47 protein-coding genes and 1 tRNA gene (1 of these 48 running past the window's edge) are annotated in these 57,671 nt (G+C 57.4%); 19 read left to right on the top strand and 29 right to left on the bottom strand.

Annotated features, from left to right (window positions below; translation table 11 throughout):
- The 4 genes in view from VEG30_17975 to VEG30_17960 are tightly spaced (at most 18 nt apart) and all read right to left on the bottom strand, a layout consistent with a single transcriptional unit that may run on beyond the window.
- Positions 1-223, bottom strand: partial view of an ABC transporter permease gene (locus VEG30_17975; GenBank protein ID HXZ81821.1) — the 5' end (the start) only. Its footprint begins 695 nt before the window's first position; 223 of the gene's 918 nt are visible here — the first part of the coding sequence; its start codon is at positions 221-223; its stop codon lies off the left edge, out of view.
- Complete coding sequence (locus tag VEG30_17970) at positions 220-1,092, bottom strand: ABC transporter ATP-binding protein (GenBank protein HXZ81820.1); 873 nt, start codon at positions 1,090-1,092, stop codon at positions 220-222. Before VEG30_17970 ends, VEG30_17975 begins: the two co-directional genes overlap by 4 nt.
- A 4-nt stretch (positions 1,093-1,096) precedes the next feature.
- Complete coding sequence (locus VEG30_17965) at positions 1,097-1,489, bottom strand: GntR family transcriptional regulator (protein HXZ81819.1); 393 nt, start codon at positions 1,487-1,489, stop codon at positions 1,097-1,099.
- 18 nt (positions 1,490-1,507) lie between these two features.
- Positions 1,508-2,119: a hypothetical protein gene (locus VEG30_17960; protein ID HXZ81818.1), complete on the bottom strand. Its 612-nt coding sequence runs from the start codon at positions 2,117-2,119 to the stop codon at positions 1,508-1,510.
- Positions 2,120-2,863: 744 nt separating this feature from the next.
- Between VEG30_17960 and VEG30_17955 the strand changes: the two genes are divergently transcribed.
- Positions 2,864-3,910 carry a hypothetical protein gene (locus VEG30_17955; GenBank protein HXZ81817.1) on the top strand — a complete coding sequence of 349 codons (1,047 nt, stop codon included), beginning with the start codon at positions 2,864-2,866 and terminating at the stop codon, positions 3,908-3,910.
- 144 nt (positions 3,911-4,054) lie between these two features.
- Positions 4,055-4,618: a hypothetical protein gene (locus VEG30_17950; protein ID HXZ81816.1), complete on the top strand. Its 564-nt coding sequence runs from the start codon at positions 4,055-4,057 to the stop codon at positions 4,616-4,618.
- Between the two features lie 53 nt (positions 4,619-4,671).
- Here VEG30_17950 and VEG30_17945 read toward each other — a convergent pair whose 3' ends face one another.
- From VEG30_17945 to VEG30_17930, 4 genes are all read right to left on the bottom strand, one after another.
- Positions 4,672-5,607, bottom strand: coding sequence for an MBL fold metallo-hydrolase (locus VEG30_17945; protein ID HXZ81815.1), 936 nt, complete (start codon positions 5,605-5,607; stop codon positions 4,672-4,674).
- A 182-nt stretch (positions 5,608-5,789) separates the two neighbouring features.
- On the bottom strand, positions 5,790-7,544 hold the full coding sequence (locus VEG30_17940) for a hypothetical protein (protein HXZ81814.1): 1,755 nt from the start codon (positions 7,542-7,544) through the stop codon (positions 5,790-5,792).
- 284 nt (positions 7,545-7,828) lie between these two features.
- Positions 7,829-8,464: a hypothetical protein gene (locus VEG30_17935; protein HXZ81813.1), complete on the bottom strand. Its 636-nt coding sequence runs from the start codon at positions 8,462-8,464 to the stop codon at positions 7,829-7,831.
- Positions 8,465-8,803: 339 nt separating this feature from the next.
- On the bottom strand, positions 8,804-10,936 hold the full coding sequence (locus VEG30_17930; GenBank protein ID HXZ81812.1) for an alpha-amylase family glycosyl hydrolase: 2,133 nt from the start codon (positions 10,934-10,936) through the stop codon (positions 8,804-8,806).
- Positions 10,937-11,173: 237 nt separating this feature from the next.
- Between VEG30_17930 and glgP the strand changes: the two genes are divergently transcribed.
- A complete protein-coding gene (gene glgP / locus VEG30_17925) occupies positions 11,174-13,783 on the top strand; it encodes an alpha-glucan family phosphorylase (GenBank protein ID HXZ81811.1) in 2,610 nt (869 codons plus the stop codon).
- Positions 13,784-13,799: 16 nt separating this feature from the next.
- Here glgP and VEG30_17920 read toward each other — a convergent pair whose 3' ends face one another.
- The 8 genes from VEG30_17920 to VEG30_17885 all read right to left on the bottom strand — a co-directional run bounded on the left by VEG30_17920 (position 13,800) and on the right by VEG30_17885 (position 22,209).
- The gene (locus tag VEG30_17920; protein ID HXZ81810.1) at positions 13,800-15,650 is read right to left on the bottom strand and encodes a M3 family metallopeptidase; all 1,851 of its coding nucleotides are present in this window, start codon (positions 15,648-15,650) and stop codon (positions 13,800-13,802) included.
- Between the two features lie 97 nt (positions 15,651-15,747).
- Positions 15,748-16,320 carry a putative Fe-S cluster assembly protein SufT gene (gene sufT / locus VEG30_17915; protein ID HXZ81809.1) on the bottom strand — a complete coding sequence of 191 codons (573 nt, stop codon included), beginning with the start codon at positions 16,318-16,320 and terminating at the stop codon, positions 15,748-15,750.
- Positions 16,321-16,332: 12 nt separating this feature from the next.
- Entirely contained in the window at positions 16,333-16,779 is a 447-nt protein-coding gene (locus VEG30_17910) for an SUF system NifU family Fe-S cluster assembly protein (protein ID HXZ81808.1), read from the bottom strand.
- Positions 16,779-18,047, bottom strand: a complete 1,269-nt coding sequence (locus VEG30_17905) for a cysteine desulfurase (GenBank protein HXZ81807.1) — start codon at positions 18,045-18,047, stop codon at positions 16,779-16,781. The genes VEG30_17910 and VEG30_17905 overlap by 1 nt, the downstream gene beginning before the upstream one ends.
- Complete coding sequence (sufD, locus tag VEG30_17900) at positions 18,044-19,435, bottom strand: Fe-S cluster assembly protein SufD (protein ID HXZ81806.1); 1,392 nt, start codon at positions 19,433-19,435, stop codon at positions 18,044-18,046. The genes VEG30_17905 and sufD overlap by 4 nt, the downstream gene beginning before the upstream one ends.
- A gap of 61 nt (positions 19,436-19,496) precedes the next feature.
- Entirely contained in the window at positions 19,497-20,261 is a 765-nt protein-coding gene (sufC, locus tag VEG30_17895; protein HXZ81805.1) for a Fe-S cluster assembly ATPase SufC, read from the bottom strand.
- Positions 20,262-20,272: 11 nt separating this feature from the next.
- Positions 20,273-21,730: a Fe-S cluster assembly protein SufB gene (gene sufB, locus VEG30_17890; protein ID HXZ81804.1), complete on the bottom strand. Its 1,458-nt coding sequence runs from the start codon at positions 21,728-21,730 to the stop codon at positions 20,273-20,275.
- The gene (locus VEG30_17885) at positions 21,727-22,209 is read right to left on the bottom strand and encodes an SUF system Fe-S cluster assembly regulator (protein ID HXZ81803.1); all 483 of its coding nucleotides are present in this window, start codon (positions 22,207-22,209) and stop codon (positions 21,727-21,729) included. The genes sufB and VEG30_17885 overlap by 4 nt, the downstream gene beginning before the upstream one ends.
- A 692-nt stretch (positions 22,210-22,901) precedes the next feature.
- Between VEG30_17885 and VEG30_17880 the strand changes: the two genes are divergently transcribed.
- Together VEG30_17880 and VEG30_17875 are read left to right on the top strand one after the other, a co-directional pair.
- The gene (locus tag VEG30_17880) at positions 22,902-23,510 is read left to right on the top strand and encodes a hypothetical protein (protein ID HXZ81802.1); all 609 of its coding nucleotides are present in this window, start codon (positions 22,902-22,904) and stop codon (positions 23,508-23,510) included.
- A 271-nt stretch (positions 23,511-23,781) separates the two neighbouring features.
- Positions 23,782-24,948, top strand: coding sequence for an AI-2E family transporter (locus VEG30_17875; protein HXZ81801.1), 1,167 nt, complete (start codon positions 23,782-23,784; stop codon positions 24,946-24,948).
- Positions 24,949-24,979: 31 nt separating this feature from the next.
- Here VEG30_17875 and VEG30_17870 read toward each other — a convergent pair whose 3' ends face one another.
- Positions 24,980-27,412 (bottom strand): non-lysosomal glucosylceramidase, encoded by a 2,433-nt coding sequence (locus VEG30_17870; GenBank protein HXZ81800.1) that lies wholly within the window; start codon positions 27,410-27,412, stop codon positions 24,980-24,982.
- A 144-nt stretch (positions 27,413-27,556) separates the two neighbouring features.
- Positions 27,557-28,783 (bottom strand): multiheme c-type cytochrome, encoded by a 1,227-nt coding sequence (locus VEG30_17865; protein ID HXZ81799.1) that lies wholly within the window; start codon positions 28,781-28,783, stop codon positions 27,557-27,559.
- A 184-nt stretch (positions 28,784-28,967) separates the two neighbouring features.
- On the opposite strand from VEG30_17865, the gene VEG30_17860 reads away from it, so the two are divergent.
- Positions 28,968-30,107, top strand: coding sequence for a c-type cytochrome (locus VEG30_17860; GenBank protein HXZ81798.1), 1,140 nt, complete (start codon positions 28,968-28,970; stop codon positions 30,105-30,107).
- An 89-nt stretch (positions 30,108-30,196) separates the two neighbouring features.
- Positions 30,197-30,550 carry a hypothetical protein gene (locus tag VEG30_17855; GenBank protein ID HXZ81797.1) on the top strand — a complete coding sequence of 118 codons (354 nt, stop codon included), beginning with the start codon at positions 30,197-30,199 and terminating at the stop codon, positions 30,548-30,550.
- A gap of 27 nt (positions 30,551-30,577) precedes the next feature.
- Here the strand turns inward: VEG30_17855 and VEG30_17850 are convergent, their stop codons facing one another.
- Both VEG30_17850 and VEG30_17845 read right to left on the bottom strand, forming a co-directional pair.
- Complete coding sequence (locus VEG30_17850; GenBank protein HXZ81796.1) at positions 30,578-32,347, bottom strand: VWA domain-containing protein; 1,770 nt, start codon at positions 32,345-32,347, stop codon at positions 30,578-30,580.
- A gap of 138 nt (positions 32,348-32,485) precedes the next feature.
- The gene (locus VEG30_17845; protein HXZ81795.1) at positions 32,486-34,300 is read right to left on the bottom strand and encodes a CRTAC1 family protein; all 1,815 of its coding nucleotides are present in this window, start codon (positions 34,298-34,300) and stop codon (positions 32,486-32,488) included.
- Between the two features lie 103 nt (positions 34,301-34,403).
- Between VEG30_17845 and VEG30_17840 the strand changes: the two genes are divergently transcribed.
- Positions 34,404-36,200, top strand: a complete 1,797-nt coding sequence (locus tag VEG30_17840) for a CRTAC1 family protein (GenBank protein ID HXZ81794.1) — start codon at positions 34,404-34,406, stop codon at positions 36,198-36,200.
- An 86-nt stretch (positions 36,201-36,286) separates the two neighbouring features.
- Here VEG30_17840 and VEG30_17835 read toward each other — a convergent pair whose 3' ends face one another.
- Together VEG30_17835 and VEG30_17830 are read right to left on the bottom strand one after the other, a co-directional pair.
- Positions 36,287-37,075: a hypothetical protein gene (locus VEG30_17835; protein ID HXZ81793.1), complete on the bottom strand. Its 789-nt coding sequence runs from the start codon at positions 37,073-37,075 to the stop codon at positions 36,287-36,289.
- A 129-nt stretch (positions 37,076-37,204) separates the two neighbouring features.
- A tRNA-Leu gene (locus VEG30_17830) sits at positions 37,205-37,291 on the bottom strand.
- Positions 37,292-37,455: 164 nt separating this feature from the next.
- Between VEG30_17830 and VEG30_17825 the strand changes: the two genes are divergently transcribed.
- Positions 37,456-37,680, top strand: a complete 225-nt coding sequence (locus VEG30_17825; protein ID HXZ81792.1) for a hypothetical protein — start codon at positions 37,456-37,458, stop codon at positions 37,678-37,680.
- 150 nt (positions 37,681-37,830) lie between these two features.
- On the opposite strand, the gene VEG30_17820 is transcribed toward VEG30_17825, so the two are convergent.
- Together VEG30_17820 and VEG30_17815 are read right to left on the bottom strand one after the other, a co-directional pair.
- Entirely contained in the window at positions 37,831-38,274 is a 444-nt protein-coding gene (locus VEG30_17820) for an OsmC family protein (protein ID HXZ81791.1), read from the bottom strand.
- Between the two features lie 242 nt (positions 38,275-38,516).
- On the bottom strand, positions 38,517-38,924 hold the full coding sequence (locus VEG30_17815; GenBank protein ID HXZ81790.1) for an SgcJ/EcaC family oxidoreductase: 408 nt from the start codon (positions 38,922-38,924) through the stop codon (positions 38,517-38,519).
- Between the two features lie 161 nt (positions 38,925-39,085).
- On the opposite strand from VEG30_17815, the gene VEG30_17810 reads away from it, so the two are divergent.
- The 3 genes from VEG30_17810 (at position 39,086) to VEG30_17800 (ending at position 44,247) form a co-directional block, all read left to right on the top strand.
- A complete protein-coding gene (locus tag VEG30_17810; GenBank protein HXZ81789.1) occupies positions 39,086-39,991 on the top strand; it encodes a DUF1684 domain-containing protein in 906 nt (301 codons plus the stop codon).
- 1,305 nt (positions 39,992-41,296) lie between these two features.
- Positions 41,297-43,285: a PAS domain S-box protein gene (locus VEG30_17805; GenBank protein HXZ81788.1), complete on the top strand. Its 1,989-nt coding sequence runs from the start codon at positions 41,297-41,299 to the stop codon at positions 43,283-43,285.
- Positions 43,286-43,548: 263 nt separating this feature from the next.
- A complete protein-coding gene (locus VEG30_17800; protein ID HXZ81787.1) occupies positions 43,549-44,247 on the top strand; it encodes a Crp/Fnr family transcriptional regulator in 699 nt (232 codons plus the stop codon).
- Positions 44,248-44,410: 163 nt separating this feature from the next.
- On the opposite strand, the gene VEG30_17795 is transcribed toward VEG30_17800, so the two are convergent.
- Complete coding sequence (locus VEG30_17795) at positions 44,411-45,490, bottom strand: hypothetical protein (protein ID HXZ81786.1); 1,080 nt, start codon at positions 45,488-45,490, stop codon at positions 44,411-44,413.
- 289 nt (positions 45,491-45,779) lie between these two features.
- Positions 45,780-46,685, bottom strand: a complete 906-nt coding sequence (locus VEG30_17790; GenBank protein ID HXZ81785.1) for a hypothetical protein — start codon at positions 46,683-46,685, stop codon at positions 45,780-45,782.
- A gap of 325 nt (positions 46,686-47,010) precedes the next feature.
- On the opposite strand from VEG30_17790, the gene VEG30_17785 reads away from it, so the two are divergent.
- The 3 genes from VEG30_17785 (at position 47,011) to VEG30_17775 (ending at position 51,297) form a co-directional block, all read left to right on the top strand.
- A complete protein-coding gene (locus tag VEG30_17785) occupies positions 47,011-48,258 on the top strand; it encodes a hypothetical protein (GenBank protein HXZ81784.1) in 1,248 nt (415 codons plus the stop codon).
- A gap of 413 nt (positions 48,259-48,671) precedes the next feature.
- The gene (locus VEG30_17780; GenBank protein HXZ81783.1) at positions 48,672-49,832 is read left to right on the top strand and encodes a TIGR03118 family protein; all 1,161 of its coding nucleotides are present in this window, start codon (positions 48,672-48,674) and stop codon (positions 49,830-49,832) included.
- A 271-nt stretch (positions 49,833-50,103) separates the two neighbouring features.
- Positions 50,104-51,297: a TIGR03118 family protein gene (locus VEG30_17775; protein HXZ81782.1), complete on the top strand. Its 1,194-nt coding sequence runs from the start codon at positions 50,104-50,106 to the stop codon at positions 51,295-51,297.
- A gap of 248 nt (positions 51,298-51,545) precedes the next feature.
- On the opposite strand, the gene VEG30_17770 is transcribed toward VEG30_17775, so the two are convergent.
- Positions 51,546-51,947, bottom strand: a complete 402-nt coding sequence (locus VEG30_17770) for a cytochrome c (GenBank protein HXZ81781.1) — start codon at positions 51,945-51,947, stop codon at positions 51,546-51,548.
- Positions 51,947-52,855: a hypothetical protein gene (locus VEG30_17765; GenBank protein HXZ81780.1), complete on the bottom strand. Its 909-nt coding sequence runs from the start codon at positions 52,853-52,855 to the stop codon at positions 51,947-51,949. Before VEG30_17765 ends, VEG30_17770 begins: the two co-directional genes overlap by 1 nt.
- Before the next feature lie 222 nt (positions 52,856-53,077).
- Between VEG30_17765 and VEG30_17760 the strand changes: the two genes are divergently transcribed.
- Positions 53,078-53,524 (top strand): transcriptional repressor, encoded by a 447-nt coding sequence (locus VEG30_17760; protein HXZ81779.1) that lies wholly within the window; start codon positions 53,078-53,080, stop codon positions 53,522-53,524.
- 74 nt (positions 53,525-53,598) lie between these two features.
- Here VEG30_17760 and VEG30_17755 read toward each other — a convergent pair whose 3' ends face one another.
- Complete coding sequence (locus VEG30_17755; protein ID HXZ81778.1) at positions 53,599-54,063, bottom strand: Rid family hydrolase; 465 nt, start codon at positions 54,061-54,063, stop codon at positions 53,599-53,601.
- A 452-nt stretch (positions 54,064-54,515) separates the two neighbouring features.
- On the opposite strand from VEG30_17755, the gene VEG30_17750 reads away from it, so the two are divergent.
- The 3 genes from VEG30_17750 (at position 54,516) to VEG30_17740 (ending at position 57,288) form a co-directional block, all read left to right on the top strand.
- On the top strand, positions 54,516-56,105 hold the full coding sequence (locus VEG30_17750; protein ID HXZ81777.1) for a GGDEF domain-containing protein: 1,590 nt from the start codon (positions 54,516-54,518) through the stop codon (positions 56,103-56,105).
- A gap of 162 nt (positions 56,106-56,267) precedes the next feature.
- Positions 56,268-56,414 (top strand): hypothetical protein, encoded by a 147-nt coding sequence (locus VEG30_17745; protein ID HXZ81776.1) that lies wholly within the window; start codon positions 56,268-56,270, stop codon positions 56,412-56,414.
- 433 nt (positions 56,415-56,847) lie between these two features.
- Complete coding sequence (locus tag VEG30_17740) at positions 56,848-57,288, top strand: hypothetical protein (GenBank protein ID HXZ81775.1); 441 nt, start codon at positions 56,848-56,850, stop codon at positions 57,286-57,288.
- The last annotated feature ends 383 nt before the right edge of the window (positions 57,289-57,671 follow it).

Here is a 57,671-nt window from a genome sequence, read left to right as displayed (position 1 = left end):
GCTTTGAGGGATCCAGCCCTATCACTGAACGACGGACCGTGCTGATGAAGAAGCCAAACAGCACGATGCCGGAGGCGGCCAGCGGAGCGGCGTAGATAAAACGGTTCTCCCAGAACTCGCGCTGGATCGACCAGAACATCGGCCGGGTGTCAGCCACAACCGCGGGCGCGATTACCTGCGAGTCTACTCGAGCGTCGGGCACGGCATTCGATTGCGTGCTCATCGCGCCGCTCCTTGCCCGACACCCTGCGTGGCCATCACCGCAACGAACAGGTCAGCGAGAGTTGGCGCCCGCACCTCTCCCAGCTCCGACAATCGCTGGCGATCCACCCCAGCGAACAGCAGGATGCTGCGGCCGAACAGTTGCCGTTCGTGCATCGGCTTGAGCGCTCGTGCCCCGGCCACCTGCTCGGGATTCACCGTCACTTCTGCATAGCGTGACTCCAACTCCTCCATGCTGGAATTGAACACGATGCGGCCGCGGTCGATGAACATGACATCCGTGAGGACGTGCTGAATCTCCTCCACCTGATGCGTCGTCACCAGGATGGTACGGTTGCGATCGTAGTAGTCGTTGAGCAGCGAATCGTAGAACTGCTTGCGGTACAGGATGTCCAGACCCAATGTCGGCTCATCGAGTATCAGCAGGCGCGCATCAATGGCCATCACGATGGCGAGGTGGAGTTGGGTCACCATGCCTTTCGACAGTTCCCTCACCTTGCCGGTGCGCTTGATCGCAGTTCGAGCCAGAAAGCCTTCCGCCTTAGCGCGGTCGAATCGCGGATGTACGCCGGCAACATAATCGAGCAGCTGCGAAACCCTGATCCACCGCGGCAGTACGGCCACATCAGTCATGAAGCAGACGTCCCGCATCAGCAGGTTCCGCCTGATCCAAGGGTCGCGTCCCAGCACCGTCAGTTCTCCCTGATACGGCGTGAGTCCAAGGATGGCGTTCAGCGCCGTTGTCTTGCCTGCGCCATTGGGGCCGATCAGGCCGAGGATGCGGCCCTCTTCTACACGCAAATCGATGCCATCGAGCGCAACGGTTTGGCCGTAGGTCTTGCGGAGACCGTGCGCTTCTATGCACACCATCGCTTCAGCGCTCCTTCTCGTTGGTTTTCGACCTTGATCTCCGGTTCGCGCCGTCCTCCAGCAGTTCTTCCGCTTTCAAGCCTAACCGCTGAATGGTTGCCTGGATTCTCGGCCACTCTTCGGCAAGGAACTTCTTCCGTTCACCCTGCAGCAACAGACTGCGCGCGCCGGTCTTGACGAACATGCCGAGACCGCGCCTCTTCTCGACAAGCTCCTCGTCCACCAGTTCCTGATAGCCCTTCAATACTGTGAGCGGATTGACGCGATAATCCGCCGCCACCGTGCGCACCGATGGCAGCGGATCGCCTTCCTTGAGCACTCCCTCCAGTATCATGGCGACAACCCGGTCGCGCAGCTGACGGTAGATCGGCTGAGCGTCGTTCCACTCGCTGTCCATCAGGATTCCCAGCCCACCTCACTGACCAAGGATACTTGCCCGCGCACTCTCTCTCTTCAGATCCATGCGCGCATGCATCGGCTTGTCCCCGGGCATCATATAGGTCCAGTCCTCGATATGGTGGTTCGAATCGATGATGGTGAACACCGCATGGTACATGTGGCCGAACTGATTGCCGCCTGAAAGGTCGACAAAATCGAATTCCACTTTCTTCCCGTCCGGCGAGGTGCGGGCAACCATGCGCGGCCGGTTGCCGGCATCGCAATAGTGCGTAAGGAACAGGCGGTCACCGTCGAGATAAAACATGGTGACCGGATGGTCATAACGCGTCGGATCGTCCGGCTTTCCCGCCTCAAACATTTCATGCACCAGCGCGTTTCCCCGGGAAGTCAGGCGCATCGAGACCTCTGTATGAGCTCCGTTCCCCATGGCTTCGATGGGTGGATCGGTGGTCACCGCGCCTTGCCAGACGCCTGTCAGGGTTTTGATGGCGTCGAAAGACTTTTGGGCCTCGGTTGGCGCGGGCTTCTCGGGAGACTTGTGCATTTCTGCTTGAGCGAAAGCCGCGGTTGAGAACGAGACCAGAACAACAGACAGCACGAAACTAAGCACAACAGCAGGCGATTTCATGTTTCCTCTCCTCATTTTTGATCGGTTCTTGGGCGTGAAGCGCTCGCGTACTATACTGTTATACTTAACTATAACACCATTGCAGATGTCAAGGGGTTTCGACTGTTGATGGTGAGTCCTGCCGTTTCAGGGTAGAGTTGCTGCTACACATCCATCTTTAAACGGCTTGGAGGTTCGCTAGCCCAATATGCGAATAGTCGTGCTCCTCTGTCTCAGTGTTATTGCTCTTCTTCCGATTGATGCATCGGGATCCTGCATCGTTATTCACGGTCGCGCGCATCTGTACGGCGGCGACGGTCAACTTCGCATTTGGCGTATCGGGAACGCACCACGAGTACGCGCCCGATGACTCGTCCCGGCCACGGGTCGAGGAGTGGCTTGGTAATGGAGTGAAAGACACCGACAAACCAAAGTACGCCAGCCCTGCTTCAATGGTCTGTCTTTTCGCCGATTTTCTCATCTGCCCAATTGAACCATTCAAAGAAGGTTCAGTGCAGCAAGCAGAGGTCAAGAGTGCGTCTCACAGGCACTACATCGAGGTCGGAACGCCCAAGTGTTTCGCGCGGGGGAGTAATCACTGAATAGGCGAGCTATCACCCCGCAGATGGGAGGGTACAATTTAGCCTGATTCCCGCGAGTTTCAGAAAAATGCACGTCCGGCTCGCTTGCGCCATCATCCTGTTGCTGCAGCTTTCGCCTGCGTGCTTTGCTTTCCCACAACAATCATCCCAAATAGGTGCTCCCGTGTCGGATCGCGATAAAGCCGGGCTCCGAGGGCCACTTAAGAAAGTGCTGGTTGAGAACACTTTCTCGGGTGCTGGTGGTCAGCAGTTCGTCACAACCACTACGACGGAGTACGCCCCCGACGGCAGGACTCTCGAAGTGCGTTACGGCAACCCGGATGGCTCGGAATGGGTAACAAGCCGTACCTACGACTCAGATGGATGTCTCCTCAAAACTGTTTCCGGCAAGGCGGGCGCCGCCCCCAGTTCTGATATGACGTACTCGTACGACAAAGAACGAAGGCTGGTTGGAGTGAAATCGGGTGACAACACCCAGATTCGCTACCAGTACGACGACAAGGGCCGCAAGTCTGCCGTTGAAAGCTATGATTCGAGGCCTCTAGCTCCGGGCACTGCTTACGCGCCACAGTGGGAAGGCACCGACATGGGCTTCGCTCCGTCTCCTGGTGGCACTCTCACCACGTCGTACAACGAGGAGGGGGTAGCCACCGGTGCGCAGTCGCGCGATGCAAACGGAAACCTCGTGGGCCACATTGTGCGGAAGTTCGATGCAAAAGGTCAAATCCTCTCGGAGGAACAGGTCGCGGATGCCCCTGAGTCGATGATTCCTGAAGAGATGCGGTCAAAACTCAATCCAGAACAGGCCAAGTCGGTCGGCGCGTTTATAGCTGGCGGCATGCTAAACAGTGCTATCTCTTATTCTTACGATTCCAATGGCCGCGTGACGGAACGGCGCAGAACTGGCGGGGCGTTCGGCGAGGAAGTAACCGTCACAACCTATAACGATCACGGTGACAAGGCCTCGGAGCGTACCACCACGGTCAGGAACCCAGAATTTGGGATCGAATACAATCTCACTGAAGCCGGAGCCATGATTCCGGCCGGGCACCCTCAACCCGCCGAGCCACCTGACACCCACGAAACACAGTACACCTATCAGTACGACGACCATGGCAATTGGACCGAGCAGACCATTGTCTCCCGCTCTCGTCCAGACGCAGCCTGGGGACCCGGCACGATGCATCGTCGCAAACTCACCTATTACTAAAGTCGATTACTAACATCGACTGAGTTCAGCGAAAATTTTCGGGTAGTTTTTCATAAATCTTCACCTCAGCGATTGGACGGCAAGCGACCTGCTGCTAAAGTAGGGCTATGCAGCCACAATTGGTCTGCACGAAATTGGTGGATTATGCTGCGTCTCCTGGGTTTTGTCCTGGTTGTGGTGATTTGTGTTGGCATGGCCCCTTGGGGCTTGCTAGTCGGCGCGATTCTGTTGTTTGGATGGCTGCTGGTAAAACCAGCGCCCAATACTCCTAGATTGCGCTCGCTTGACGAACAGCTTCGGGCTAGCAGGCTTCTGAGCGCAATTCCTCTGGTCAACGCTGTCTATTGCGTGAACTGCGATTTGATCACCAACAGTCCGCATGATGCCTGCGGTGTTTGCGCCAGCCGCTCGGTGATCGCGGTCTCACGAATGTGGCAGCTCACCCTCACCGAGGCGCCCACCAAAGCAGCCAAGTTCAAAGTAAGCTTTACCGCCGATGTGCGTGGAATTCCGGCAAGCGGATTGAATGACTGCACCAAATTGATCAGCCGCCTGACCGAGTTGGGTGGAGAGGTCAAATCCTTTCACATCACAGTGGATTCTGTATCGAGCAGTGACGCGGTCACTGCCGATCAAAAGTTCGAGGTGCTAAAGCCGGTGGGGCGAGCGCCGATCGGCGCGTGGCAAGATATTCGCCAAGCGTCTTAGTCGATTTTCTGACAGGAACTTAATTCACTCTTCTAAATCTGCGTCCTGACCTACTAACGAGCACTCCCGCTGCTTGCCGGAGACAGATTTAACAGTTCCGCGAATCCACGCATGTCGTGTGCCGGTACGATGATCAGGTCGGGCAGGCGTTCTTTGAGCGCGATCATGCGCAGCAGGTTTTCGCGGTTGCCTTCGGCATCCGAATCGGCTTGTCTGCGGACGAGCCAGGGCCGCTCCTCGCGCAACGTGATTCCCTCGAGCTGGTATACCAGATCGCCAACAAATGCGTACCGCCTTCCGTTCTGCAGTGTCACGAAAATGATTACACTGCCCGGAGTGTGACCTGGCGCGGGCACAACCACGATCGAGCCATCGCCATAGACGTCGTGGCTCGCAGGAAATCCCAGGTACGGCCCGCCTTCGAATCCGTACTCCTCATAGCGTATGCCGGTGAAAAGACGGCAAAAATCCATGTCCCCACTTTTCCTGATGAACTCGTGTTCCTGCGGCGTGACCCACACAGGCACCCCCGGAAAATCTGGCAGGCCGCTGACGTGGTCCCAATGGGAATGGGTCAGAAGAATGGCGCGAAGTGATTTCAGGTCGTAACCGGCAGCCCTTAGCTGGTCGGCGGCGGGCTGCCACAGACTATAAAACGTAATCGCACGGAAGATCGGGGGCAGGGATCGGAACTGCTGGTCGATGTTGCGGCCGAACCCGGTATCGATGAGCAAGTCGCCCTGCGAGTGCTTTACCAAGACTCCGGCCATGGAAAAGTCGCGGCGCTCGAACAACGAGCCAGCGCGATAGCCAAAGGCGGCAACGCGATGGTTCACGCCAGTTACCAAGGCGAAGACGGCAACCTCCTTCGGCGGTGTAGCTGAAGGCAGAGGGCCAGCATAGGGAGCTGGCTTCGGCAGAGGTGAGGCCGAAAATGTGCGCAGCAACAGCGCCAGTGGCAGGACAACCACCACGGCGGCAACCGCCACGTAGAGGGTCTTTCTTTTCCTGGTCTGTCTAGGTCTGTCTAGAGCTCCTGAGCAATCCTGAACCAACATGAGATCGTGCAAAGCTTACCCTGAAAGCTTTTGGCGCGCCTTGATATCCTCCCCCCGACCAACAAGAAAAGCCCGGCCGAGGCCGGCCGGGCAGGGTTAAGATTAACGGGCCGCTAGCGTTTTCGTTGTGTCTTGCGGCCACGCCAGATTACAGAGACACCGAAAACGAAAACGACCGCTATCGTTGTGGCCCATCCAAGCGCCGAGTGCCGCTCGCTGGCCAGTAATGTGAATCCACCTCCGGGATTGGGCGCGGTCGGCGATCCCTCTTCCTGAGGCTGCGGATTGTTGTCCATGATGGGCATCTGCAGCGTCTTGAGGAAGCTGACCACCGCCAGCTGATCACCATCAGAGAGACTCTCGAACGCCGTCTCCGCCTGGGTGGCCTCGCCACCGTGCCGGCTGATCGCCTCATAGATCGTGTCCAGATCGTTGCGGTGGCCCCAGGGACCGGAGTTGCCGGTGTCCCACAACTTGGCTGTCATGAATTGGTAATACGGTGGACGATCGGTTACGCCGGTAGGCCCGGCATTGGTCTTGTCGGTCGCCGGCGTCTGCGAGATCGGCACGTCGTCACAGTAATGGTTCGTGACAGGATCGAAATCGTGGGTGGGATCGCAGATAGTGTGGCGTTTCAGATCGGTAAAGGCGGGTACCCACTTGCCGACAAGGCCGCTGGTCTTTCGCAGGTCAAAACAGAAGGACTGGCTGGTGTCGCGAAAATCGCCCTCCTGATTGCGCGCATTGGGTTCGCAGTAGATGGTGCTGCGCAGTGGAAGCGCAGGAACATGACAGGAGGCGCAACCGATCTGCGAAAACAACTGCTCGCCGCGAAGGACCTCGCGTAGCTCCTGCGCGCTGTGCGGGACGGTGCGCCGCGGAACCGGCAGCGCCGCCTCAAAGACGGTAACCGCGGTCACGTCGCCGACAGTGAGTTCATTGCTGATTTCGTCCTGGTCTGGATCCGGGACGGGTGGATTCAACTGCTCCAGGGCCTCAACGGGCTGGATCCCCAGATGCCGATTGAATCCCTGGATCGTGAAATGCCGGATGGACTTGTTCTGGCCCTTGCGGCCGAACGGCCGGATCACCAGGTCGGGGCTGACTCCCTGAACCTGACTGGTATCGACGGTGCCGTTGGAGTGAGCGGTCAAGGAACCAAATTGCACGCCCTTGGTCACCAGATTGACAGTAACGTCGTGATGCAAAGCCGCAGCCTGTGCCAGCGCCTGCGCCTTGAGATTCTGCAGGTCGTCGGTCATTTCTCGGCCAAGCAATTCGATGGCGCCAGAGCCGAACATGCCGAGTGAGCCGCGTTCGTTGAAGGTATGCGCAAAGCCGCCACCGGTGGATGTGGGCGTAGTCGGCCTGCACGGACGGGCGGCGTTCAAATTTCCGAACACGCTGGTGGTCAACATCACGCCTGAGACCGGATCGCAATCAATCGCCTGATCGAAGAGATTGGCATGAAAGCTGCCAGCGCCACCGACTTCCGGCTCGTTATGGCAGGAAGCGCAGGAGTTGGCATCCGGTCCCGAAAGGATGGTCAGCCGTGGGGCTTTGAGCGGATCCGGAGTGCGCGGGCCGCCGATGCCATGATTCGCAACCGCCGCAGTATTTGCCGGCCGCCCGGCGCCATCGCAGCGGTTGAAATCGGTAATGAAGATCTGCCGCCCAAGATTGAAGACTTGTTGGAAGCTGTATCTTCCGTTGACGATATCGTTCTGGTCGATGTGAGTCTGAAGCGCGGGCCGATCATTAAACCCGGCTGGACACGCATTCTGCGCATGGGCTGGCAGCGACGCGATCATCACCGTCGCAACCAGAGTTGTTAGCAACGCCGCTGTAGTTGTACTGATTCGCCTCATACAGCGGCAACTGCAGGTTTTCCATACAAATACACTTCTCGGGACCATTCTTTCTCCTCCTCCCGCTATCAGTGCGCGTACGGAAGGCCCTACTCCGCAACCGGAGGCATCTCGGGTCAGAGGAAGAAGGAGAAGCTGGAGCTAGTAAGAGATGGCAGATTCTGCCGGAGCAACCCAGCCCTGTCAATTGCGAACCGGACTAAGCAATCGGGTTACGCACCTACAGTCTGCCTCAAAAACTCAAGCCACCCTCGAAGGGTGGCTTGAGAACGTTTCGGATTGGACTATCCCCCTACACTGCAGCTGCACGTACCCTTGCCGCTGCCCAGGAACTGCACGAACGAGCATGCCTGCCCGAGGAAAGCCAGTTCGTCCGCCTGGAGCGGCACCTGGGCAAACAGATCGCGACTTCTGCCAACGAAAGTACCGGGCGGTTCCACTTGCACAGGCGCTGAAGACACGAACAGACTGCTCGTCCACGCCCGCAGATCCGGGGTCGGAACCGGGCTGGTAGGATCACAGTTCGCCTGGTTGTCGGAGACGATCTTAACTACACCGTGTTGCGGAGCCGGAAATCCGGTAAGCGGGTTATGGTTGAGTTCGCGACCAATCTGCAGCCTGAGCAACGCGTTAGCTGTGAGTGGGCACGCACAGCACTCCAGCATCTCCTGGTTCGTGTCAAACCAGTAGATGTCGGCGCAAACTGTGCCGTGGTGGGCGCTAATTGGCGTGCCTTGCTCGCCAGGGTTAACTATCTCGACGAAAGCAAAGTCGGCTTCTGCGGCGCTCAAACCGCCAGCCTCAACACTAAATCTCTCCCACGGACTTACCTGGTACACATCATTCGTGCCCTGTGCCCAAACCTGCGACGCCAGTGCAACCATGATGAGCAGTACGCTGATGGCCAGAATCTTACGCATGGAAATCGCTCCTTTTGTGCAGCCGCGCGGCGACAGCTTTTCGTGCAATTGTGCCGTTGGCGGCCGGAAGAGAGAACGGCATCGCCTCGACTTGGGAGCTTATCGGAAATTCCAAGGTTCACAATTCCCCAATCAGACTAGCCAATTGCCAATCGCCTGCGTGGCTAGTTCGGGAGGCTAGGCGGCGGTCCTTCGACCATAATGTTTCGGGCCGCTGCCTTACTCGCGCGATGACCTGATATCCATCTGACAAAACTTGAAAGCATTCTCCTCGCCGGGATGATAGGCTGCCGAAACTTATTGCCCGCCTAATCGAGGCCACTTCTGAGGCGGGCTACCTCAGTTCTGCCAGCTCACATTCACGAACCCGGTGCCGCTGGTAGGAACCGTGTAGGAGTGGTTGGGACCGGCTTCCCAAGTGACCGTGCCGTTTGCCGCGATCTTGATGAACTTGAATTGAATGGTTCGACCGGCCGGCACACCTACGTTCAAAAACCAATCCGGATAGTGCGGCGCGAGCATCGGACCGACCGCGCCATCCCAGGTGGTGTTCCAGTTTCCCAGCTCCACCGTGTCACCACTAAGAAAGATGTAGTCGCCGATGACCGTCGGTGCGGCGTTGGTCACCGTGAAAGTCACCGGGATGAGCTTTGCCGCGAGCACGGTGAACGGCAGACCGTTGGAGACGTGCCCTGACGAATCGGTCACTGTAACCGTGTAGTTGCCGTTCCCAATCGTGGGCACCGTCGCCACGATCTGATTCTTGCTGGAGCTGACCACTGTTGCGACCGTGGTGCCGAACTTTACGGTGTTTGATCCGGCGAAGCTGCCGGCGAGCGTGACCTGAACTCCCGGCTGGATCACATCCGGTCCGATCGATGCCAGCACTGGAGTGGCCGCCGTGCCGGGGTTGAAAACCCAGACTGCGACGCAGTGCGCCGGCAGAGTGAAATTGTTGACAGGATTGTTCCCTCCACCATTGGTCACGGTGATCGAGGGCCCTCCCAGCATTCCCCCCAGGTAGTCGGTGTAATTGCCGGCAGCAAGCGCCGTGAAAAGGCCGGAGATTGGCGTCCCCGAGGCGTCATTTTTATTGATGGCAACCAGCACCACGCTTGCGGCGAATTTCCGCTCGTAGATATACACATCGTTATTGATCCAGCGCTGGCCAACTGTTCCGTATGGTATCGCTGGATTACTTCTGCGCAACGCGCTCAGCTTGCTGATGAGCTTGTAGGCAGTGGTCGTCGTATCGAAGCTGCTCATCATCGGCCGGTTATAAGGATCCACCCCCTTGTTAGTGTCGTTGTGAAGATATTGCTCGGTGCCGTAGTAGATCACCGGCACGCCGCGGCAGGTCAGCAGGAACGCGAGCGCCTCGTGCAGCCGGTCCTGGTTCTTGTTGATGGAGAGGAAGCGCTGGCGGTCGTGGTTGTCGATGAACGTCACCAGGTCGTTTACCTGCTGGAAATTCAATGCCTCCTGCGACAGCACCGTATCGATCTCGCTGAAGCTGTTATCGCGCGCGAACGCGTCATCGATGGCGTTGTAGAGTGGAAAATCCAGGGCCGAGAAGCCGGAGCGATTCGCGAACTTATAGAGATCGTGATAAAGGGGATCATTAGTCGTGTCGGCGATCCATTCGCCGAAAGTGAACGTGTCCGCGTTGCTGTAGATGCTGTTCGCGAGAGTGTACAGCCAGCCCCAGGTGGTGTGCTTGATGGCGTCCACCCGAAACCCATCGACGTGATGCTGCTGGAATAACTGCGCTGCAGATTTCAGGTAGGCGTCAATCGTGGGATTCTCCTGGTTGAAGTCTGCCAGATCGGAGAGGGTGTAGTACTGATCCTTATAGCGATCGTTGTAGTCGCCGTCGCCGAGGTTCGGATTGTGATGGAAATAGCCGTTCGTATCGTTCGTGTAATTTCCAACCAGGTTCCCGTTGTCATAGAACGCGCCAAACTCACCTTTGTTGTTGGGGTTGGAATGATTGGGCGCGAAATCGACGATCACCTTGATGCCCTTACTGTGCGCCGCCGTGACCAGGCTGTCGAAGGCGGCAAAGGAGTTGCTGGCGTCTCCCATGTGCTCCTCGATGCGCTTGAAGTCGCGGGCGTGATAGCCGTGATATGGCGCGCCGACGCTACTGCCGTCTTCGTTTGCGTTTTCGTTGTCAACCGGTGGCGAAATCCAGATCGCGGTGACTCCCATGCCTGCTATGTACGACATCTTCTGCTCGATGCCGGCCAAGTCACCTCCCCAGTAAGCTTGAAAGTTATTTTTCGTGGAGTCGAACAAGCCGCTGCTTTGCGCGGGATTGTCGTTCGCGGCATCGCCATCGAAAAAACGATCGGTAACGATCTGATAGATCACTTCCTTCTTGAAGTCAGCTGCCCTGGAGGCCGGCTGGATAATCGCCGGCGCCAGAATCACCACGACAACGGCAAGCTTGCGAGTGAATGACTTTGACATGCGGACCTCCGGGGCGGCCGGGAACATGCTCGGACTGCGAGGCTGCTATTGTCACACAGTGTGGAGATGTGTCCGCCTTGGGCAACGTAAATTCCGGATTTACCTGGCCTTTGCTAAAACGGTTCTGTTTCATTAATGGAACCCCAAACCGCCACTTCTTAGAAATTGACCGACACTTAACTTGACCTACTCCTGCCCGAGGAGTAAGAACGCACTTTAACCTTGAGGATCCCAGCCATGAAACCTATTCATACCTTCAGTGTCGTTCCTTCTTTGCCGCCACAAATCCACGGATTGCTCGCCATCGCTCACAACCTGCGTTGGTGCTGGAGCCATGAGTCGGTGGAGCTGTTCCGGCGTCTCGACCGCGATCTGTGGGAGACCTCAGGACACAATCCCGTGCTGTTGCTGGGCATCATTGAACAGGAGAAGCTGGAACTTGCCAGCCGCGACGATGCCTTCCTGGCTCACCTGCACCGGGTTGAGTCCAATCTCCAGGGTTATCTTGCTTCCGATTCGACCTGGTTCCACCGCACCAACGCGAACTCCGGTGACGCTCCTCTGATTGCCTACTTTTCGGCGGAGTTCGGGCTGACGGAATGTCTTTCGATCTTTGCCGGTGGTCTTGGCATTCTTGCCGGTGATCACCTCAAATCCGCCAGCGATCTAGGGCTGCCCCTGGTCGGTGTCGGGCTGCTCTATCAGCAGGGTTACTTCCGCCAGTATCTGAACCAGTCCGGCTGGCAGCAGGAATCGTACGCCGGGAACGACTTCCATAATCTTCCGGTAAGCGTCGTAAATCACGGCGACGGCACCCCGTTTATCGTCGAGGTCGACCTCGCTGGCCATCCCGTTTATGCGCAAGTGTGGAAAGCGCAGGTCGGACGCGTGCCGCTCTATCTGCTCGATACGAATATCACCGCAAACCAGCGCATTGAAGATCGTGATATAACCGACCAGCTCTACGGCGGCGACCGCAACATGCGAATCCGGCAGGAGATTCTGCTCGGAATCGGCGGCTACCGCGCCCTGCAGATGCTGGGTTTGCAGCCTACCGTCTATCATATGAACGAGGGTCACTCCGCGTTTCTGGCACTCGAACACATACGCCACCTCATGCGAACCCGCGATCTTAATTTCATCCAGGCGCGGGAGTTGGCTTCGGCGAGCCTGGTCTTCACCACCCACACTCCGGTCGAGGCCGGGCACGATTACTTTCAATCCGATCTTGTGAATCTCTATTTTGGCGACACGGCGCGAGAGTTGGGATTGCCGTATTCCGAATTCCTCAATCTGGGACGCAGTCAGCAAAACGGCGACTTCTGCATGACCGTGCTGGCTCTGCGCACAGCGGCATGGGCCAACGGCGTCAGCAAACTCCACGGCGAGGTTAGCCGCCAAATGTGGCAATCGCTGTGGCCCGGGGTTCCGGTGACAGAAATACCCATCCGGCACATCACCAACGGCGTTCATTTTCGCAGTTGGATCTCGTCCGAGTTCAATCACCTCTACGATCGCTATCTCGGCCCCAACTGGCGCGAGGAACCAGCGAACAGCGACGTTTGGAGCCGGGTGCAATCGATCCCCGCGGAAGAATTGTGGCGCACTCACGAGCGCCGGCGCGAACGGCTGGTATCATGGGCCCGCAAGCGAGTTCGCGATCAGCGCCTGCGCCGGGCTGCGCCCCAGTCAGAGCTCGATGCTGCCGCCGAAATCCTGGATCCGGATGCGCTCACCATCGGCTTCGCTCGCCGCTTCGCCACCTACAAACGCGCGACCCTGATCCTGCGCGATATGGATCGGCTTCGTCGTCTCTTGACCGATCCCGCTCGCCCCGTGCAGCTGATCTTCGCCGGCAAGGCCCACCCCCAGGATGATGGCGGCAAGCAGTTGATCCGTCAGATCACCGATGTCAGCCGCGATCCTACGCTGGGTCGCCACGTTGTCTTTCTCGAAGACTACGACATGGCCGTCGCTCGCTATCTGGTGCAAGGCGTGGATGTCTGGCTGAATACTCCGCTGCGCCCCAACGAGGCGTCCGGCACCAGCGGGATGAAGGCCGCCGCCAACGCCGTGCTGAACCTCAGCGTGCCGGATGGTTGGTGGGACGAAGTATGGAATGACCCCGGGAATTCCCAGAAGATCGGTTGGGCCATCGGCAAGGGCGAGTCCTACTCCGATCCCAACTACCAGGACAAGGTAGAAGCCGAAGGGCTGTATGATCTGCTGGAGCGCGATGTCGTGCCCACGTTCTATGAAAGAGGCGCTGACCGCATCCCGCGCAGATGGGTCGAGCGGATGAAGGCTTGCGTAGATTCGCTCTGTCACTTCGTCAATACCCATCGTATGGTGCGCGATTATTTCCAGGAGTTCTACGTCAACGCGCATGGCAGATTTCGCTCGCTCGACGCCGATCATGCCCACCGCGCGCGTGATCTGTCATCCGCTCTGGATCGGATCCGCAACTCATGGCAGGAGGTCTGGGTAGAAAAAGTTGAGGACGGTCCCATCAATTCGGTCCCAGTGGCCTCGTCGATGCCTGTCCGGGCGCAAGTACATCTGGGTCAACTCCGTCCGGAAGACGTGGTAGTGGAGCTATACGTGGGTGCCGTGGACATGAATGGCGATCTCGTGGAGGGCGAGGCGGTTCCGATGCAGCCGGAAGAGAGCCGTTCTGACGGCACTTACAACTACGTTGTAAACACCTCGATTGGCCGCAGTGGACTCCACGGATTCACCGTGCGCGTACGCCCCAATCATCCTGACTTGCCGGTAAAATTCATTCCCGGTTTGATTTCCTGGGCCCATGAACCTCACATCGCGCCCGCGGCGGTGAGTGTGGCGTAAGGTGATAGGCAGGAGCTCAGTGATCTGGACTGTTCTCGAGTTGATCGAGTCGTGCGTTCAGCAACCTCAGGCCGTCGCTCAGAAGCGCCGGATCAAACAGATCGACATCGAGAAATTTCTTGAGCAGCGCGTCAGGCGGTGCATCAAATCCATTCTTCAGCAACGCAATATATCGCGGCACGAACCGTTCCCGGTCTGAGATGTAGAGCTGGTAGTACTTCAGTGCCAGCAGCCCGCCATAGACATAATTAATGTTGTAGAGGGGATCTTCATACATCAGTGACAACGTCGCCCATCGGTTGCGGAGTTCCGGAGTCGTTGCAGAAGAGTCAGAGAAGTTGCCGTCAATCTGCAGGCTCAACTTGTCCAGGTCATCCGCGCTTCTAACGCTTCCACGCGAGACGCCATCATAAATTGCCTGTTCCAGCAGGGCGTCTTGCGCACCATAAAACGTATCCAGTCCTTTGATACTCATCCACTGCTTCCGGTAGAAACGCTGCAAGGCAGGATTCGGGGTGTGTTCGGCAAGATAGTCCGCGAGCAGAAGCTCGTTGAAAGCAGCAAACGATTCGAACAGGAAATGGGCTCCCATCGCGTATATCGGTTTCACATCGTTCTGGCTCATCAAGCTGCGATGCACGGCATGGCCTCCCTCATGTGCGATCACCGATAAGTCTTTGAAGGTTCCGTCATAGCGGCCATAAAAGAGGATGCTCGTAGCGCCGGTGAATCCAATGGAGAATCCGCCCGCATATCGATTCGGCGCTCCCCCCGGTATCACGTCCGCCCTGCCGTTGCCTGGTGCCAGCAACGAGTCGAATGCCGCTTGATACTCCGGCCCCAGCCCAGCGAACGCAGCGTGAAATAAGGCCGGCAGCGCCTGAAGGGGTGTGATTGGCGGCGCGAGGCCGGGTTCAGGAGCCGAGAGGTCCCAGGCGTGCGCCTGCGCGTGGTGGGCGCGCTCGAAATCAGTAGCGCGAATTTTCTCGAAACGCTTCGCGACCTCCCCATGCTGAGCCATGAGCTGTAGGAGATTCCGCGCCTGCTGCGGTTTCAGATACATGCTGGTGTATTTGCGATCGGGTGCATTGGAGTAATGTTGCGCCGTCGCAAGTGACTCTTGTGCTTTCACCGTGTGGATGAGCGCGAAAGCCAGGAGCTCACGCTGGCTGGCGAATCCATTGAGGCGGCGCTTGAACGCCTCCTCACGCACACGCGCATCAGGATTCGAGGCCAGCAAATTGCGCTGACGGATCACATCCAATGGACCTGCCGCGGTCGTCACGGTTCCAAACGGAATCGCCGAGACGACGTGATCGTACAGCTCGTATTGCCATTCTGAAATTTCTGGCCGCAGACGACTGAGTAGTTCTTCTTCAGACGCAGGGAGCGTATGCGCGATGTCGCGCCGCATCTCATCCAGCGCAAACCGATATGGCTTCATTTCAGGCTCAGCCAGAAAAAATGCGTGCAGCCGCAGTTCGGAGATCGCCAGAACTTCCGCTTTGAAGAATGCGCTTCTGGCATTCAATTCCGATTCCAGCCCGCTCTCGTCATCGCAGGCCGCGTCTTTGCGGTTTTGCGAACAACGTAGATGAAGATAACCATCATGCTTGTTGTAGATTCGAAGCACATCCTCGTATGCCTGAAAGGCCTGAACCAAGCTGGATCCGTTATTAAGCTTGCCTTTGTAATTCTCCAGGCGCTTGAGGGTTGCATCAAGGTCGGCGCGCGCTGATTTCTCAGCTTCAGGCGACACAAAGTAGTAGCGAGCAAGGTCAGCGCTCCACTTGTCAGGTGGGCTCTGAGCTCTGTTTGTGCTGATCAAGACACACAACAGCACCGTAATCTGGCGGGTTATCCCCATTTGGCTCCTGGCGGCATCCAGTAACTGGCGAGCTATTGCTGACCTGCGGAATTGTAAAGGGCGAGTATTGCGACATGGAAAATGTTGCCGCCCTGAATTAGGGGCGATACATGGGAAGGGATGAGTCTGTGTCCAAATCAATCCCGAGTTGCAATCGCGCTGCCTCTGACATCAGACCGGGATGCCACGGCGGATCGAACACAACCGTCGCGTGGACTTCCTTCACCTCCGGAAGTTGCGACAGCTTGCGTTCAATATCAGCCTTCAATACGTCTCCCATGCCGCAACCGGCTGCAGTCATCGACATATTGATATCGATCTTGTGACCGCCTTCGATCGCCGTGATCTGGCAGGAATAGATAAGTCCCAGGTCAACCACATTAACTGGAATTTCGGGATCAAAAACGGTTTTTAGCTGATCCCACACCAGTTTCTCACTGAATTGCGCGGGAGTCGCGTCGATTGGCTGTGCCTCTGGCGAAAGTCCCAAGGCGTCGGCATCTTTCGCATCGATGCGCATCATGAAGCCCCGCTCGGTGACTACGGTGTAGCTCCCACCGAGCGACTGCATGATTCGCACACGGCTTCCTGCAGGCAGCACTTCCATGCCACCCAGCGGAATCGGCACCGCCGCGCAGGCTCGACTTAGCACAACCGTGTCGCTCGACATTGTCCCCCTGAACTACTCGGTGGAGACGGCGTGCTGCTCTCCCCGCAAGGCGGCGCGCAACGCATGCCACGCCAGGGTGGCGCATTTCACGCGGACAGGAAATTCCGATACTCCAGCGAAAGCCGCCAGCTTGCCCAAGTCAGCCACCTCAAACCCATTCTTTCCCGTTACCACGCGATGAAACTTCTCAAACAATTTCTCCGCCTCTTCGGTGCGCTTGCCTTTCAGCGCCTGCGTCATCATCGAGGCGGAAGCTTTCGAAATCGCGCAGCCCGAGCCCTGGAACGTAATATCGCGGATCTGATCGCCTTCCACGTCGAGATAGACCGAGAAGTGATCGCCACACAGCGGGTTGAATCCCTCGGCCATGCGGTTGGCAGATTCCAGCGTCCGATAGTTACGCGGATGCTTGCTGTGTTCCAGGATGACTTCCTGATAGAGATCCTGCAGCTCCGGCATCAGCCAAGAACCTCCTTCACCTTGTGCAGTCCCGCCGCGAGCGCGTCTATGTCCTCGACAGTGTTGTAAAGGGCGAGCGACGCGCGCGCCGTGGCGGGCACTCCGAACCGCTGCATCAGCGGCTGCGCACAGTGATGACCGGTGCGAATCGCGATGCCCTGTTGATTGAGCACAGTGCCGACATCATGCGGGTGGATGCTCTCGAGCACAAAAGACAGTACCCCCGCTTTCTCCTTGGCTGTACCAATCAACCGCACTCCAGGAATTTCCAGCAGCCGCTCCGTGCCGTAAGCCAGCACCTCTTGTTCGTGCCGGGAAATCGGCTCCAATCCGATCCCGTTCACAAATTCCAGCGCCGCACCGAGTCCGATCGCGCCCGAGACATGTGGCGTGCCGGCTTCGAATTTGTGCGGCACCCGGTTGTAGGTCGTCTTCTCGAAGGTCACCGAGCTGATCATGTCGCCGCCACCCTGGTAAGGCGGCATCGCCTCCAGCAACGCGAGCTTCCCGTACAACACGCCGACGCCTGTCGGCCCGTACACTTTGTGACCAGAGAAGACGTAGAAATCACAATCCAGATCCTGCATATCCACGACCGTGTGCGGCGCAGCCTGTGCACCGTCCAGCAATACGCGAGCATTCCAGCGGTGCGCCATCTCTACGATCTTGCGCACCGGATTCACCGTGCCCAGCGCGTTGGAGATGTGCACCATAGCGACCAGCTTCGTCTTGGGCCCAAGCAGCTTTTCAAATTCGTCCAACAGCAACTCGCCGGCGTCATTGATCGGCGCAACCCGCAGCCGCGCCCCCTTCTGTTCGCAGAGCATCTGCCAGGGAACGATGTTGGAGTGATGCTCCATGGCCGAGATAACAATCTCGTCCCCGGGGCCGATGTTGGTTCGTCCCCACGTCTGCGCCACCAGGTTGATCCCTTCCGTGGCTCCGCGCACAAATACGATTTCACTGGGATCAGCGGCGTTCAGGAAGCGTTGCACGATGCCACGCGCGCGTTCATAGCTCTCGGTTGCCACCTCGGACAGCGTGTGCACTCCACGATGAATGTTCGCATTCTCCTCCGTGTAGTAACGCACCAGAGCGTCAATCACGACTTGTGGCTTCTGTGTAGTAGCAGCGTTATCGAGATACACGAGTGGCTTGCCCTGAATCGGCCGCCCCAGGATCGGAAATTCCGTTCGTAACCTGTACACGTCGAAACCAGCGTGTACTTGCGGCTGGGGCCAGCGAATCGTGTTTGCGGCGGTTGTCATCCAATCTCCTCCCATCGCCTCTCGCGCTCCCCGGCGGTCGTAATTCGCGGTCGCGAACCGTCCGAGCCGGAGGTCTCTGATAACCAACCATGCACCAGGCCTTCCAAATACTCACGCACCGGGACACTCCTCATGCGATCCAGGCACTCGTTCGCGAATGCAAGCAACAGCAACTTGCGAGCCGTGACTTCGTCCACTCCGCGCGAGCGGATGTAAAACAACGCATTTTCCTCGACCTGGCCGATGGTCGCGCCGTGCGTGCACTTCACGTCGTCGGCATAGATCTCCAGCTGCGGCTTGGTATCGATCTGCGCATCGTCAGAGAGCAGCAGGTTGCGGTTGGTCTGCTTGGCATCAGTCTTCTGCGCATCCTTGTGAACGATGATGCGCCCATGGAAGACGCCGTGCGCGTGTCCGTCGAGAATGCCGTTATAAAACTGACGGCTGCTGCAGTGAGGGCTGGCGTGCTCCACCAGCATGTAGTTGTCTATGTGCTGCGTGCCGCTGCCGATGAACAAGCCGTTGATCAGGCATTCACCACCCTCTCCGGCCAGCACCGGATGCACGTTGTTGCGCACCAGGCCGCCGCCGAGAAGCACCGAGTGCGAGCTCACATTCGCACTTCGCGCCTGCTGCATCCGCAACGTGGAGACGTTGATCGCCTGCTTGTCCTCGCGCTCGATCAAGTGGTGAGAGATGATCGCTCCTTCGCCCGCAACGAGTTCGGTGACCACATTCGAGAAGAAGACGCCGCTACCCAGCGAAACGTAATCCTCGACTACGCTGGCTTCGGTTTCGTCTTCTGCGATAATCAGGTTGCGCGGATGCGACATCTGCGGAACATCGCCTGCAACCGAGATAAACAGCAGGTAGATCGGAGCATCCAGTATCGTTCTGCGCGGCAGATGGATGTAGGCGCCATCTTCTATAAAGGCCGTGTTCAGGGCACAGAATGCGTCGCGTTCGATATTCAAATAACGGCCCAGGTGTTTCTGGATCTCGGCGCCGTCTTCCGCAATCGCCTGCGCCAGGCTGCTGACCTTCACTCCTTTGGGCAATTTTCCGAAATCCGACAAGACCGGAGTAAATCGGCCGTTGACGAACACCAACTGGCAGGCTGCTCCCGGAATCCGCCAAGGAGTGGTCGACTCCACAGGAAAAGACTTTTCTGGATCACTCGCTAGCGCGAATGGGGTTTGTGCAATCGAACTTACGTTGGTAAAACGCCAGTCCTCATCTTTGGTGGTAGGAAAACCAGTTTGACAGAAACGTTCGAACCCGCGGGCGCGCAATTCACGCAGCCATGCAGGTTGTCGCTGATTACGCGAATCAAATTCGCTGAACGCCTCCAACTGGGGGCGAATCTGTTGTGATGAAGCGATTGCCATCTTTTTACCTTGATCCTTGTTCCTTCTCTCCCGACGCTACCCCCTGGGCGCGAAACAACACCTATCGCGCGGCCGCAGCAGTAGGCTCCGTCCAGCCATAACCTTTCTCTTCCAACTCCAACGCCAGTTCCGGCCCTCCCGATTTCACGAACCGGCCATCCACCAGCACGTGTACGTAGTCCGGAACGATGTAATCCAGCAACCGCTGATAGTGCGTCACCAGCACAATGGCGCGATCCGGGCTGCGCATCGCATTCACGCCCTTGGCAACGATTTTCAGAGCATCAATGTCGAGCCCGGAATCGGTTTCATCCAGGATCGCCAGCTTCGGCTCCAGCACCGCCATCTGCACAATCTCGTTGCGCTTTTTCTCGCCTCCCGAAAAGCCTTCGTTGACGGCCCGGTTCAGGAAACGCTCATCCATCTCCAACAAGCGCATCTTCTCCTTCAGAAGGGGAAGAAAATCGATCGCGTCCAACTCCTCCTCACCGCGGTGCTTCCGGACAGCATTCAGCGCAGCGCGCAAAAAATATGCGTTGCTGATTCCCGGAATCTCCACCGGATACTGAAACGCCATGAACAGTCCTTCGCAGGCAGCTTCTTCCGGCTTCATTCCCAGCAAATCCTTGCCGTTAAACAGCACTTCACCTTCGGTGATCTCGAATGTCTCGCGGCGCGACAGCACCTGCGCCAGCGTGCTCTTGCCCGAGCCATTCGGTCCCATGATCGAGTGCACCTCGCCGGCGTTGACCGTCAGGTCCACTCCTTTCAGTATTTCGTGATTCTCGACCCGCGCGTGCAGATTCTTGATTTCCAATATGCTCATATTCGTTCTCGTTATCCCACACTTCCTTCCAGGCTGATGCTCAGCAATTTCTGAGCTTCCACGGCAAACTCCATGGGCAACTCGCGAAATACTTGCCGGCAGAATCCGTTGATGATCATCGATACCGCTTCTTCGCTGCTCAGACCGCGCTGCCGCAAATAAAAGATCTGGTCTTCGCCGATCTTCGAGGTCGACGCTTCATGTTCCATGCGGGCGCTGGCATTCTTCACCTCGATGTAGGGGAAGGTGTGCGCGCCGCACTTATCGCCGATCAGCAGCGAGTCGCATTGCGTGTAGTTACGGGCTCCGGTTGCGCCCTTCTGAATCTTCACCAGACCGCGGTAGGTGTTCTGGCCATGTCCGGCGGAGATGCCCTTGGACACCACCGTGCTGCTGGTGTTCTTGCCCATGTGGATCATCTTCGTGCCGGTGTCGGCCTGCTGGTAGTTGTTGGTCAGCGCCACCGAGTAGAACTCGCCCACCGAGTTGTCACCCATCAGAATGCAGCTGGGATATTTCCAGGTGATAGCCGAGCCGGTCTCCACCTGCGTCCAGGAAATTTTGGAATTCCGGCCCAGGCACTTGCCACGCTTGGTGACAAAGTTGTAGATCCCGCCGCGGCCTTCCTTATCCCCGGGATACCAGTTCTGCACCGTCGAGTACTTGATCGTCGCATTATCGAGCGCGACCAGCTCTACCACTGCCGCGTGCAGCTGATTCTCATCGCGGATCGGCGCGGTGCATCCTTCGAGATAGCTCACGTAAGCGCCTTCGTCGGCGATGATCAGCGTGCGCTCGAACTGCCCGGTTTCCGCCGCGTTAATGCGGAAATAAGTTGAGAGCTCCATCGGGCAGCGCACGCCCTTCGGCACATAAACAAAAGATCCATCGCTGAACACTGCAGAGTTCAGGGAGGCGAAGAAGTTGTCGGTATACGGCACCACTGAACCCAGGTATTTCTTCACCAGCTCGGGATGGTTCCGCACCGCTTCGCTGAACGAGCAGAAGATCACGCCCTTCTCCGCCAGCTTTTCCTTGAACGTGGTCGCAACCGAGACGCTGTCAAACACCGCATCCACCGCCACGCCCGCCAGTTTCTGCTGCTCCGCCAAAGGAATTCCCAGCCGGTCATACGTCCGCAGTATCTCAGGATCGACCTCGTCCAGGCTCTGCAGGCTCGGCTTCTTCTTGGGTGCGGAGTAATAAACGATGTCCTGATAATCGATCGGTCCGAACTTCACGTTCGCCCACTTCGGCTCGGCCTGCGCTTGCTCCAGCGATGCCCAGTGCCGATACGCCTTCAACCTCCACTCGAGCATGAACTCAGGCTCGTTCTTCTTGGCGGAAATCAGCCGGATGATTTCTTCGTTGAGTCCTTTGGGAACTCTCTCTTCTTCAATATCGGTTATGAATCCCCACTTGTACTCACGTTCCGCCAATTCGCGGATCGTATTCATGTTAGTGCTCATTGCGTTCTCCTGGACACCAGTCCCACAGTCGGGATCAGATTCCCCTCTACCCCCTTGATGGCCGTCAGCTGCAAGGGTTGGGTCAAGTCGGAAAGCGTCAGTTTTTCCAAAACTCCCCGCACCGCCCGGCTGATCACCTGCTGATTTCGTTTGATCGTGCAGCACGCTTCCAGGTCGCATACTCCGGAAACATCGGAACTGCATTCGGTAAGCGCTACCGGCCCCTCAAGAGCAGCAATGATTTCTGCCAGCGAAATCTGGTGCGCAGCCTTGGCCAGGCTGTATCCGCCCTTGATTCCGCGGTGCGAGACCAGCAGCCCGCTCTGCAGCAATTCCTTCAGCAGCTTGCTTACGGTCGGAAGAGGCAGATTCGACTCGGCGGCCAGATCTCGGGCGGTGTGCAGCTTCTGCCTCTCGCCGCGTGCGAAGCAGCTCATCAGCAGCAAGCCGTAATCCGTTAATTTGCTGAGTTTTACCATTCCTGCTGCTACCGCCCGTTCGGCCTCCCAACAGACCGTTCCTTAAATAGTACCAAATCAGTATTATTTTAGAATAATTCGCTCAGGCTCGCAAGCTGAGGCTGAGAGCGGCAGTTTCTAAGGATGCGCGTCTAAGACGTGCGACTATGTCGTCTCGCGAGAGGGCGAGGCGAAACGCACGTGGACAATTAACAACGTCTTGGACACGCTCGATTCTTAGATGATCAGCTTCCACAGAACTTGGCTGACCTAAGAAGGAACACGCTACAGAAGGTGGATCGTAATTATGTTGTGATCGACCTCTGCAATGCGGTGGCCAGACAAATCCCCGAAAAGGAATTCGCTCCCGCCACCGGAGCTGAGTAAGACTGGAGACGCGGAATTTCTGGCTCACCGAGCCCGCGTCGCGACCACTTCCCACTGGACCTGGCCATCATCGACTTCCCTCAGCGAAAAGACAAAATACCGGGCAAGCGGCCGCTCATTAACCAAAAATTAATCCAATTGCGTAGCCTGACTGCCAATAACCTGTCCTTTGTTACCAATTACTTAGCCAGAATTTGTAATCTTTATGGCTAGCCTAAAAGGATTAGCCAATATAGCTACGCATCCCAGGTAGTTGAAAACAATGCCTTTGGTTTAGACACTGGACGTGTCCCCGCCCCCCCCAGACGCTGGAAGGAGGCCCCAGTATGTCTGGGATCAATTCGCGGCTCGCGGCCCTGTCGCTCCTCGTTGTCATCTTTTCCCATTTGCCGACTGAGAGTGCAGCGCAGACCACCAACGACGTCTATCACCTGAATTACTACTCCAATCGATATAACCCGTACGGCTTGGATCAACGCTTGCGGATCATCAATCCCGGAGAGCAAGGCACTCCCATGAGCGCCAACCACGGCACCGTCTGCGCGGACATCTACGTCTTCGACGCTCGCCAGGAGATGATCGAGTGCTGCGCCTGCAGGATCACCGCCAATGGCATGCTTGAGCTTTCGGTGAATCTTGCGCTGACATCGAATCCTCTCACCGGATATCCTCCGCCCAACGACGGCGTGATCAAGGTCATATCAGACAGCCACGACAATTGCGCCGAGACAGGGCCGGTTCCCACACCCGATTTGCGCCTCTGGCTCACACACCTGCAGAGCCCCGATGGCAAAACCCTTGTAATGACGGAAAGTGACTTTCAGCAAGCCCCGCTGCAGGAAAATGAGCTCTCGTTTCTCGGGCTCGCCTGCACCTTCGTGCAATACCTGGGTAGCGGACGTGGCGTGTGCGCCTGCGGACCCCACGGAAGCTAGCGCCGAGCCTCGCATTACGGCCCGGGACATCATCTTGTAGGGCAAGAAACTTTAAGGCCCCGTCGCTTCAGGAGGCTGCGGAGTCCTGCCTTCTACTCCTGACCGGAGCTGATGCCAACCTTGCCTGCTGCCTCGCATCCAAACAAAACTTAAGAGTGTGCACCCCAGTCCAAGTCGAAGGATCTGGCAAGTTTCCTGATGTTGCCACATAAGCCTTTTTCGCGCGCTTCGCTGAATGTCATTGAAATCCAATTCGCCGTCAGATTCAGGAGTGGAACAGGTCCTCGGCCGGGCACTGGCCTTATCCGCTGATGCCCAGGCAACCTTAGAACAGGGTGCGCCCACGCCTCCTCCTCCAGTTCCCAGCGAAGAAGCAGAGGTGCTGCAGGCTTCGATCAAAGCTGGATCCCTTGCTCAGATTATTGTGGCAGCCATTGCTGTATTGGGTCTGCTTTACGTGCTGAAATTGGTGATGGTCACCACCCTGACGGCCACCCTGCTGGCCTTTGTGCTGGAGCCCATGGTTGCTGGACTCGCCCGCCTGAGAGTGCCCCGTGCCGCGGGAGCTCTTATCGCGGTTATGCTGATGCTGACGCTAGCCGCCGGGCTGGGCTACTTCTTCTACAATCGGGCGGTTGATTTCGCCACCGAGCTACCACGCTATTCCGGGAAGATACGTGCAGAAATCGGGAAACTACGCAGCCAGACCAAAACCATTGCCGACGGCACTCGCGCCATCATCGAAGAGCCTTCCTCAAACAAGCAGCGGCCCGTGCAGGTCGAAGTGAAGGAGGCGCCGGGACTTGTGGGGCTCTTCTCCAAGAACGCAAGTGCGCTAAGCGACCTGCTGCTGGCTCTTACTTTCATTCCCTTTCTTGTCTATTTCATGCTCACCTCGAAAGATCACGTGCACACAGCGACCGTCCGCCTGTTTCCCAAGGAACATCGGCTGGTGGCGTACCGCACAGTAGGTCGGATCTCAGAGATGATTCGCAGCTTTCTCATGGGCAATGTGTTAGTCGGGCTGATCAATTCCGCCGTAAGCATCCTGCTTTTCTGGGTGCTCGGCATACCCTTCTTCTACTTCCTGGGAGTAATCAGCGGATTCGTAAGCCTCGTTCCTTACCTCGGCGCGTTTCTGGCTCTTCTTCCTCCGCTCGCTGCTGGCGTTGGCATTCTAAACAAGACGGAAGCTGTGACCGTGGTGGTTGTCGTCGTGGGGCTGCATCTGTTGACCATGAATGTGCTCTATCCCAAGCTGGTAGGTCAACGATTGCAGTTGAATCCACTGGCCGTTACCCTGGCTCTCCTGTTCTGGGGATGGATCTGGGGAGCCATGGGGCTGATCCTGGCTGTGCCACTGCTGGGCGCGACCAAAGTTGTCTGCGATTATGTCGACCCCCTGCGCGGATTGGGACAATGGCTGGGAGGAGCATGAACCGCTGTCAGCTGCTCCCAACGCTGGAATGCTACTTCCCTACTGGTTTCACCATCTCCATCGCCCAGATGGCAGCCTCACGCATGTACATCGAAGCTCGGAAATAGCCGTCGATATCCCATGCTTCCGGCGTGCGAAACCAATAGCCCTTCGTCTGATATGTGACGTTATACACGCCCCACGCGGTCTTGAAGGCCTCGTCCCGCATGCCTTCTGCAATCATCTCAGAAGCGAGACCAAAGGTCGTCCCGCCCCAGACCTCCTGCACTTGTTGATTACTCTTGATCTTGATGATGGAGCCGTCGGCCCCCATGCCATTAGCCGCCCCCATCTCGCCATTGGCGAACTTCATGACATTGAAGTCAAAGATTTTCTTAAGCGCCGTCTCTCGCATGTTTTTTGGTACCAGATCTCCCAGGCCGGTCAGGTTCGCATACCACTGTCCGGCGAGCTGGTCGGCCTGGATGTTGTCGCGATAATCGCTGGCTACGTCGTAGCGGAAGTATTCTCCCGTCCACAGCTTGTCGATGTAGCTTTTCTGCGCCCGCAGAAACAGATTGTGGTAGTCGTTAACCGCCTGCGTACGCCCAAGCTTGCGCGCAATCTCCTCGGAGGCACGCAGTGCCGCTAGATAAAGCCCCCCGCAGTACGCGCTTTCGCCTTTGACCACCCACTCATCATAGGTTTGATCGGGAAAGCCATCGTTTTCCGGCAAGCCGTCGCCGTTGCGGTCGTACTGTCGGAGATGCTGCATGGCTTCATCGACCGCGGGCCAGGTAGTTTCGAGAAACTTCGTATCAGTTCCGCCAGTCAGGACAAAATCGCGCCACACCATGAGCACGAATTTGCTGTTGAGGTCCTTCCAGTCGCTGGTGTTCTGCCAATTGAACTGATTCACCTGGAAAAACGGATCCTCCTTGGGAACACCCAGATCGTGCGGCACCGCGCCTTTTATTTTGCGAATGCGGAATGCCACTCCATCGCTGTGTTCGGTCTTCCAGCGCCAAATCGTCCGGTCAGAGATATTTTGCGGCACGGTGGCGGCAAATTCCCGCAGCACCTGTTTGTCAATATCTGGCCAGAACTTGATCAGGGGCATGGAGCCGTAGAAGCGCACGTCGAGCGTGGCGTAGAACGGATAGTCAAAGCACTCGAGAAAGGCAAAGCTCTCGGCAGTCTTCGGACCAGCGTTGACAGGACGGCCCCACACCGATCCTCCATCAGCCAGAATATAGAGTTCGTTAAACAGCATTCCCCGATACCAGAGCGGCTTACTATCGTCGTTGATGTATTCGGCCTGCCACTTGTCGATGGCATCGCTCCAGGCGCTGGCATTGCTCAACGCATCTTGCGCGATCTTCCACGCATTGGTGCCGCTGGTCCCGTAGAAGTCTGTGTAGTGGCGGTACCATTTGCGGCCCGATCCGAATTGCACGACTGGAAGGTCCCACGCTATAACCATGGGCACAGTGCGCTTCTCGCCAGGTTTCAAGGTGAACGTCACCGCCAGCGCTGTTCCCAGCGGCTCGTCGCTGCTGTACCACTCCTGGTGATCATTGGACAGCTTGCCGGTCGCGGAAAATGGATCCCATACTGAGCGCCCGTCGTCGCGAATCTGAAACGTCTGCTGATAAGAGACTTCAATGCCCGGCTGCTCTAGCGTGGCAATCACGAATTGCCCATCCCACTCATCCTGCACGGGCGTCTTTCGATTGCGATCCAGGACAATGCCCTTCATGGTCCCTGCTGCGCCCGCCGGTGCGGCGACAAATTTGTTGAAGTTACCAGAATTCAGTTGCTGATCCATGTTGGGAGTGAAGTCGCGGAACCAGCCAAGCATGTTGGCCCATGTGACCATGATCGAGACCGTCACCGGCTTCGAGGTGGGATTTTCCGCGTGCCAACGGTAGATCGCGACCGGATAGCTGGTCTCCTTGTAGTTGTTGGGCAGGATGGGCGAAAACTGCTCCAGCACCACATGCGCAGGAAATTTCTCCCAGCGATAGTCAAACCAGGATTTGGGATAAAGAGCGTAATAGTCACCCGCACCCAGGGGATAGTCCCACTTCCAACTGCTGAGAGCCCCACCTCCGGGATGCGTAGCCGCGAGGACCTGCGCCGTTCCCTGTGAGTCCCCTTCCGACTTCTGATACATGCTGAATTGATTGGCGAAGACTGTCTGGTATTTGTTTATGCCGGCCTTCAAGTGCCAGCGGCTGAAGTCGCCGCGATAAGTACGGGAAAAAGTTCCGGCGCCGAAGCCGCCGACAGGGGCGCCCTGCCAGTAACCATCATCAATCATCTCGGCGGCAGGTAACGAGGGTTTCCTGGCCCCGGCGTTCGCCAACGGCTCGCCGATACCACGCTTCCAGGCAGCCTTTGGAATCTGGTCTCCCGCCCATAAAACCCTCACAAACACCAGAACTATTAGAGACAGCAGGCATGTCTGGAAATTGCGCTTCATGTTTCCTCCGGCAGTCGTAAGGTCGAGGGCGGAAGTTGTGCCCCTTCTCGTCCAAGCTCAATAGTCAGAAGCGAACGATGCTAAGAAAAAATTTGCCGACTTGTAAAGAAAAGCTGCCGCGGCCGGGACGATTTCGCTTGCTGGTTATTCCGGAATGGGAGCGTTCGGCCGAACCACCCGGATCTGGTGATCGGTAAACTTCACGGGGATATCCACTACCTGGTACTGCGGCATGTGGCACGACACGCAATCCTTCTGGCTGACCGGGCAAGCAGAGCCGGGATGATCGGCAGTAGCCTTCCCCGCCGTGACGTGGCAAGCCTCGCAGCGCGTGTCGTAAGAGGCGGCATCACGCACCAGCGGACGGTGGGGATCATGACACGCCACGCAGGTGATGCGCGCATCCCCTTTGCCCCAGCAGCGGCTGTTCTCGATGCGATAGGGCTGGAAGCGCAAAGATTTCGGTCCCGGATTCTCCGCCAGCGTTACATCCCACCACGTGCGATGGCACGCCCCACAGTAGTCCACGGAATCCACGGGATTCAGACGCTTCGGGTTCATGATCATTGTGATTCCCTGCTGTTCGATCAATCCTGATTTGGCGCCGGCGATATGATTCGCGCCCGGACCATGGCAGGCCTCACAGGTCACGCCCGGAATCGCATGCTCGGGATCGAAATGATCGTTGGTGGTGGCCGCCGTCGTGTGGCAGTCGAAACAGCCCCGCACCTCGCTGGACGACAGCGGACGTCCGATGGCTTTCTCCAGCGACGCCGGCGCAGTGTGCGGTTGATCCACGGTGAAGCTGAATTCCTTTGGCTCCGGGTAATACGTGAGCGGGACAAGAAGAGTCAGTGAATTGTGATTGAAAAACCAGCTTTGGCCCATGCGGATGCCGAATGACCAGCTCAGCGGGCCGGAAATTGTCCGCGTGGAATCACTCACGATGTACATTTGCACGTTTCCGCTCGGCGATATCCGATAGCTGTACGGACCCAGGCGGTAGTCCAGCAGGTGTGTACGCAGGATCTCGGAGTCCTGCGCCCGGGTCGAGGTGCGCGCCATCGCGGATTGCTGCTGCGTGGTAGAGATCGCCGAGTGGCACTGAGCGCAGGCCGCCGGACCAGCAAATTCTTCCCGCGGCAGCGTCCCCTTCGTAGGCCACCATCCCGGCTTGCGCAATCGCTCGGTCGTGCTCAATTGCTCCGCCATGGTCGCGGGACCCTTTGATCCCGCGCTCGGACCCGGGCTCTGTGCGGAGGTTGCCAGGGTGAGGGTGAGTGCCAGCCCTACGGCGAGCACCAGAAGCCCCGGCGCGCGAAACCCTGGTAAACGAAACCACAGACCCTTGCCCACTGCGGGGGTGTTCATAGATACCGGGACCGAGAAAAGAAAGCCAGCGACAACGCCATCCGTCGTCGCAAATCGGGCCACACATTATCGCAGACCTGGAGAGACGCAGACAATCGCTCGGCCTGCACTGTGGCTCTCTGCCTGAGGCCTTCTCAGCCCTCGGTTTGCTACACTCCGTCCTCAGACGTTCAGGCGAGGACCAATGAAGGATGTCTCGATCGGATTTGTATCTAAGGCCGCCCTCGCGGCGCTGGCTATTGGTACCGTGGTGGGACTCGCGGTCCGCGAGGGTCGTGCGCAATACGGACAGGAGCACCTCCCGGTGCCCTCCGCAGCGAAAAAGGCCCCAGAGGTTTACAAGAATATTCAGGTGCTCAAGGATGTCCCCTCTGATCAGGTGCTGCCGGCGATGCAATTCATCACGGCGTCGCTCGGCGTGCAGTGCGACTTCTGCCATGTGCCCGGCGCCTTTGAAAAAGACGACCTGAAGCCCAAACAAACGGCGCGGCTGATGATGCGCATGATGTTCGCCATTAATAAGGATAACTTCAAGACGCGCGAGGTCACCTGCTACACCTGCCACCGCGGCAGCAAAGACCCGGCCAGCACGCCGGCTATCCCAGAACACGAGCCGACAGTTCAGCCTGTCGCGGACGTACATGTAGGTGCGCCGGACGCATCCAGCTTACTCACTACCGATCAGATTCTGGATAACTATGTCCGTGCCCTGGGCGGCCCGGACGCCCTGCAGAAAATATCCGCCCGAGTGGAGAAGGGCACGATCACGGCTTTCGGCGGACGGCAATTCCCGATCGATGTTTTTGCCAAGGCTCCCGATAAACGCATGTCGGTGATGCATCTGCCCGGCGGCGATAGCGTGACCGTTTTCGATGGTCAGCGCGGCTGGCTGGCTGCTCCGGATCGCGAACCGCGCGAGATGACCGCCTCGGATATCGATGCCGCTCGTTTCGACGCCGACCTCCACTTCCCTCTCCACCCCAAGGAGTACTTCAGCGAAATGCGGCTGCAGCCGCAGGAAAAAATCAGCGATCGCGAAACCAGCGTCATTTTGGGCATCCGCCAGGGTCAGCCGCCGATGAAGCTGTATTTCGATTCCACCTCGGCGTTGCTGGTGCGCGTATTACGCTACGCAGAAACGCCACTGGGACGCAATCCCACTCAGATCGACTATGCCGACTATCGCGAAACCGGCGGTGTGAAAGTCCCCTACCGCTGGACAATCGCCCGTCCTTCGGGACGGTTCACAATTCAGCTCGAACAGGTGCAGCAGAACGTGCCGATTGAAGATTCCAAGTTCGCGAAGCCCTCGCCGGCGCGATAGTTCTGGCGAAGCGACTGCACTCAACATAGACTTGGCTGGCATATGGTTGGTTCCCTTCACTTTCTTCCGACGCCATCGAGGCATTCAGCATGCGCATAGAACGAATGTGCTGTTCACTTGCTGCATTTGCTCTCTTCGCCGGGATCACGCTGGCACAAACATCCACGCCGACTCAGCCCGCTCCCAAACCGGTTCGGGCCTCAGGCTGCACCCGTGCTGGGGTCGAAAGCGGTTGTGTGGTGCTCGAAGATTTCAACGACAAGAAGCTTTATAACCTTTTATTCCCCGCGGACGCCAAACAGCCCGCCATGGGTGTTGCTATCTCCTTCACTGGCACAGAACATCAGGGCATGACCACCTGCATGCAGGGCACCGCGGTGAATGTCACGAAATGGAAACGCCTCAAGAAATCGTGCGCGGAGGAAACGGACAATAAACACTAACCATCCTGCGGCATCCGAAACGAAAGATCAGAGCTGTGGGACGGTGAGTGGGACGTCCAGCGTGCCCAGGTGTCCGTTGCGGTTGTCGCGGGCGGCGACGCGCACCTGGTAGCGGCCGGGCTTAAGCATCAGTTCCATACGGACCGGAATTCCGCTCTTCATAAAACGCTGGTAGGTGTCTTGGTGCACGTCACCCTGCGCGCTCTGCGATTCCACCCGGTCGAGCTTGCCGTCAGGAGTGAATGCTCCCACCTGAAATTCCAGGTTCGTGTTGTAGCTGAAGTCGGGCCCTGAGCCAAAGGAAACCGTGCTCGCGTCCACCAGGATTTCAACAACCGCAGGCTGACCGCGCTTGGCAGGCGGCACGGGATGCGCATAGAACAGAATGCCCGTGGCCGACAACGTGTGCAGACTGGCGGATGAGAGCATCGACTTGTCATCGCCCGCTTTTCTCCAATCCCCTGGATCGACCGCGAAGTAACCGCTGCGTGCGCGAATGGTGAGCTGCTTATTGGCGGTGATCACCTTGATATTGTGAAACTTCCCGTCCCACTTTTTTTGCTCCGGATAGTAGCCCAGCACATAATAAGACTCCGCGTCAGCTACCGCCGCCTGCACGGCGTGTCCGAGATCATTGGTGTTGCGAAAGACTTCTCCCCCGGTGTCGTGGGCAAGATGATCCATCGTGGCTTCAGTATTGAATTGCTGAAAGGCCTGTGATGCCAGCGACGGACTGGGCGCCGCGTCCTGTGTGACTTTGGCCATGCGGGTTTCGACAGAGGCGTCAGCGATGGAACTTGTGGTCAGCAGACCTCGAGCATCGATGGGATAGACGGCTACATGAGCGTCCGACAGCAAGGCAGAGGTCTGTCGAATCTGGTCGTGATAAGACTTGGAAAATTCCACATCCTTGCTCTCGTCAAGCGCGAGATTAAACGGGAAGGAAGCTGAGCACCAGATCAATGCTTTGCGCCCCGGATAGCCCGCCAGAGCGCGGCCAATCAGACGGAGCGAGGCCAGCGTGGTGCGCGTGCGAAGGTCCTGGTCCTCCACTCCGATCCTTTTCTCAAAGCGCTGCAGGGAATCGGCAAGCTCCTCGAAAGTATTTAGCGGCCGGGTGTTGGTCACCGCCGCCGATGCTACGTCGGCCGAGTTGGAGACAGGTATGGAGACATTCGAGGGCGCCGCTCCCGGGCTGGTGGTCACCGGCACATCGATCTTTGGAGTCTCCACGTCGACCGCGGTTCGTCCCGATTTGTAATTACGCACCGCAGCCAGCAGTAATTCCGAATTCGACGTGAAGTCCTGTAGCACCGAGAGGTCATTCCCCAGCGCAAGCACCGCCGTGCCTCGCCCCGAGAGCTTCGAATCCGAGAGATATTTCAGGATCTGCTGGCGGACATAAAGCTGTTGTCCCGGCGGAGTATTCAGACCATCCAGCAGCAGCACCACCATGGCGCCCTCGGCGTCGTGGTATTCCGGGCGGTTCGTATAGACATCGGAACGCAGCTTGGGCGGATTTGCAGCCTGACGCTGTGCCGCAGATTCGAACGCGAAAAAAGCGATCTTCTGCGGTTTGCCATCTTCCAGAACGGTGAAGTCGGAGGCCGCGAGGCCCTTGACCGCATGTGAGCTGCCGTCGATTACCACCGCATCCACCAGCACAACCCGGGTAGTCGTCCGGATGCTGAGGTCTGCCGGGGGCGGTGGAGGTGAGGCTTGCTGGGCCGCCATGCACGCTGAGATGAGCAGCATGAGCACAACCCCGCATCGCTGGCGGTCACACGCGCTGATCAAGTGCGATCTCCTTAGGATGACAAAAGCAACCTCAGTTTGCGCGGTCTGCGCCCCTGCAGACAGCCGAATCGTGGATCTTTAATTTGCTAACGAAGCGTGCGATTTCAAGCTGACATCGTTGCACGCGGCGCCTGCGAATCAGTGATTCTTCGTGCCCGCCGATGCTGCTTTCGCACCCGTCGGCCGCGCACTCTCAGCCGGCACCACTCCCACACCTTCTTTGATCACATAGAATCGGTCGCCAGCGAGATTTTGTAAAGTCTCAGTTTGTCCCGAGGGCCAGCGAATTTCGACCCGGTCGACCTTGGCTGCGTCCCCCAGGCCGAAATGGATACGCATATCGCTTTGCGATAAGTAACTGCCACCGCTGTGGACCTCGTCGATCTGGACCAGCGAGCCCGCTATCGCCTTCACCCGTGCCCCAATCGCAAGCCGATTACTGCGCGTTCCCACCAGTTGCAGTGTGATCCAGTGATTGCCGTTGCCGCTGTCATTGCGCAGGATCATGGGAGCGCCATCGATGTTCTCTACAACCACGTCGATCTTCCCATCATTATTAAGGTCGCCAAAAGCCGCGCCCCGGCTTGCCTGCGGGATCGAGAGCGCCGGCCCCGTCTGATCACTCACCTCTCGAAAAGTACCGTCGCGCTGATTCTGGAAGAGCAGCTTGCGCTCGCGATACTTGGCTCCCGCCTCATACGTATCGACTTGCGGATAGACGTGGCCATTGACGATGAACAGGTCGTCCCAGGAGTCATTGTCGAAGTCCACGCAGCCGATTCCCCAGCCTAGATAACGTGTCGTGATAGCGCTGATCCCGGCCCCGTTGGAAACTTCATTGAAGGTCATGCCACCATCATTTCGATAAAGGGTTTCACCCTGCTCTTCAAAATTCGTTACCACCAGCGACAGGCGGCCAGTGTGGTTGTAGTCGCAAGCGGCCACGCCCATCCCCGCCATCTCCCCGCCGTCGTTGTTGACCGCGGTGCCGGAAACGAAGCCCACGTCGGTGAAATGCCCGTTGCCATCGTTACGATAGAGATAGTTGGGAGTGGAATCGTCGGCGACGAATAAGTCGGGACGGCCGTCATCATTGAAGTCGGCCCACAGCACACCGAGTCCGTAATAGGCTGACGGATCGTCCACACCCGCGGACTTCGAAACATCCGTAAACGTGCCATCTCCATTATTGTGATAGAGGCTGTCCGCGAGCCCCTTCATGCCGCGAGGCCCGCACTGCACCGGGATGCCCCGGAAATGGCATGTAGGTCCTGAGCCAAACTGCGGCAGATGATTCAGGTCGAAAACAACATAGCGCGAGACCATCAGATCGGGGAAACCGTCGCCATCGTAGTCAGCGAATGCGGCGCCGGTCGTCCAGCGCGGATCTGTCAGGTGGGCCTCCTTGGTGACATCGGTGAACGTGCCATCGCCATTGTTGCGGTAGAGCACCATCCCTTCTTCGCAAGTGACCAGGATGTCCGGCCAGCCATCGTTGTTATAGTCCGCAACCGCGCCTCCGATGGCCCAGCAGGGGTAGCCCACCCCAGCCTTGTCGCTCACGTCAGTGAACGTTCCGTCATGATTGTTGTGGTACAAGGCGCTCTTTGCCTTTTGACCGTGCAACGCCATCTCCACGCTGGGAGCGTTGGTGAAGTAGATGTCGAGCCAGCCATCCTGATCGTAATCGAGCAGCAGAACGCCCCCACTCATCGATTCGGCCAGGTATTTCTTCTCGGGAGAGATCGCGTGCTCAAAATGGATGCCGGAGGCAGCGGTAATGTCGGTGAAGCGAATGGTCGTGGTGGGTTTCGGCTCCGCGGCTGGTTTCTGTGCCCTGAGTGGGACCGGCAAGATCACACAACTGGTCAAGAAAAGAGCGAGCAGCAGGAAAACGCCAGGTACTTCGATTCCGCGCCCACCCGGCTGCCGCAAGCCGCGAGCCCAAAACAATGGGCGGACGCTCCGCTCAGGATGACAACGCGAAGTTCGTGCATGCGGCAGACACAGCGGAGCCAAAGAAGCCGGAAACACTCTGCTAAAATACACGAATTCCATGGGCAGAGTTGGTACCCTCGTCCTGTTACTCCTCATTTCTCTAAACGCTCTGGGACAAGCTCCTCCCACCGCGCCTACGCCGAAATTTGAAGACGTCAGCAAACAGGCTGGCCTGACCGTTCCTCATCTTTCCACTCCCGAAAAGCGTTACATCGTCGAGTCGATGAGCGGAGGCGTGGGTTTTATCGACTGTGACAACGACGGCAAGCTCGACATCATCACCGTGAATGGCTCTTCCGTGGACCGCTACCGCCAGGGTGGCGATCCCATGATCACTCTCTACCACCAGGAAGGCGATCTGAAATTCCGCGACATCACTAAAGAGGCCGGACTCACCCGCAAAGGCTGGGGCATGGGAGTCGCAGTCGCCGACTTCGATAACGACGGCTGGCAGGACGTTTACGTCACCGGCTATGGCGGCAACGCCCTCTATCGCAACCTCGGCAACTGCAAGTTTGAAGACGTGACCGAGAAGGCGGGACTGCGGGTGGGCGGCTTCAGCACCGGTGCTGCCTGGGGGGACTACGATCGCGACGGCTATGTGGATTTATTCGTCCCACGATATGTCTATATCGACATCAACAAGCTCCCCGAGTTCGGAAGCAACGACAAGACCTGCCGTTTCCGCGGCATCCCCGTGCAGTGCGGTCCTTGGGGATTGCCCGGTGAGTCCGACTTTCTCTTCCACAATCGCGGCGATGGCACCTTCGAAGATGTCTCCAAGAAGGCTGGGGTAGACGATTCCAACCACTATTTCGGCATGCAGGGCGTTTGGGCCGATTACGACAACGACGGCTGGCCGGATCTCTACGTCGCCAACGACGCCGGCCCCAATTACCTCTATCACAACAAGCACGACGGCACCTTTGAAGACGTGGCGTTGCTTTCCGGTGCGGCCCTCAGTGGTGACGGCCAGGAACTGGGATCGATGGGGGTCGATTTCGGCGACTTCGATCACGACGGCCGCCTCGATATCTTCGTCAGCGAATTCACCGAGCAGCCCGACATGCTGTTCTGGAACAGAGGTGCGCAGGGCTTCACCGATATCAGTTGGAATGCGCGCATCGGCCAGCCGACTTATCCCCTGGTGGGATGGGGAACCGCCTTCTTTGATGTGGACAACGATGGCTGGCTCGACATCCTGGTGGCCAACGGTCACGTCTATCCGCAGATGGATCTGGTGAAAGGCGGCGTGCCCTATCGCCAGCCGATAGTGTTGTTCCGCAACAATCGCGACCGGACATTTGAAGACATCAGCACGCTTGCCGGGCTGGACAAGTTGCCGCTGTTATCCCGCCGCGGCGCCGCGTTTGGCGACGTTAATAATGACGGCAAAGTAGATGTGCTCATCCTCAATGTGGGCGAACCGCCGACGCTGCTGATCAACCGCACGGAGAGTTCAAATCACGCCGTGCTCTTCAAGCTGGTGGGAACAAAAAGCAATAAGGCTGCAATCGGAGCGCGGGTAACGGTTACCGCGGGGGACCTGGTGCAGTTCAGCGAAGTGCGCGGCGGTGGCAGCTATCTATCGCAGAACGACCTGCGCTTGCACTTCGGCCTCGGCTCACACGTCACCCTGAACACCGTCGAAATCGCGTGGCCAAGCGGCAAGAAAGATGTTCTCCAGGACCTGGCGGCCGACTTCATTTACACCATCGCCGAAGGCCAGGGCGTACAGCAGAAGACGCCATTTTCCGGCCAGAGCAAATTGAACCAGCCTTCAGCGAACAGCAGTCAGCAATCAAACAAGCCGTCAGCAATCAGCAGTCAGCCGTCCGCGAAGTTTGCGAAATAATCTTGCCCGCCGTTGTTAATGAAGATCAACCACCCCACCCTGGCCAAAAAATGGCTGGAGTGGGGCACCCGCAAGCCCGTCTCGTACTACTGCTTCACTGCCACCCAGTGGCTCGTGGTGTTGTGCAGCTTGTCATCGACGTCGAAGGTCAGCGTCTTGCCGCCGGGCGTGGCGCTGATTTTGGTCACACTGATCACTTTGCCCTCGCGCTTATCTGTTTCTTCAATCGAATTCGCGCTCACCGCTTTCAGCGAGACACTGGTAATCCCGAGATCGCCCTTGTAGGGGACATCCTTGCCATCCAGCTTGGCGGAATAGGAGGCACCGGTAGGCGTGCTCATCTCCAGTCCATCGCCAGTGCCCTTGAAGGTGATCAGTAGCCCGTTATCGCCCATGTCGCTGATCTGCTCGGTTCGCCACGAGCCGGATATAAGATGCGCGCCCGAGGGCCCTTTGGCAACGCGGGTCATCTTGGTCTTGCCCGTTACCGGTCCGCCGCTGGTGGGCGTGCTGTCGGTCCAATCGGCATTGATCGTGTTGCCGTCAGCAGAGATGACATCTTTCTCACTGACCGTCGGCTTGCCGCCCTTCTTCATGCTCTGCTCCACGGTGTGATCATCCACCACTTTGATCGCTAAGGTGTCGTAGTAGGGATGCCCGGTGACGGGCTGGTCGCTGCCATCCGCCTTGACCGAGACTGGCGGTACGCAGGTCTTGCAGGTGTATGTTCCATTCTGCAGAACGAAAACATCTGGCTTCTTCGGTGGCTGTGACTTGCTCAGGTCAACTTTCCAGCTGCCGTCGAAGGGACTTTGCGCCCAGGCGGCAAGCGCCACCTGCACCATCAGCAGCAGAAGTAAAACGAGCTTTCGCATAGGGATCTCCTCCTCGGCAGAATTTTGCGGCAGGAGTATAGCAGGTTGAGCCGGGTTGCGACTGTGATCTGGAGGGAGTCTGAACCCGCTGGCGAAATCCCTACCGGAGCGAAGGACATCTCGTATTTCTGGTGCCGAAGAAGGGACTCGAACCCCCACACCCTTGCGGGTACATGGACCTGAACCATGCGCGTCTGCCAATTCCGCCACTTCGGCACGAAGCAGGCTGCGCCGGACAGGAGGCCCGGCGCTCAGGGAAGACTCTTCTATTCTACAAACGCTCCGTCTAGTGTCAAACCTGCGCGCAGCAGGATACCCGCCTGCTCTCGTTGTAAACTAGGCGCAGCAGAGCGCGCTTCGCCGTTCGCTTGTCTTTACTTATGGACAATCAAAACACGCGGCCCGACGTAAATGGCCGGCTTCGCAGTCTCGCTCACGACCTCAGCAACTCCATCGAGACCGTCATGCAAGCGTCCTATCTGCTTGCTCACGCCAACCTAGACGAGGACGGGAAGAAATGGGTGCAGATGATCGACAAGGCTGCCCACGAAGCTGCCCGCATCAACCGCGAGATCCGCGAACTGCTCCGCTCCCAGGGGAAGTAGCTGCTAGCCACACATTGAGGGCAGGCGAGATCGCCTGCGCTACACGCCCGCATCAGCCGGCAAACTTGGCGATCCCGACAATCTTGAGGGTGCCCCCACTCTAGCCGTCTTTTGGCTAGGGTGGGGTAGTTCGTTTCACTAAGGCAATAGTTAGTCCGCCGCGGCCGCGCCCTTTTCCAGCTTCGCATCCATCGTGATCTTGGCATTCAGGACGCGAGAAATCGGACATCCAGCCTTCGCCGTTTCGGCAACCTTACGGAATGCGTCTTCGCTGGCTCCCGGCACGCGGGCGTTGACGTTAAGATGAACCGTGGTGATGGTGAAGCCGGCGTCGGTTTTGTCCAGCGTGACCGTAGCTTCCGTTGCGATGCGCTCCGGCGTGAATCCTGCCTTGCCCAGTTCGTTCGAGAGAGCCATGGAAAAGCAGCCGGCATGCGATGCGCCAAGCAGTTCTTCGGGATTGGTGCCCACGCCATTCTCAAAGCGGGTGGCAAAAGAATACTGCGTGTTGGAAAGTACTCCGCTTGCGGTCGAGATGGTGCCTTTGCCATCCTTCAGACCGCCGGTCCAGACTGCGCTAGCTTTACGTTGCATTCGTCCTCCAGGATTTCTGGCTAAGAATTCTGTGAATGTCACCCTGAGCGAGACGGGATTATGAAAATCCCGTCCGAGCCGAAGGGCCTTGCGTTTTCTTACCGACAGTATCGCCAACAAAAGTTACAGGGTGCCCCACCCTTCCGCGCACTTGGCGGAGGGTGGGATTCGCCCGAGGGTGCCCCCTCCTGGCCATCTTTTGGCTAGGGTGGGATTGTTGGTTTTCTATAACAGACAAATTTTCAATGCGCCGGCGGCAGATCGCTCGACCAGCAATCGGCCACGATCTTCCACTGCCCGTCAGCTTGTCGCCGCCACACCGTCAGATATTTTCCGCGATCCTTCCGCATGGTGCCATCGGGCTCGGGCAGGCTCATGGAGTAGCGTCCTACATCGTACGCCAAGTCGCCTGAGTGCTTGATAAACGTAACTTCGTAGGCCAGATCCCGCACACCGTGGCGTAGCGGACCCTTCAGATATTCGTGAATGGCATCGCGGCCGTGCACGGCAGCATGATGTGGAGGCATGTACACGGCTTCACTAGCATACGACTGAATGAGCTTGTCCAGTTCGCCCGCATTCCAATGCTGGGCCCATTGGTCCCCGGTTTTGCTGATGAGAGCCTCTACTTCGTCGCTGGCAATCGGCATCTGGACCTCCCGGCTCGCTTACCGCTGGATACCGCAAAGTAACTGCGGCGGCATTGAGCACATCCATTGTACTGCCGTATAAGATGTGGAAGGGTGCTCGACCGGGTGGCGCACGGAGACTGCCCAACTCGGAACCCGCCGCCCGCATTCTCAAGGTACGCATGAGACTACGTATCCCTAGCATTCTGCTCATCTCGGCTCTCGCCATTCCTACGATCGCAGCAACTCTCGGCACTGCCGCCAACGCCGTTTCTCCCGCCTATCAGTCGGAGATCATGAAGTGGCGTGAAAAACGTGAGGCCAGCTTGAAGACCAACTGGCTCACGCTTGTTGGCCTGTCCTGGTTGAAGGAAGGCCCCAACCGCTTTGGCAGCGACGCCAACAATGAGGTTGTCCTACCACGCGAGAAAGCGCCTGCGCAGGCTGGTGTTTTCGAACTCAAGAATGGCACTGTGACTCTGCACGCGCTTCCCCAGTCTAGGGTGAAGATCGAAGGCAAGCCCGCCACCGACGCCATTCTCGAGCCGGATACCGCGACATCTCCGACCATCATCGAAATGGGCGACCTGCGCATGCTGGTGATCAAGCGCAATCAGCGGCTCGGCATTCGCACTCGCGATTTGCACAGCGATCACCTCCGCAGCTTCAAGGGCCTGAAGTATTTTCCGATTCAAGATTCCTACCGCGTGAATGCCGCCTTTGTGCCGTTTGATAAGCCCAGGCAAGTCTCGGTTCCAACCGTACTCGGCGAGGATGTCGAGATGTCCAGTCCCGGATACGTCGAATTCAGTCTGAATGGAAACAAGCTTCGGCTCGAGGCGCTGGTGGAAGAGGGCGAAGACGAATTGTTCTTCATTCTGAGAGATCAGACCAGCGGCAAGCAGACCTACCCAGCAGGGCGCTTCCTCTACGCCGAGATGCCCAAGGACGGCAAGGTAATCCTCGACTTCAACAAGGCCTACACCCCGCCCTGCGGATTCACACCTTATGCAACGTGTCCGCTGCCGCCGAAGGAGAATTATTTGAAGGTGCCGATCGAGGCGGGAGAGATGTACGCGGGACATTAGCGAAGAGGAGATATCTTAAGCGAGCACGGGAATAATGGCCCCGTCTCAGTCGAAAGACTTGCTGTTTACTCCAATTGTCATCACGAGGAGGACTTCAGTCCAACGAGGGATCTGCAGTTTCGATTCCTCGCAGGACGTTCATGACTCCCTCGAACGAGGTATTCCTCCTTTCTTCCTAGCGTAAATTGCCCTCAATCAGCGTTGTGGCGGTTGAATAATCCTCTAATCTCCACCAGTCATCGGATAGCCACAGACGTAGAGTCTTTTTGTCGGGCGATTGATCCTCTGGAAGATTGTCGTCGGCAATGGTTATCACCCTCCAATCTTCTGTCGCTTTGACGTACTCGTAAGTAAACCCGACCTTGTCAGACAAATCTGATTTGTGCCCAAGGCCCATTGCTCCGGCGAACCTCTCTCCGCAGTTTCCTTTCCCCCACAACCGTCCTGGGTATAGATACCAGTCAGTTAGCAGAGAGTAGAGAGCCGCCGAATAAGGTCCGAGTATCTCGCGCAGTTTGTCTGTGTTCCAAGAAGGGTTCTTACCGCCGTACACGTCATTTAGAGATACGAGTTTAATCTTAGGTTTAGGAGCATCCACTCTAGAGGCTGGACTGGCAGGGGATGTGCCTGGACATCCCATTCCAGTGTCACACCCATATACCCCCTGATCGTATAGACAGCCGGAACTACAAGACAGACATTGTGGTGTCCCTCCCTGCATGGTACAGGTGCCACAAGATGCACACATTCTACCGTATGGGTAGAACACGTTAGCCCCTCCATAGTTTGCTATCTTGGGCCCAGTTGGTGAGTAGGCGGTAACGAAGCGGCAGCAATATGTTCTACTTCCTGGGTAAGAGTCCTTGCAGATTCCTCCAACATCGCAGAATCCGCACTTTGGTAGATATTGAGCGTGCGCCACCAGCGTACCCGCCAGCAGCAGACCTAGAGCAAGGTACTTCAGTTTTTCCATATTGGTTCCTCCATTCACCCCCCCCAGGCATATAGGTTCAGGAGCACAATATCACCCCCTCCCCGTGGCCGCTCACGGAAAATTCGGAGGCTCGACCTCCCCTATACAGCTAGTGGACGGACGTTTCCCTAGCACCCCGAGGCGGCTGAATCGAAGAACCCTACTCCAGAACATCTGTCGCTGCTTCCCTCCCTCTTAGCTGCCAGTCGAGGTGCAGCCTCGACGGCCCCCAAAACCCGAATTTCCAGAAAACGGAACTTTGCCGCGCCGATTTCCCTCTCTCGTCCCTTTCGACTATAGTAAGGATTCCCGCAAGATCAGGTGCGTGCGTTATGCCTCGGAACCCTTCCGCTCAACGTAAGGAACCCGAACTTGCGCCCGAGTACGGCGGCCTGCCGACTGGTATCCTGCTCTCTTCCGCGCTGCTGGAAGCCTTCCCCGACGCCACGGTCGCGGTGGATCAACAAGGAATCATCATCCAGGTCAATTCTCAAACCGAGCAGTTATTCGGTTATCCCCGGGAAGAACTGATTGGCCAAACCGTCGAGCTGTTGGTTCCCGATCGCTATCGGCAGCAGCATCATCAGCATCGCGGCAATTTTGCACAGCAACCAAAAGCGCGCCGCATGGGAGCCGGTCTCGATCTCTATGGACGCCACCGCGGCGGCTCGGAGTTTCCCGTCGAGATCAGCCTCAGCCCGGTGCCCACCGACCAGGGCATGATCGTGCTGAGCGCCATCCGTGACATCAGCGATCGCCGCAAAATTGAAGACGAACTGCGCCGACTCAATGAAGAGCTCGATCTCCGGGCTACGCAGGCGACCTCACGGCTGGCTCTGATCATGGACTCCTCCGAGGACGCCATCATCGCCAAGGACCTCAACGGCAACATCACCCATTGGAACAAGGGGGCTGAGCGCACCTATGGCTATACCGCCGAGGAAGTAATCGGCAAGTCCATCACCATGCTCGCTCCCAAGGACCGTGCGAATGAGATGCTCGATATTCTGGAGAGAATGCGCCGGGGAGAATCGGTCGAGCACTTCGAATCCATACGCGTAGCCAAGGACGGACGTCATTTGGACGTCTTCATTTCCGTATCTCCTCTTCGTGACTCGCACGGCACGATTCTCGGCGCCTCCGTAATTGCGCGTGATATCACTCAACAGAAGCGCGTGGAGGATCAATTTCGCCAGGCACAAAAAATGGAAGCCGTGGGCCGGCTGGCCGGGGGAGTGGCTCATGACTTCAACAACATTCTTGGCATCATCACCGCCTGCACCGAATTCCTGCGCGACCGCATCGAGGCGGCCAGTCCCCCGGCGCAGTACGTGGAAACCATCAAGAGAGCTGCCCAACGCGGCGCCTCTTTGACGCGTCAGCTGCTTACTTTCAGCCGCAAACAGACCATAAGGCCAAGGGTCCTCGATCTGAATGAACGCTTGCGGGAGGTTAACAAGCTGCTTCGTCCCCTGATGGGCGATGATGTTGAAATCCTTATCGTGCCCAGATCTGAATCGGCGTTGATAGAAGCTGATCCCGGCCAGATCGACCAAATCGTTCTCAACCTGGCGGTGAATGCGCGCGATGCTATGCCGCGCGGTGGCAAGCTAATCCTTGAAACCGCTGTCATGGACTTCGACGAGGCTTTCACTTGCCAGCATCCGCCTTTAAAGCCTGGCAAGTACATAATGCTTGCCGTCAGCGACACCGGGACAGGAATGGACGAGGAAACGCTGGCTCACATCTTCGAGCCCTTCTTCACCACCAAGGAAACCGGCAAGGGCACCGGTCTCGGACTGGCAACCGTCTATGGCATCGTGCAACAGAGTGGTGGCTACATCTGGGTATACAGCGAACCGGGACGCGGCACCACTTTCCGCATGTACTTGCCCTCCGCGGAGCACAGAATCAGTGCCGCGGAGGAAGCCGAGGCCGAGGTTGCCCTACCCAAAGGCGATGGAGTCACTATCCTCCTGGTCGAAGACGATGACATGATGCGCATGCTGACCCGCCAAACGCTCGCTGACCAGGGCTACACCGTGCTCGAAGCGGGGGACGGTCGCGCTGCCATGGGCCTTCTCGCTTCCCACCACCAGCACATCGACCTGGTGCTCACCGACGTTGTCATGCGTGGCCTGAGTGGTCCGGAGCTGGTGCTGCGGCTCAGCGACTCTCACCCCGACATGAAGGTGGTGTACATGTCCGGGTACACCGGAGAGCTGCTGGGAGAGCATGATTCCCTTCATGGCAACACTCTGCTGGAAAAACCCTTTACCCGCACTGCCCTGCTGAAAGCCATCAACGGCGCCCTTGCTTGAAAGGACTGGCCCTCGCTCCCCCATCCGTCCGGCGTTACCCCGGACAGTTGCCATGTGGCCATCCGGCCAGTGATTGAGATCACACAGCTTTGTGCGATTTCGCGCAGCCCAGAGTCGGGTGTACCTTGCTTTCCTCAGCCCGCTTTTTTCCTCGACGTCCAACAGCCCTCTTGTTTTCTTGCAGTTGCCCAAAACAGTATGCCCGCAGCTGACTTCCGCGCGAATGGCCACCCACCTGCCTTATCTCCAGTGGGAGGTGGCAGATGGCCGCACATGCAATCAAAGTTAACGCTGTTCCTCAATCCGGACAGATGTTCCCCGAGTTGCCGTCGGAAATATCCCAAGCCTTGGACGAGGTGGCGTTTACTACCACCTATCCCTCGGGAGCTGTCTTGTTCGTGGAAGAACAGGCGCCTCGGGGCATCTTCATCGTCCGCCGGGGCCGAGTGAAGCTCTCGGTCAGCGGAAGCGACGGTAAAGTTTTGATTCTGCGGATCGCCGAGCCCGGGGAGCTGCTGGGAGTATCGGCCGCCGTCTCCGCGCGCGGTTACGAGGCCACCGCCGAAACCCAAGGACCGTGCGAAGTCAGCTTCATCCGCCAGGCAGATCTCCAGCGCCTGATGCGTGTCCACCGCGAACTGCCGCTATGGGTAGCCCAGCAGCTCAGCCGAGACTATGACGCCACCTGCCGCGAGATCCGCCACCTCGTGCTCTCCGAATCAGCCACGGAAAAACTGGCCCGCCTCCTGGTGGACTGGCTGGATCAGAACGAAGAAGCGCGCAATCCCGGCCGCATGAAGTTCACTCTCACGCACGAAGAAATCGGGCAGATGATCGGCACATCCCGCGAGACTGTCACTCGCGTGCTGGGCGGCTTCAAGCGCCGCCGCCTCATCCAACAGAACGGCGCGACTTTAGTGATTCCTAACCGGGACGCACTGGAGTCGCTGATTTCCGCGTAACCTTGTCGGCGTGACTGCTGGGTTCATACCTTGCAATGATCCTGAGGGTGCCCCCGTTCAAGCGCAGCTTGGGCGGGGTTTTCTCTGAGAATCCTCGCTCGCTTTTGGCGAAGGGCGGGATTATCAGCTCTGCCCCAAAAGGCTTCAGTGGGGAAATCTCCCCTCACGGATTGACCTCTTCGCGAGAAAGGTCTTCAGCCCAGTTCGGCTCCCAGGTTTTTCCTCCATCCATCGAGTATGCCTGCTCCCCGTGCACGGTCTTTGTCCCGATGCCGGAAAAGAGGAACCGAACCAGAATCCATCGGCCTGTGTATTTTACGGAGCCATAGAACTCGCCCCGGCCGTTCGCAAACCCGCCTGCTACGGGAGAAGAATCCAGCGTTCCATCCGCAGCATTCGCCCACCAAATGCTCCACTGGCGCGTGTGCGGATCGAATAAGCGCAGACTGAGGCCTTCAATCTCACTTGTATCATTTCTCGCTTCGAACTCAACAATATTGGCACGTCCGTTCCACAACTTGCTGACAGCGATGGTGCCGTTGTACTCCTGCCATTGCGGTGGTCCCCTGAGAGGATGCGCAAGCCGTTTCAAGTGCACCTTCCAACGCCCGAATTCGAAATCAAAGTCGTGCTGGCCATCGTGATTGTCGGGGTTTGGTGGGACGTTCGCGCGCCCGGCAGGCTCGCGCTCCATCGTCGTGACCCAGTTCGGTTCCCAAGTCTTACCACCGTCTTCGGAGAACGATTGCTCGAAATCGCCCGACGTTTCGCTTACGTTGGTCCAGAGGAATCGGACAAAGATGCTCCGTCCATTGAACATCTCCTGATCGTAGAACTCACCCCGCCCGTCCTTGAATTCACCGATTACGGGATTTTCCGGCGTTGGGTCTGCACTATTTGCCCAGTGGATACTCCACTGATGACTGCGCGGGTTGTAGAGCCGCAGTGTAAGTCCCTCGATATGTCCATTCGGGCCATCAGCCTCGAGTTCATCCAGATTGGCGCGCCCGCCCCAGACTTTTCGCGTGCTATCGTGCGCTTCAAATTCCACCCACTGGTCGGATCCGGTGAGCGGATGTAGGCGTTTTCGCAAATGCATCTTCCAGGTTCCAAAGAACGTATCCCAGTCATGCTGGCCGTCTCTCCGCTCGACTGAGGGCGCCGATTTCGGCGTGGGTTCTTGCGCTGCCTGTAGCAAAGTACCTGCCAGAACGCAGCTAACCCACACGGCACGAATCTGCATGGCGTCTCCTATGCATGCGCTCAAGCCAAAGACTGGCAATTCGAACTTCCCTTTTAGACGCAGATTGTCCTCCCGGGTGCGCGAGATCTCGCATATTTTTGAAACCTGTGGGAATGAAAGCGCCCGCGGAATCGGGGCAGATTCGTTTCATGCTTCCGAGGTGGCCCAGGCCTTGCCTCTTCCAATGATGGGTACCCCACTCAAGCCTGTTCTTGGCTTGAGTGGGGTAGCTTCACTTCTGCATAGAGGCTGCCATTCACGCTTGCGAAAGAAACCAGGGTCTTGTTATCTAGGCGTTCGTTTCCTGCACCACCATGAATGGCGCCCTTACGCTCATATTGGATCTGGCGATGCTTGCGCTCCCATCATCCAGCGAACACTCGCACCAGCACCAGAGCAGGTAAACATGATCGGGCGCCAGTTCGAATTGCACATCCAGTTGGCCTGGCCAATCGTCCTCTACGTCCACGCTGTGGGTGTCGTCCCAGACGCTCACGCCATCGCTCCACAATTGGAAGGAGGAGTCGTCGGGCGGCCACTTCACGATGTTGAACTTCGAGTCCATGCTGACCACCCGGGCGTGCAGATAGCCATCGTTGTGCGCAGTCGAGGCGTACCAGGCGCTGTCCACATAGCTATAGCTGCAACGCATGAACGGCCGAAAGTGCCCAATAGGATTGTTGGAAACAGGACGGCAGAAGGTTCCAATGGCAGCCGCGGCGTAGGCGCTCCCGTCGGCTTGTACATTAAAGCCGAAGGTTCCCCCCAGATCATCTTCCGCCGACTGATTGACTGTCGAGTCGCCAAGATTTTGTGCCCAGATCGTGTCGTAAGGCGGCGCGAACACCGATAGCACTGAGCCCCCCAGGATCTGCGGCTGAATCTGAATTCCGTGCGGGGGCTTCGGTTTGCGCTCCGCTAGACGAGTGGCCATCGCGCGCAATCCTTTTTGCGCATCCACAACCTCTTTGTCCTTACCCAGAATGTCGTGCAACTTGGCCGTCAATTTCTCGCGATACTTCCGGTCTTCTGACCGGAGCGCTTTTCGCGCCTCGAATTTCCTGGTCACCTCCTGTGTCCAACGCGAAGCGATCTCCTCGATGACTCTCTTGGGAACGGGCTCGCCTTTCTGAATCGCCCGAATTCTTTGTGCGGGGTCGACGTATTTTTCGATGTGCGCTCTGCTGGCATGCATAAGAACCTCCGTCGAAGGCGGGAGTGGTTGCTTGGCTCCGGAATGAGACAGGAAGAGAAACTCTCTTCATGCGCCTACTCCAGAAATTGCGGGGAGACGTGGGACCCGTGGGGAGCCGATGTGTTCAGAAACCTATACCGCCGCCGCCGGCCAGTCAAGCCGCCGCGTATTCCTTCCCCATTTCAGAAGAACAACAAAACATTTTACAAATCCATTGCGCTCCGATGACAAGCTGCGACCAACGACCCGCCTACGCTGCCAATTACATGAATCGCCGTCCTTTCCCGGATCACGATTCTTCTGATCAACGCAGGAGACTAAGCCGATGAAAAAAGAAGATTCCACTCCCCCTTTGGCCGCCGACACACCCTCGTCTCCGATAGGAAAACAGTTCGATTCCCTTTGGTATCGAGTCATGGAGCGCCGCTCCATGCTTAAAGGTATGGGAGCGACCGCCGCCACCATCTCAGCCGCTGCACTGTGGCCAGCCCACCTTAGCGCCGCGGAGGAGAAGAGTGGCAGTCTCACCAAGGGCGATGCCGCCATTCTTCGTTTTCTCGCCGCGGCGGAGATTATCGAGAGCGACTTGTGGCTGCAGTACGCCGAACTCGGAGGCTCACAAACCCAGCCCAATGGCGATCCTGAGAACGAATTGCCAGGACTCCCGACTGGCGGCAATACGCCCTACACCTCGGCCCTCGGGAACTTAGATGAGGATATGCCGCAGTACATCCACGACAACACCGAGGATGAGATCAGCCATTTCACATTTATCAACGCATATCTGGCCTCAAAGGGCGCGGATACTGTCAATCTCGACCAATTCCGCACTCTGCCCAGCAGCACAGCGGATGGCGCAAATCAATTCGTCACCATCAACGGGAAAAAGTTCGGCAGGCTCACCAACCTGATGAACCTCACGGTCGATACCAGCTGGTACACGCGTTATCGGAGCCGCGACGAGAATCCTGACCTCGACCCCGGATTTGTATTTCAACAAGCCGTCAAGGATCTGTTTGACAAGACGAAGTTTCCCAATGGACTTCCGGCAATTCCGCGGTCCAACGCCGATACCACTCCCACAGATCACATCCAGGCCATCGCCAACACTGCCGGTTTCCACTTTGGATTTATCGAGCAGGGTGGCACCAGTCTCTATCCGAGTCTGGCACAACGGGTGACCAGCCTGGAGGTGTTGCGCATTCTGCTCAGCATCGGTCCAACCGAGACCGCACACTTCCAGACCTGGCACGATAAGGCAGGCAACGCCGTCGCCGATCCTCTGGCTCCTCTGACTGACTCTACCAATGGGTTGTCCTTCCCGAATCTCAATCTTCTTAACTCGGAGGACTTCCAGACGAATCTCATCATGCCGGAGCCTTGCCCATTTCTGAGCCACAAGTTCCCCGTGTGCTCGATCATTCGCCCGACGCAAACCAAGGGCGCGGCGATGGGGGCGTTGAACGCGTTCATCACCGATGGGCTTTTCATCGGACAGCATGACAAAAGGTTCTTCGACCTTCTGCGTGATCTGGCGGAGGATGCCGATGAAGCTCGGCGGGAAAACATCTGAAGTAGTGTTTTATCTGCTTCTCTCCTCGGTGGGCGCATGGCTCAAAGCAGCGAGCCATGTCGCCCGCCTCCTTTTCAGCCACCAGATCGGCATATTTGCGCTCGGGAGGTGACGAGCGCCTTTCTCCGCCATCGCGACACCCTCCTGGTCTGTGCGTCGCACATCCGCAAAACCTAACTGCCACGCTTCTCTCACACCGCATTCGGCATTCAGATCAGATTTTCTTGTTACAACCGGCTTGCATTGTTCATGCACTTTTACGAACTGCTGATGACCGCATGACACCCATCTCCGGCCGATGCTTTACGTTTTGATCTGCCTCCCCTGAACAGGCCTTCATTTTCGTGAAGGACAAGATCCACCCCTAACCCATGAGTCTTTGTGTCCTGCATAAAGCAGTGAGAGGAGAACGTATGAAGTTCGCTATTCGACGGTCGTCAGCCACTCTTTTTGGCCTGGCTTTGCTATTGCTGCCGGGCCTCGCACTGGCGCAGCACTATCAGCAGACTAATCTCATTGGAAATCCCAATCCCACACAACCTCCGCCGGGAGGCAATCCAGTCAAGACTGAGCCCCACCTGTTCAATCCCTGGGGTCTGACGCGCAGCTCTAACAGCACCTGGTGGGTCGCGGATAATCACGCTGGAGTCTCAACTCTGTTTGACGGGAACGATGGCTCCATCTCCAAGCTCGTAGTCACTATTCCACCGTCCGGCTCGAACCCGACTGGGACTGTATTCAACGGCACCCCTGATTTTCCGGTAGGGATTGCGGTGACCGGACCTAATGCCGGCAAGCCGGTTCCGGGGGTCTTCTTCTTCGCCACCGAAAACGGAACCATCGCCGGCTGGAATCCTACAGTGGATCCCACCAATGCCATTCAAGTGGTAGGCCCCAAAAAGAATGCCATTTACAAGGGTCTCACTCTCGCTGAGGCCAACGGACAGCACTATCTCTACGCCGCCAATTTTCACTCGGGCAAGATCGAAGTCTATGACACCAAGTTTACCCAGGTGAAATTCTTCGGCGATGCTTTTGAGGATGACCGCGTGCCCAAAGGCTATGGGCCTTTCAATGTGCAAGCCGTGGGCCGGAACATCGTGGTGGCCTGGGCAAAGCAAGATGACGACAAAGAGGACGAGGTACGCGGGGCAGGCTTGGGCTTCGTCGATGTCTTCAGCACCACTGGACAACTGCTGCTGCGCTTAGAGCATGGCCCGTGGCTGAATGCACCCTGGGGTATTGCTCTGGCTCCCGGCGACTTCGGCGAGTTCAGTCACAGTCTGCTGATCGGGCAGAACGGTGGCGGCAATATCGCCGCTTTCAGTCCCTTCACCGGACACTTTCGCGGAAACATCCTCCACGAAGACGGCGCCTCCTTCAGCATTCCGGGCCTTTGGGCGATCGCCTTCGGCAACAATAACGGTACTCTCAGTGGAAACCCGCCAGTTCCGCCGGGCGCGGGCCCATTCAACACTCTCTTCTTCAATGCCGGCCCTAACGACGAGAACGACGGCTTGTTCGGCACTCTAACTCCGGTCATCACAGAACTCAATGAGGAGGATGAACCGTAACCCCTGAGCATTAAACGGCAGGAGCGCAGGCCGCCTGAAATCGGGCGGCCTTCGTCTTTTCGTCCCAGGTCGATTTCAAATCACTCCTGATGTCACGTGTTGTTGACGAAGTGTTTACAAATTCCAGAAAGAGATGTGACAAGCGCTCGCCACGGATGGACTACCGTTTGTCCCAATCGGTCCCCTCTCAATGCCCCTCTTGCGGAAGGAGAACCAGCTACCCATAGTCAGGATGTCCTGTGTCCTGAAGAAGCAGCGAAGGAGAAGACATATGAAGTTCGGCATTCGATTGGCATTTGTGTCGCTTCTGGGCCTCAGCCTTTTGTTGCTCCCCACTCTTGCTACCGCTCAACACTATCACCAGGTGAATCTGGTCGGAAATCCAAATCCCAGCAAAGCGCCGCCCGGGCCTGCTCCCAATCTTCTCGATTCCCACCTGGTCAATCCCTGGGGACTCACCCGCAGCGCCACCAGTCCCTGGTGGGTGGCGAACAACGGCACTGGCACTTCAACCCTCTATAACGGAAACGGCAATGGCTCGATCGTCCAGAGAATGGTCAACGGGCAGCTGGTGCAATTCGTCGTCAATATTCCGCCAACGGGCAGCTCGACTCCAACCGGCACGGTGTTCAACGGAACATCGGACTTTTCAGTCGGCATTGCGGTCAGCGGGCCTAATGCTGGCAAGCCCGCGCCCGGGGTTTTCTTCTTTGCCACTGAAGACGGAACCATTTCGGGTTGGAATCCCACGGTTGATCCTTTGAACTCTATCCAGGTGGTGGCCAAGAAAAATGCAGTCTACAAGGGCCTGACACTTGCTGAGGCCAACGGTCAGCACTACCTCTATGCGGCGAATTTCCACTCCGGCAGAGTCGAGGTGTATGACACCAACTTCAAGCCGGTGAAATTTCTTGGAGATGCTTTTGAGGATGAACGCCTGCCCGGGGGTTATGCCCCCTTTAACGTGCAGGCTATCGGCAGGAACATCATCGTTTCATTTGCCAAGCAGCAGCTTCCCGACAAACATGACGAGGTGGATGGTGCAGGACTAGGCTTCGTCGATGTCTTCAGCACAACTGGAAGATTACTGCTGCGCCTCCAACACGGTCTCTGGATGAACGCGCCCTGGGGCATTGCCCTGGCTCCCGGCGAATTCGGTGAATTCAGCCACAGCCTGCTGATCGGCCAATTCGGCGGAGGCAATATCGCTGCCTTCAGCCCGTTCACCGGTCATTTCCGCGGAAACATCCTCAACGAAGACGGCTCCACGTTCAGCATCCCAGGACTGTGGGCGATCGGATTCGGTAACAATAATGGCACTCTTGTCGGCAATCCCCCGGCGCCGCCGGCCGCGGGTCCGTACAACACTTTGTTCTTTACTGCGGGCATCAACGGTGAGACCGACGGCCTGTTTGGAACCCTGACCGCCGTCGGCCCGGAACTGACCGAAGCAGACGAACCATGAAAAGCTGAACCATGGACGGGGCGTGAGCGAAGGCCGCTTGCAAGGAGGCGGCCTTCTTTTTTAAGTGAGAGAATCCCGGTATGTCATCCTGAGCGACGCGCCCGTCTTGCGCTTCCGACCCGCGCATTTCGCGGGTCGCGGGCGCGGAGTCGAAGGATCTTGCGTTTTCTGCCCTCTTGATCGCACAGCACTCCAGAGTCGTAAAGACCGTTGCGCGGACTCGATGCGCTCTGCAAACAATGGACTCCTCACTGCCCCGGCGGGCTCTGTAGCGATTTCAAATACGTCACAATCTGCCAGCGCTGCGGTTCCGGTAAACGCGCCCACGATGGCATTCCGTTTTTCATGTTGCCGTTCGTCAGCAGCCACTCCAGTTCACCCGGAGTCGCTTCGCGCACTCGCTCAGAGCGCAGAGGTGGCTTCTTCCCTTTGCCCTCGGCATCTTTGCCATGACAGCTCGCGCAGTTCTGCTCGAAGAGTTTCCCGCCCGCCATTGCGGCTTCCGTGTTCTCGGCGAAGGGATTGGCTCGCCCCTTATCTCTTTCGGGCACTTTTCCACGCCAGAGCCCATCGCCGGCTCCCGCAAAAAGCAGGCCGACACAGCTGAGCACGAGCGGCAAGACCACCCAGAATTTCACCGATCTCCGCATCACCGCCCCCTCAGCCAGGAACCCACCTGGTTGATCTCGTACGAGACGGCAAAGCGCAACAGAAAGCCATGGCTGTAATCGTTCAGGCCGAATCCCGGCGAGATCTTCAGGCTCGGACCAGTGGGAAGTCGCCAGTTCACGATCGGCGCCAGGTAATGCGAAGTATCATGCAGGCCCAGGCTGGCCGTGTCCCCCAGACCCCCATACATCTCCGCCCCGAGATCGAAATTTTCCCGGCACAGGCTGCAGCGCTTCGGGCTCGCCGTAAGTGCTAGCGGCCGGCTCACGCCCAGCGCGTAGCCGAACTCCCAGGGGAAATTGCTGAGGTTTTTCTCAGCAATGAAATTCTCCGCGAAATTCCAGCCGCGCACGTTACTGGAGAGAATCAGCTTCAGCTCGAGTTCGCGTTCTTTCTCGCTGCGGTCGTTGCGTTCGAGAAAATCCTCGCGGCCATCATGCCCTACCACTTCCAGCAGCGTTTTGTCGGCGGAATTGATATTTTCAAATTCCGCGTACAGCACAGGATTTACGCGGTGCTCGCGCAGCAGCGGCCGGAAGCGGTTTTCCCAGCGAAAACCCGTGAACAGGGTGCTCTCGCCACTGGTCGTCTGACCATCCAGGTAAAGCTCCGAAGTCCACCACGCCTTCACGCCGTATTCCAGTTCCAGCGCGGTAGCCAGAAACGAGTTGCCTCCCTGCGGGAATCCAGCCACGTTCTTGGCCGCGATTTCCAGGTTGCCGGGCTCTTCCATCTGGTGGGTGTAAGTGATGAAGTAGGCTTCCTGTGCCGGCGCAGCCAATACCAGCAGACAAATCGCCGCCCCTAAGCAAACTGACCTGCGATTAGAGCGAATGAACAAGATATCCTTTTCTTGATGCGCCAGAAATTCGTTGCGAACGAGTCGCAAGTAACTTGCGCCCAAAAACTACTTGCGAATCAGTCGCAACTGATCTAAACTCCAGCTTCCGCCTGTGGATGTCTTCCTCGGATGGGGCGGGAGTTAATTGCGACTGAGTCGCAATTAGGGACAAACTCAGAATACTTTCGCCGCTCTTCGCCTGTCAATACGCGGACCCGAGATTCTGTCGCGTTTTGATTGCGATCAGTTGCAAAACCGGAAGGATCGCCTATGCCCCTCCCTCAAACTGAGATCCCCGGCCGCCTGCAGGCCCTGCTCGCCGAGCGCGGCATTCGCATGACCCAGCAGCGGCGCGCCATTCTCAGCGTCATCGAAACTGCCAACCGCCATCTCGACGCCAGCCAGATCCTGCGCAAAGCGCAGAGACTCGACGCCTCGGTGGACCGCAGCACCGTCTACCGTACGCTGCATCTTCTGAAACGCCAGGGAATGATCGACGAGCTCGATCTCATGCACATGAATGGCGAAAAGCACTATTACGAGCGCAAGCTTGGGCGCGACCACATTCATATGACCTGCCTGCGCTGCGGCAAGATCACCGAGTTTGTCAGCGAAACCTTCGATTCTCTGAAGCAACAACTGGAACGCGATTGCGCCTTCCGTATCGTGGTTGCGCGCCTGGAAGTGGGAGGTTACTGCTCCGCTTGCCGGCGCTAGAGGAATTCATGAAATCACAAGCCTCATTTCTCTGAGCAGCAGCAGGGTTTCTGACTGGCCGGAACTGCTGCTGCTCACCGCTTCACGGCAATGCCGTTGACTTCGAAATGTCCGCCGCGCAGCAGCGGACCGGAACCGACAAAGGCGCGTGCCGGATAGTCATTGCTGAAATAGGTTTTGTACACGTCATTGAATTTGCCATACAGCGAGAGATCCGGACAGAACACCTGGACCCAAACCAGGTCGTCCATAGTCATGCCAGCTTCACCGAGCACGGACTTGATGCCATCGAGAACGTTGCGCGCTTCCTGTTCCACATCTTCCGGCGGCTTGCCAGTCTTGGGATCAAGACCGATGCGGCCCGCGACGTAAAGCGTGTTCCCCACCAGCACGCCATCGCTGAACGGCGCCTGCACTAGCTTGGGCAAGTTGATGTGGCGCCGGGGGATTTGTGGGGCTTCATTTTTCGAACCAGCCTGCGCCGACAGGGAAACGCTAGCCACAACAATCATGACAAGCAACACGCAAAGGTTTTTCACGTACGCTCCTGTAACGAGCAGATTCCAAACATCTCCCGAAGCACCTTTTTCAAGGCACGGATTGTACTCAGCCACTGCACGGGCGAGCAAAAAGCGCCCGGTTTCAGAGCGTGCATCTTCAAGGCAAGGCGCAACGTTCTGGCCAATATTCAATGTCACTCGGTGGGACGGATTCCTCATCGCCCTATGTGACTTAGGTCACTGACCACAGCCCCAAAACTGCCTCTCCGCAGGCTGCGGAAGAGCAGGCGTTTGCCAGGTGTTGTGTCCTCTGATTGGGGCATTCCGCTGTCTGTCCAATACTTTGCCGGTAGCGAAGTGACCAAGGTCATCTAATGGTTTTCGCCGACGTCCCCTACCATTAGCTGTACCGGAGGCCAAAGAACGTCTGGGGTGACGGTCTGTGCAAGGGTGGGATTCCGTCCCTAAGACCTTGGTCGCAAAGCAAAAGCATGCACAACATTTCCAAGTACCGGAGATGTCTCTCGGCCAGCGCCTGGACACTGGCGGCCGTGTATGCGCTGGTTGCGCTCTTGGCCAAGCCGTCCTTCGAACTGACGCTGTTCGGAAACTTTGCCCAACTGATCGCCTACGGCCTGATCGCCGCTGCCTTTGCTTCTCATCTGGCCACGACGAAAGGAAGAGTCCGTTCGTTCTGGGGACTGATGGCTTCGGGCACGGTTCTTTGGTTCATTTCCCGGGCGGGTTGGGCTTATCTGGAGACGATCCGACAGGTCGATCTTAGCGGCCCCTCGGTATTGGACATCATTCTGTTTCTCCATCTTGTCCCTATGATGTCGGCTCTGGCCACGCTACCCCACGAACCCAGGAAGATGCCTCCCATGGTGGTTTTCTCGCTTGCCATGGTGGCTGTGTGGTGGATGTATCTGTACTCGTTCGTCGTCCTTCCCTGGCAATACGTCACTCCAAGCGTCCAACTGTATGGACCCACCTTCAACGTTCTTTATTCGACGGAAGACGTCGCTTTCATCCTCGCCCTGGGGGTACTGGCTTTGGGGTCGCGCGGTGCCTGGAGGGTTTTCTACCGTCGCCTGCTGATTGGTTCGCTGGTCTACACCCTCAGTTCGCACATCATCAATGTCGCCCTGGACAAGCAGCTTTACTATACCGGCTGCACATATGACATCCCATTTGTGTTGAGTCTTGCCGCTATGTGCTGGGCCGCGGCCAGCTCCACAACCGACTTCGGCTCTCCCGAAGTCCAAGAAGAGGGACATGAGGCTCCAAGCGCCGGCTGGATTACCAAGATGGCCATTGTGGCCCTCCTCTCGGTTCCCCTGCTCGCCGGTTGGGCGTTGGAATTCAGCCAATCTTCCGAGCCGGCACGCCGTTTTCGAATTCTGGTGTCTTTAGCGACCATTCTGGCGTTAGCAGCCATGCTGTTCGCCAAGCAGCACGTCCTCAGCAGCCGCCTGCGACAATCCCTGGACAGTTCCCGGCAATCCTTCCTGGAGTTGGCGCGCGCGCGTGAGGCCCTGGAATACCAGGCAACTCACGACGCCATGACTGGAGTGATGAACCGCGTCACCGTCGTCGCTGCACTCGAACGAGAACTTGCTCGCGCCTCCCGCTCCGGCAAACAACTGGCTGCCATGCTGATTGACCTCGACCATTTCAAGCAGATTAACGATCAGTTTGGCCACCACGCCGGGGACATTGCCATCGTTGCCTCCAGCACCCGCATGCAGGACTGCGTTCGCTCTCACGACTACGTCGGGCGCTATGGCGGGGAGGAATTCCTGGTCATCATTCCCGACTGTGATGAGGCCTCGGCAAAGCACATCGCCGATCGCATGCGCTGCCGTATTTCCGGCGCCCCCGTCGTCTATAACGGCCGGGCGATCGAAATCACCGCCACTATCGGTGTAGCTCTGTCGGAAGCCGGGGACACTCCCGAATCCGTTTTGCGCCGGGCCGACCTCGCCCTTTATCGCGGCAAGGAGATCGGACGAGATACCGTCCAGTTTTCTGCACCCTGCGCTGCCTCCGCAACAGAGGAGGTCATGCCAGCTAAGTCTTAGCCAGCGTCGAATCTGCCCTGGTCAATCCTCCAACGTACTGTCACTGTCCGGATCAAGAAGGGGAGAATTTTCTCTTGTAACCTTTCAAATTCTCCTAACATCGAATAGGTAGCCGTGCTAAGTTCTATGAGAGTTGTCAAAAGGTTGCGTCGGGAGATCACCGTGAAGCGCTCTGAAGTAGTGGCGGGAGTTACCGTGGGCGGAAGTCTTGCTGTTCTGCTCAGTTCGGTATTGGCCTTGTTTTTTGTTCGCCGCCATCGACGCAACTCGAATCCTTTGCCATATCTGCGCGAAGCTGGAGCCCTGTAAACGGCTTCTGCTACAAAACCATCCCACCTCGTTCTGCACTCGGGGCAATCCGTTCCTACACAACTCCTTGTTTTTCTGAATGTTCCAAGCTTTCCCAACCCTGCGTGAGATCTCCAATTCCGCTTCGCCCCTTCGCAGGTACACGCTCAGTGCAGTTTGTAACTAGTAACCACACGGTTGTGACCACCTAGTCATGCATGATTCACCGTATTGCTCTGGGTAAAAAAGATGTCTTTAATCGCGCTTGCGGACACAACTCAGAGTTGAACTAGCGGCTCCGGCTCAGTCCGCAAGTACCTGCGACATTCGGATGGGGTTCTGTGGCGACGGGACTGCCGAGTTTGCCGTTGGCATTCTCAGGTCCTGGCAATGATTGGTGTTTATAGGGAAGCTCATGAACGCTGGTCATCCCGAGCAACCCAATAGAAGGTGGTTGGAACTGCGGAGCCTGGAACGCTATCTCGGTCGGGTGCTTTCGTTTCGTGGCATCCGCCGAAAGCAACGACGTCGCTTGCAACAGATGCTTGAGTTGGCCAAACAGCAACGGAATCGGCTGGATCGCGGTGGGCTAGTAGCGCCGGATGATGAGAAGGTCGCCTCGCAAGGCAATGCGGCCGAGGGAGAAGTTATGAACCAGCCATGGCAGAGCAGTTCATGGGTAAGCTACTATCGCGCCGCCCTGATGGAAGCCGATCGCGATCAGGTCTTGGCACGCATTACGACTGCCAAAAAGGCAATTCACGATCGGATGCGAGAGCTTTCCTTTGGAGCACGCCAGGAAAACGAACCGGAGATGCGCGCCATTCATAATGCGCTCGGGTTTCTCGGCGTCTTGCTCAGCACCTGCCCGCAGCCACTCCGCAAGGCCGGATAAGAGTGATCGCGAGCGGATTGAACAAAGTTCTTGACCAATACGGCCAGCCAAATTTGGGCAATGGTTAGAGTTTTACAAGTTCTGCACGGTAAGAAAATGCAAGCCACTGTACTAAGTCGCCCTCTTAACTCTGCTACTCAACCCTCCCCCAACCACCCTGCTAACGTGGTTACCTCCTAAAGCCCAAGAGCTCTGCACGGACCACCGTGCATCCGTGCAGAGCCCCTACCTTAACAGCAGTTAGAACCTATCTCACTAATGTGGCTCCTGAATAAATGCTTGCTTCGCGAGTGAAGTTGAAGCAAATGAAAGGCATGGCTGATCTCACGGATGCGCAATGGGAATACGTCAGGCCGTTTTTGGAGTGGGAACAACAACAGAGA

It is taken from the genome of Terriglobales bacterium (genome assembly GCA_035624455.1).
Lineage (GTDB): Bacteria > Acidobacteriota > Terriglobia > Terriglobales > Acidobacteriaceae > DASPRM01.
This window is presented reverse-complemented; position numbering and strand designations above follow the sequence as displayed.

Excerpts from the sequence above, each read along its gene's own strand:
- VEG30_17880 (HXZ81802.1), top strand. The coding sequence starts at position 22,902 with ATGTCTGGGATCAATTCGCGGCTCGCGGCCCTGTCGCTCCTCGTTGTC.
- VEG30_17940 (HXZ81814.1), bottom strand. The coding sequence starts at position 7,544 with ATGAGGCGAATCAGTACAACTACAGCGGCGTTGCTAACAACTCTGGTT.
- VEG30_17810 (HXZ81789.1), top strand. The coding sequence starts at position 39,086 with ATGAGACTACGTATCCCTAGCATTCTGCTCATCTCGGCTCTCGCCATT.
- VEG30_17815 (HXZ81790.1), bottom strand. The coding sequence starts at position 38,924 with ATGCCGATTGCCAGCGACGAAGTAGAGGCTCTCATCAGCAAAACCGGG.
- VEG30_17825 (HXZ81792.1), top strand. The coding sequence starts at position 37,456 with ATGGACAATCAAAACACGCGGCCCGACGTAAATGGCCGGCTTCGCAGT.
- VEG30_17780 (HXZ81783.1), top strand. The coding sequence starts at position 48,672 with ATGAAGTTCGCTATTCGACGGTCGTCAGCCACTCTTTTTGGCCTGGCT.
- VEG30_17885 (HXZ81803.1), bottom strand. The coding sequence starts at position 22,209 with ATGGTAAAACTCAGCAAATTAACGGATTACGGCTTGCTGCTGATGAGC.
- VEG30_17795 (HXZ81786.1), bottom strand. The coding sequence starts at position 45,490 with ATGCAGATTCGTGCCGTGTGGGTTAGCTGCGTTCTGGCAGGTACTTTG.
- VEG30_17790 (HXZ81785.1), bottom strand. The coding sequence starts at position 46,685 with ATGCATGCCAGCAGAGCGCACATCGAAAAATACGTCGACCCCGCACAA.
- VEG30_17770 (HXZ81781.1), bottom strand. The coding sequence starts at position 51,947 with ATGCGGAGATCGGTGAAATTCTGGGTGGTCTTGCCGCTCGTGCTCAGC.
- VEG30_17910 (HXZ81808.1), bottom strand. The coding sequence starts at position 16,779 with ATGCCGGAGCTGCAGGATCTCTATCAGGAAGTCATCCTGGAACACAGC.
- glgP (HXZ81811.1), top strand. The coding sequence starts at position 11,174 with ATGAAACCTATTCATACCTTCAGTGTCGTTCCTTCTTTGCCGCCACAA.
- VEG30_17930 (HXZ81812.1), bottom strand. The coding sequence starts at position 10,936 with ATGTCAAAGTCATTCACTCGCAAGCTTGCCGTTGTCGTGGTGATTCTG.
- VEG30_17920 (HXZ81810.1), bottom strand. The coding sequence starts at position 15,650 with ATGGGGATAACCCGCCAGATTACGGTGCTGTTGTGTGTCTTGATCAGC.
- VEG30_17950 (HXZ81816.1), top strand. The coding sequence starts at position 4,055 with ATGCTGCGTCTCCTGGGTTTTGTCCTGGTTGTGGTGATTTGTGTTGGC.
- VEG30_17820 (HXZ81791.1), bottom strand. The coding sequence starts at position 38,274 with ATGCAACGTAAAGCTAGCGCAGTCTGGACCGGCGGTCTGAAGGATGGC.
- VEG30_17865 (HXZ81799.1), bottom strand. The coding sequence starts at position 28,783 with ATGAACACCCCCGCAGTGGGCAAGGGTCTGTGGTTTCGTTTACCAGGG.
- sufD (HXZ81806.1), bottom strand. The coding sequence starts at position 19,435 with ATGGCAATCGCTTCATCACAACAGATTCGCCCCCAGTTGGAGGCGTTC.
- sufB (HXZ81804.1), bottom strand. The coding sequence starts at position 21,730 with ATGAGCACTAACATGAATACGATCCGCGAATTGGCGGAACGTGAGTAC.
- VEG30_17905 (HXZ81807.1), bottom strand. The coding sequence starts at position 18,047 with ATGACAACCGCCGCAAACACGATTCGCTGGCCCCAGCCGCAAGTACAC.
- VEG30_17965 (HXZ81819.1), bottom strand. The coding sequence starts at position 1,489 with ATGGACAGCGAGTGGAACGACGCTCAGCCGATCTACCGTCAGCTGCGC.
- VEG30_17760 (HXZ81779.1), top strand. The coding sequence starts at position 53,078 with ATGCCCCTCCCTCAAACTGAGATCCCCGGCCGCCTGCAGGCCCTGCTC.
- VEG30_17860 (HXZ81798.1), top strand. The coding sequence starts at position 28,968 with ATGAAGGATGTCTCGATCGGATTTGTATCTAAGGCCGCCCTCGCGGCG.
- VEG30_17800 (HXZ81787.1), top strand. The coding sequence starts at position 43,549 with ATGGCCGCACATGCAATCAAAGTTAACGCTGTTCCTCAATCCGGACAG.
- VEG30_17785 (HXZ81784.1), top strand. The coding sequence starts at position 47,011 with ATGAAAAAAGAAGATTCCACTCCCCCTTTGGCCGCCGACACACCCTCG.
- VEG30_17970 (HXZ81820.1), bottom strand. The coding sequence starts at position 1,092 with ATGGTGTGCATAGAAGCGCACGGTCTCCGCAAGACCTACGGCCAAACC.
- VEG30_17960 (HXZ81818.1), bottom strand. The coding sequence starts at position 2,119 with ATGAAATCGCCTGCTGTTGTGCTTAGTTTCGTGCTGTCTGTTGTTCTG.
- VEG30_17935 (HXZ81813.1), bottom strand. The coding sequence starts at position 8,464 with ATGCGTAAGATTCTGGCCATCAGCGTACTGCTCATCATGGTTGCACTG.
- VEG30_17870 (HXZ81800.1), bottom strand. The coding sequence starts at position 27,412 with ATGAAGCGCAATTTCCAGACATGCCTGCTGTCTCTAATAGTTCTGGTG.
- VEG30_17750 (HXZ81777.1), top strand. The coding sequence starts at position 54,516 with ATGCACAACATTTCCAAGTACCGGAGATGTCTCTCGGCCAGCGCCTGG.
- sufC (HXZ81805.1), bottom strand. The coding sequence starts at position 20,261 with ATGAGCATATTGGAAATCAAGAATCTGCACGCGCGGGTCGAGAATCAC.
- VEG30_17835 (HXZ81793.1), bottom strand. The coding sequence starts at position 37,075 with ATGCGAAAGCTCGTTTTACTTCTGCTGCTGATGGTGCAGGTGGCGCTT.
- sufT (HXZ81809.1), bottom strand. The coding sequence starts at position 16,320 with ATGTCGAGCGACACGGTTGTGCTAAGTCGAGCCTGCGCGGCGGTGCCG.
- VEG30_17805 (HXZ81788.1), top strand. The coding sequence starts at position 41,297 with ATGCCTCGGAACCCTTCCGCTCAACGTAAGGAACCCGAACTTGCGCCC.
- VEG30_17855 (HXZ81797.1), top strand. The coding sequence starts at position 30,197 with ATGCGCATAGAACGAATGTGCTGTTCACTTGCTGCATTTGCTCTCTTC.
- VEG30_17775 (HXZ81782.1), top strand. The coding sequence starts at position 50,104 with ATGAAGTTCGGCATTCGATTGGCATTTGTGTCGCTTCTGGGCCTCAGC.
- VEG30_17840 (HXZ81794.1), top strand. The coding sequence starts at position 34,404 with ATGGGCAGAGTTGGTACCCTCGTCCTGTTACTCCTCATTTCTCTAAAC.